The organism is Allokutzneria multivorans (genome assembly GCF_039537405.1).
GTDB classification, from domain to species: domain Bacteria; phylum Actinomycetota; class Actinomycetes; order Mycobacteriales; family Pseudonocardiaceae; genus Allokutzneria; species Allokutzneria multivorans.
Genome location: NZ_BAABAL010000005.1, coordinates 1 through 57,671, shown reverse-complemented (window position 1 = coordinate 57,671; position 57,671 = coordinate 1). Strand labels below are relative to the sequence as shown.

General features: G+C 70.8%; 49 protein-coding genes. 29 read left to right on the top strand and 20 right to left on the bottom strand.

Translation table 11 applies throughout. The features are described from left to right. Window positions 1-63: 63 nt before the first annotated feature. Window positions 64-963, bottom strand: coding sequence for a hydroxymethylglutaryl-CoA lyase (locus ABD798_RS04090; RefSeq protein ID WP_344871135.1), 900 nt, complete (start codon window positions 961-963; stop codon window positions 64-66). A 143-nt stretch (window positions 964-1,106) separates the two neighbouring features. Here ABD798_RS04090 and ABD798_RS04085 point away from each other — a divergent pair, with 143 nt between their 5' ends. Together ABD798_RS04085 and ABD798_RS04080 are read left to right on the top strand one after the other, a co-directional pair. Next, window positions 1,107-1,748 (top strand): GntR family transcriptional regulator, encoded by a 642-nt coding sequence (locus tag ABD798_RS04085; protein WP_344871134.1) that lies wholly within the window; start codon window positions 1,107-1,109, stop codon window positions 1,746-1,748. A 7-nt stretch (window positions 1,749-1,755) separates the two neighbouring features. Further along, window positions 1,756-3,774 carry a hydantoinase/oxoprolinase family protein gene (locus tag ABD798_RS04080; protein ID WP_344871133.1) on the top strand — a complete coding sequence of 673 codons (2,019 nt, stop codon included), beginning with the start codon at window positions 1,756-1,758 and terminating at the stop codon, window positions 3,772-3,774. A gap of 230 nt (window positions 3,775-4,004) precedes the next feature. On the opposite strand, the gene ABD798_RS04075 is transcribed toward ABD798_RS04080, so the two are convergent. Together ABD798_RS04075 and ABD798_RS04070 are read right to left on the bottom strand one after the other, a co-directional pair. Next, window positions 4,005-5,081, bottom strand: a complete 1,077-nt coding sequence (locus ABD798_RS04075) for a glycosyltransferase family 4 protein (RefSeq protein ID WP_344871132.1) — start codon at window positions 5,079-5,081, stop codon at window positions 4,005-4,007. Further along, the gene (locus ABD798_RS04070; protein ID WP_344871131.1) at window positions 5,081-7,597 is read right to left on the bottom strand and encodes a glycosyltransferase; all 2,517 of its coding nucleotides are present in this window, start codon (window positions 7,595-7,597) and stop codon (window positions 5,081-5,083) included. Before ABD798_RS04070 ends, ABD798_RS04075 begins: the two co-directional genes overlap by 1 nt. Window positions 7,598-7,738: 141 nt before the next feature. On the opposite strand from ABD798_RS04070, the gene ABD798_RS04065 reads away from it, so the two are divergent. Next, window positions 7,739-8,329: a GNAT family N-acetyltransferase gene (locus ABD798_RS04065; protein ID WP_344871130.1), complete on the top strand. Its 591-nt coding sequence runs from the start codon at window positions 7,739-7,741 to the stop codon at window positions 8,327-8,329. On the opposite strand, the gene ABD798_RS04060 is transcribed toward ABD798_RS04065, so the two are convergent. Further along, a complete protein-coding gene (locus ABD798_RS04060; protein ID WP_425549156.1) occupies window positions 8,317-9,216 on the bottom strand; it encodes a glycosyltransferase family 2 protein in 900 nt (299 codons plus the stop codon). The genes ABD798_RS04065 and ABD798_RS04060 overlap by 13 nt on opposite strands. 17 nt (window positions 9,217-9,233) lie before the next feature. Here ABD798_RS04060 and ABD798_RS04055 point away from each other — a divergent pair, with 17 nt between their 5' ends. The 3 genes from ABD798_RS04055 (at window position 9,234) to ABD798_RS04045 (ending at window position 13,167) form a co-directional block, all read left to right on the top strand. Next, entirely contained in the window at window positions 9,234-10,361 is a 1,128-nt protein-coding gene (locus tag ABD798_RS04055; RefSeq protein WP_344871128.1) for a glycosyltransferase family 4 protein, read from the top strand. A gap of 112 nt (window positions 10,362-10,473) precedes the next feature. Next, window positions 10,474-11,604, top strand: a complete 1,131-nt coding sequence (locus ABD798_RS04050) for a glycosyltransferase family 4 protein (protein WP_344872838.1) — start codon at window positions 10,474-10,476, stop codon at window positions 11,602-11,604. Between the two features lie 690 nt (window positions 11,605-12,294). Then, window positions 12,295-13,167, top strand: a complete 873-nt coding sequence (locus tag ABD798_RS04045) for a glycosyltransferase family 2 protein (RefSeq protein WP_344871126.1) — start codon at window positions 12,295-12,297, stop codon at window positions 13,165-13,167. On the opposite strand, the gene ABD798_RS04040 is transcribed toward ABD798_RS04045, so the two are convergent. Further along, window positions 13,164-13,580 (bottom strand): hypothetical protein, encoded by a 417-nt coding sequence (locus tag ABD798_RS04040; RefSeq protein ID WP_344871125.1) that lies wholly within the window; start codon window positions 13,578-13,580, stop codon window positions 13,164-13,166. The two genes, ABD798_RS04045 and ABD798_RS04040, sit on opposite strands and share 4 nt — an antisense overlap. 112 nt (window positions 13,581-13,692) lie before the next feature. Here ABD798_RS04040 and manB point away from each other — a divergent pair, with 112 nt between their 5' ends. Next, the gene (gene manB / locus ABD798_RS04035; protein ID WP_344871124.1) at window positions 13,693-14,760 is read left to right on the top strand and encodes a mannose-1-phosphate guanylyltransferase; all 1,068 of its coding nucleotides are present in this window, start codon (window positions 13,693-13,695) and stop codon (window positions 14,758-14,760) included. A 189-nt stretch (window positions 14,761-14,949) separates the two neighbouring features. On the opposite strand, the gene ABD798_RS04030 is transcribed toward manB, so the two are convergent. Beyond that, window positions 14,950-16,029 (bottom strand): phospholipase D-like domain-containing protein, encoded by a 1,080-nt coding sequence (locus ABD798_RS04030; RefSeq protein ID WP_344871123.1) that lies wholly within the window; start codon window positions 16,027-16,029, stop codon window positions 14,950-14,952. Window positions 16,030-16,099: 70 nt separating this feature from the next. On the opposite strand from ABD798_RS04030, the gene ABD798_RS04025 reads away from it, so the two are divergent. Next, window positions 16,100-17,017 (top strand): DNA-3-methyladenine glycosylase family protein, encoded by a 918-nt coding sequence (locus ABD798_RS04025; RefSeq protein WP_344871122.1) that lies wholly within the window; start codon window positions 16,100-16,102, stop codon window positions 17,015-17,017. Here the strand turns inward: ABD798_RS04025 and ABD798_RS04020 are convergent. The 3 genes from ABD798_RS04020 to ABD798_RS04010 are packed head-to-tail and all read right to left on the bottom strand — an operon-like array spanning window position 17,002 to window position 19,118. After that, window positions 17,002-18,159 (bottom strand): MAB_1171c family putative transporter, encoded by a 1,158-nt coding sequence (locus ABD798_RS04020; RefSeq protein WP_344871121.1) that lies wholly within the window; start codon window positions 18,157-18,159, stop codon window positions 17,002-17,004. The genes ABD798_RS04025 and ABD798_RS04020 overlap by 16 nt on opposite strands. After that, window positions 18,156-18,659: an ImmA/IrrE family metallo-endopeptidase gene (locus tag ABD798_RS04015; protein ID WP_344871120.1), complete on the bottom strand. Its 504-nt coding sequence runs from the start codon at window positions 18,657-18,659 to the stop codon at window positions 18,156-18,158. The genes ABD798_RS04020 and ABD798_RS04015 overlap by 4 nt, the downstream gene beginning before the upstream one ends. A gap of 24 nt (window positions 18,660-18,683) precedes the next feature. Continuing rightward, window positions 18,684-19,118 carry an XRE family transcriptional regulator gene (locus tag ABD798_RS04010; protein ID WP_344871119.1) on the bottom strand — a complete coding sequence of 145 codons (435 nt, stop codon included), beginning with the start codon at window positions 19,116-19,118 and terminating at the stop codon, window positions 18,684-18,686. Window positions 19,119-19,248: 130 nt separating this feature from the next. On the opposite strand from ABD798_RS04010, the gene ABD798_RS04005 reads away from it, so the two are divergent. After that, complete coding sequence (locus ABD798_RS04005) at window positions 19,249-19,791, top strand: hypothetical protein (RefSeq protein WP_344871118.1); 543 nt, start codon at window positions 19,249-19,251, stop codon at window positions 19,789-19,791. A 65-nt stretch (window positions 19,792-19,856) separates the two neighbouring features. Here ABD798_RS04005 and ABD798_RS04000 read toward each other — a convergent pair whose 3' ends face one another. The 4 genes from ABD798_RS04000 to ABD798_RS03985 are packed head-to-tail and all read right to left on the bottom strand — an operon-like array spanning window position 19,857 to window position 23,540. Beyond that, the gene (locus ABD798_RS04000; protein WP_344871117.1) at window positions 19,857-20,396 is read right to left on the bottom strand and encodes an NUDIX hydrolase; all 540 of its coding nucleotides are present in this window, start codon (window positions 20,394-20,396) and stop codon (window positions 19,857-19,859) included. Beyond that, entirely contained in the window at window positions 20,393-21,754 is a 1,362-nt protein-coding gene (locus ABD798_RS03995; RefSeq protein ID WP_344871116.1) for a coenzyme F420-0:L-glutamate ligase, read from the bottom strand. Before ABD798_RS03995 ends, ABD798_RS04000 begins: the two co-directional genes overlap by 4 nt. Further along, window positions 21,751-22,752: a 2-phospho-L-lactate transferase gene (gene cofD / locus ABD798_RS03990; protein ID WP_344871115.1), complete on the bottom strand. Its 1,002-nt coding sequence runs from the start codon at window positions 22,750-22,752 to the stop codon at window positions 21,751-21,753. The genes ABD798_RS03995 and cofD overlap by 4 nt, the downstream gene beginning before the upstream one ends. 38 nt (window positions 22,753-22,790) lie before the next feature. After that, window positions 22,791-23,540 carry a site-2 protease family protein gene (locus ABD798_RS03985; RefSeq protein WP_344871114.1) on the bottom strand — a complete coding sequence of 250 codons (750 nt, stop codon included), beginning with the start codon at window positions 23,538-23,540 and terminating at the stop codon, window positions 22,791-22,793. Window positions 23,541-23,714: 174 nt separating this feature from the next. Here ABD798_RS03985 and ABD798_RS03980 point away from each other — a divergent pair, with 174 nt between their 5' ends. Both ABD798_RS03980 and ABD798_RS03975 read left to right on the top strand, forming a co-directional pair. Then, window positions 23,715-24,086 (top strand): WhiB family transcriptional regulator, encoded by a 372-nt coding sequence (locus ABD798_RS03980; RefSeq protein WP_425549155.1) that lies wholly within the window; start codon window positions 23,715-23,717, stop codon window positions 24,084-24,086. A 75-nt stretch (window positions 24,087-24,161) separates the two neighbouring features. After that, complete coding sequence (locus ABD798_RS03975) at window positions 24,162-27,365, top strand: glycosyltransferase family 2 protein (protein ID WP_344871113.1); 3,204 nt, start codon at window positions 24,162-24,164, stop codon at window positions 27,363-27,365. Between the two features lie 181 nt (window positions 27,366-27,546). Here the strand turns inward: ABD798_RS03975 and ABD798_RS03970 are convergent, their stop codons facing one another. Then, window positions 27,547-28,020, bottom strand: a complete 474-nt coding sequence (locus tag ABD798_RS03970; RefSeq protein ID WP_344871112.1) for a metallopeptidase family protein — start codon at window positions 28,018-28,020, stop codon at window positions 27,547-27,549. A 99-nt stretch (window positions 28,021-28,119) separates the two neighbouring features. On the opposite strand from ABD798_RS03970, the gene ABD798_RS03965 reads away from it, so the two are divergent. The 8 genes from ABD798_RS03965 to ABD798_RS03930 all read left to right on the top strand — a co-directional run bounded on the left by ABD798_RS03965 (window position 28,120) and on the right by ABD798_RS03930 (window position 36,657). Continuing rightward, entirely contained in the window at window positions 28,120-28,473 is a 354-nt protein-coding gene (locus ABD798_RS03965) for a DUF3499 domain-containing protein (protein WP_344872834.1), read from the top strand. Window positions 28,474-28,588: 115 nt separating this feature from the next. After that, window positions 28,589-29,935 (top strand): phosphomannomutase/phosphoglucomutase, encoded by a 1,347-nt coding sequence (locus ABD798_RS03960; protein ID WP_344871111.1) that lies wholly within the window; start codon window positions 28,589-28,591, stop codon window positions 29,933-29,935. 22 nt (window positions 29,936-29,957) lie between these two features. Then, the gene (locus tag ABD798_RS03955; protein ID WP_086825841.1) at window positions 29,958-30,167 is read left to right on the top strand and encodes a Trm112 family protein; all 210 of its coding nucleotides are present in this window, start codon (window positions 29,958-29,960) and stop codon (window positions 30,165-30,167) included. A gap of 5 nt (window positions 30,168-30,172) precedes the next feature. Then, the gene (locus ABD798_RS03950) at window positions 30,173-31,255 is read left to right on the top strand and encodes a hypothetical protein (RefSeq protein ID WP_425549183.1); all 1,083 of its coding nucleotides are present in this window, start codon (window positions 30,173-30,175) and stop codon (window positions 31,253-31,255) included. Between the two features lie 38 nt (window positions 31,256-31,293). Beyond that, complete coding sequence (manA, locus tag ABD798_RS03945; RefSeq protein ID WP_344871109.1) at window positions 31,294-32,523, top strand: mannose-6-phosphate isomerase, class I; 1,230 nt, start codon at window positions 31,294-31,296, stop codon at window positions 32,521-32,523. A gap of 63 nt (window positions 32,524-32,586) precedes the next feature. After that, on the top strand, window positions 32,587-33,516 hold the full coding sequence (locus ABD798_RS03940; protein WP_344871108.1) for a cation diffusion facilitator family transporter: 930 nt from the start codon (window positions 32,587-32,589) through the stop codon (window positions 33,514-33,516). 133 nt (window positions 33,517-33,649) lie between these two features. Continuing rightward, on the top strand, window positions 33,650-35,215 hold the full coding sequence (locus ABD798_RS03935; RefSeq protein ID WP_344871107.1) for an amino acid permease: 1,566 nt from the start codon (window positions 33,650-33,652) through the stop codon (window positions 35,213-35,215). Between the two features lie 89 nt (window positions 35,216-35,304). Beyond that, window positions 35,305-36,657, top strand: coding sequence for an acetyl-CoA carboxylase biotin carboxylase subunit (locus ABD798_RS03930; protein WP_344871106.1), 1,353 nt, complete (start codon window positions 35,305-35,307; stop codon window positions 36,655-36,657). Here the strand turns inward: ABD798_RS03930 and ABD798_RS03925 are convergent, their stop codons facing one another. Together ABD798_RS03925 and ABD798_RS03920 are read right to left on the bottom strand one after the other, a co-directional pair. Further along, window positions 36,658-37,515: an aldo/keto reductase gene (locus tag ABD798_RS03925; protein WP_344871105.1), complete on the bottom strand. Its 858-nt coding sequence runs from the start codon at window positions 37,513-37,515 to the stop codon at window positions 36,658-36,660. A 2-nt stretch (window positions 37,516-37,517) separates the two neighbouring features. Further along, a complete protein-coding gene (locus tag ABD798_RS03920; protein WP_344871104.1) occupies window positions 37,518-38,351 on the bottom strand; it encodes an aldo/keto reductase in 834 nt (277 codons plus the stop codon). A 54-nt stretch (window positions 38,352-38,405) separates the two neighbouring features. Between ABD798_RS03920 and ABD798_RS03915 the strand changes: the two genes are divergently transcribed. Next, a complete protein-coding gene (locus tag ABD798_RS03915) occupies window positions 38,406-39,728 on the top strand; it encodes a glutamate mutase L (protein WP_344871103.1) in 1,323 nt (440 codons plus the stop codon). A gap of 187 nt (window positions 39,729-39,915) precedes the next feature. On the opposite strand, the gene ABD798_RS03910 is transcribed toward ABD798_RS03915, so the two are convergent. Then, window positions 39,916-42,228, bottom strand: a complete 2,313-nt coding sequence (locus tag ABD798_RS03910; protein WP_344871102.1) for a lipase family protein — start codon at window positions 42,226-42,228, stop codon at window positions 39,916-39,918. A 184-nt stretch (window positions 42,229-42,412) separates the two neighbouring features. On the opposite strand from ABD798_RS03910, the gene ahcY reads away from it, so the two are divergent. Further along, window positions 42,413-43,876 (top strand): adenosylhomocysteinase, encoded by a 1,464-nt coding sequence (gene ahcY, locus ABD798_RS03905; RefSeq protein ID WP_344871101.1) that lies wholly within the window; start codon window positions 42,413-42,415, stop codon window positions 43,874-43,876. A gap of 153 nt (window positions 43,877-44,029) precedes the next feature. On the opposite strand, the gene ABD798_RS03900 is transcribed toward ahcY, so the two are convergent. Both ABD798_RS03900 and ABD798_RS03895 read right to left on the bottom strand, forming a co-directional pair. Beyond that, window positions 44,030-44,710 (bottom strand): DUF3800 domain-containing protein, encoded by a 681-nt coding sequence (locus ABD798_RS03900; protein WP_344871100.1) that lies wholly within the window; start codon window positions 44,708-44,710, stop codon window positions 44,030-44,032. Window positions 44,711-44,936: 226 nt separating this feature from the next. After that, a complete protein-coding gene (locus ABD798_RS03895; RefSeq protein ID WP_344871099.1) occupies window positions 44,937-45,740 on the bottom strand; it encodes a hypothetical protein in 804 nt (267 codons plus the stop codon). A 219-nt stretch (window positions 45,741-45,959) separates the two neighbouring features. Here ABD798_RS03895 and ABD798_RS03890 point away from each other — a divergent pair, with 219 nt between their 5' ends. The 7 genes from ABD798_RS03890 (at window position 45,960) to secA (ending at window position 56,283) form a co-directional block, all read left to right on the top strand. Beyond that, a complete protein-coding gene (locus tag ABD798_RS03890; RefSeq protein ID WP_344871098.1) occupies window positions 45,960-46,601 on the top strand; it encodes a dTMP kinase in 642 nt (213 codons plus the stop codon). A 464-nt stretch (window positions 46,602-47,065) separates the two neighbouring features. Next, entirely contained in the window at window positions 47,066-47,743 is a 678-nt protein-coding gene (gene mtrA / locus ABD798_RS03885) for an MtrAB system response regulator MtrA (RefSeq protein WP_086828462.1), read from the top strand. A gap of 37 nt (window positions 47,744-47,780) precedes the next feature. Next, window positions 47,781-49,517 carry an MtrAB system histidine kinase MtrB gene (gene mtrB, locus ABD798_RS03880; RefSeq protein WP_344871097.1) on the top strand — a complete coding sequence of 579 codons (1,737 nt, stop codon included), beginning with the start codon at window positions 47,781-47,783 and terminating at the stop codon, window positions 49,515-49,517. Further along, window positions 49,514-51,253 (top strand): LpqB family beta-propeller domain-containing protein, encoded by a 1,740-nt coding sequence (locus ABD798_RS03875; protein WP_344871096.1) that lies wholly within the window; start codon window positions 49,514-49,516, stop codon window positions 51,251-51,253. Before mtrB ends, ABD798_RS03875 begins: the two co-directional genes overlap by 4 nt. Before the next feature lie 176 nt (window positions 51,254-51,429). Beyond that, window positions 51,430-52,122 (top strand): ComF family protein, encoded by a 693-nt coding sequence (locus ABD798_RS03870; protein WP_344871095.1) that lies wholly within the window; start codon window positions 51,430-51,432, stop codon window positions 52,120-52,122. Between the two features lie 438 nt (window positions 52,123-52,560). Continuing rightward, window positions 52,561-53,244, top strand: a complete 684-nt coding sequence (gene hpf / locus ABD798_RS03865; protein WP_344871094.1) for a ribosome hibernation-promoting factor, HPF/YfiA family — start codon at window positions 52,561-52,563, stop codon at window positions 53,242-53,244. Between the two features lie 198 nt (window positions 53,245-53,442). Further along, complete coding sequence (gene secA, locus ABD798_RS03860) at window positions 53,443-56,283, top strand: preprotein translocase subunit SecA (RefSeq protein ID WP_344871093.1); 2,841 nt, start codon at window positions 53,443-53,445, stop codon at window positions 56,281-56,283. Window positions 56,284-56,386: 103 nt separating this feature from the next. Here the strand turns inward: secA and ABD798_RS03855 are convergent, their stop codons facing one another. Continuing rightward, window positions 56,387-56,848, bottom strand: coding sequence for an Rv3235 family protein (locus tag ABD798_RS03855; RefSeq protein ID WP_344871091.1), 462 nt, complete (start codon window positions 56,846-56,848; stop codon window positions 56,387-56,389). A gap of 147 nt (window positions 56,849-56,995) precedes the next feature. On the opposite strand from ABD798_RS03855, the gene ABD798_RS03850 reads away from it, so the two are divergent. Continuing rightward, a complete protein-coding gene (locus tag ABD798_RS03850; RefSeq protein WP_344871090.1) occupies window positions 56,996-57,409 on the top strand; it encodes an HAD-IA family hydrolase in 414 nt (137 codons plus the stop codon). Window positions 57,410-57,671: the final 262 nt, after the last annotated feature.

The following is a 57,671-nucleotide window of genomic DNA, read 5'->3' as shown; positions in this document are numbered from 1 at the left end:
CGGTCAACGATGATCGACTCGGGGGTTGGGGGGTCTTGAAGACTGGGGAACCCGGGTGGCGCTTCAGGTGGTCGGCGGGAAGGTGCCCGCGCGGCCCAGGAGCGCGGGAACTTCGCGGCCCAAGCGCTCGGAGAGCCACGCGGAGATCTCCAGCACCGCGTTGATGTCCACGCCGGTGCGCACACCCATCCGGTCCAGCGCGTACAGCACGTCCTCGGTGGCGATGTTGCCGTGCGGCGACGGCGTGTACGGGCACCCGCCGATCCCGCCGACAGTCACGTCGAGGGTCGTCACACCGCAGTCCAGCGCCGCGAGCGCGTTCGCGTACCCGGTGTTGCGGGTGTTGTGGAAGTGACCGCGCAGCGGCACCCCGTGCGCCACCGCGCGCACTCCGGTGGCGAGCGCGCGCACCTGGTCGGGAGTGCCGACGCCGATGGTGTCGGCCAGGCAGATCTCGTCGGGGCGGGCCTCGGCGATGCGCCGGGCGATGCCGATGACCTCCTCCGTCGGGACCTCGCCGCTGAACGGGCAGCCGAAGGCCGTCGCGATGGTCACCGTCGTGCGGACGCCGGTGCTCACCGCCTCGGCCGCGATCTCCGTCCAGGCCCGCAGCGCGTCCTCGACGCCGATGCCCAGGTTGCGCCTGCTGAACTCCTCGGTGGTGGACACGACCACGTTGATCTCGTCGACCCCGGCGGCCAGCGCGCGGTAGAGGCCCTTGCGGTCGAGCACCAGTCCGGCGTAGGAAACCCCGGGGACCCTCGGGACCGACGCCATCACGTCCTCGGCGTCGGCCAGCTGGGGGACCCGCTCGGGGTTGCCGAAGCTGACGGCCTCGATCCTCCGGAGCCCGGCGGACACGCAGCACTCGATGAGCTCGATCTTGTCGACGGTGGTGAGCGGGCGCGACTCGTTCCGCAGGCCGTCCCTGGGCCCGACCTCGATCAACTCCACGCTGCGCATCGACCCGCCCTTGTATACAACTTCCTGGCTGGTTGAAGGATTGATTTCCGCAGACAGTTGTGTCAAGCCGAATTGGACTCTAATTTGCATACAAAAGATCGGTAGGCTGGGGACCGACCGCGTCGACGACGGTGGTGACTGAAGTGGCTCTGGCGGCCGAGAAGGCCTACGAGGTCGTGCGCACGGCGATCCTGGACGGCAGCTACCCGCCCGGTGAACGGCTCGGCGAGGTCGAGCTGGCCGAGGCGCTGGGGATCAGCCGCACCCCGATCCGGGAGGCGCTGCGCAGGCTGGAGGTCGAAGGCCTGGTCGAGGTGCTGCCGCACCGGGGCGCCCGGGTGACCAGCTGGTCGCACGAGGACCTCGACGAGATCTACGAGCTGCGCATCCTGCTGGAGTCCTTCGCGGCGGCACGGGCCGCCTCGCGGATCTCCGACGGCGAGCTGGGCAGGATGGACGAGCTGCGGCAGGACATGGCGCGCGCCGTACACTCCGGCGACGTGGAGCGGATCGCCGCGTGCAACGCCGAGTTCCACGGCATCATCCGGCGCGCCGCCTCCAGCACGCGGCTCGTCACGATGCTCAACGCCGTGATCCAACTGCCCCTTGTGCTCCAGACCTTTCACCGATACACCCATGAGGACCTCCAGCGCAGCGTCGCCCACCACAGCGAGCTGGTGCACGCGTTCAGAGCGAGGGACCCGGCATGGGCGGAGTCGGTGATGCGTTCTCATGTGCTGGCGGCGCGGCGGGTGCTCGCGGGCCGGTCGAGGGATGAGGAGTAGACACGCCATGGGGTACCGCCTCGGCGTCGACGTCGGTGGCACCTTCACCGACGTGCTGCTGGTCGACCAGGTCACCGGCCGCACGTTCCGCGTCAAGACTCCCTCCACCCCCGACAACGCCGGGCTCGGCGTGCGCAGGGGCATCGCGCTGGTCTGCGAGCAGGCCGGGATCGCCCCCGGCGAGGTCAGCCGGGTGGTGCACGGCACGACCCTGGCCACCAACTTGATCTTGCAAGGCAAGGGCGCGCGCGTCGGCCTGGTGACCACCCACGGCTTCCGCAGGATGTTGCAGATCGCCCGCTCCTACCTGCCGGGCCCGCTCGCGGGCTGGGTGCAGTGGCCGAAGCCGGAACCGTTGGCGCGCATGGAGAACACCATCGAGGTCGCCGAGCGCGTCGACCCCGAGGGGCGCGTGGTGCGTCCGCTGGACGTGCAGGGCGCGCGGGAGGCGCTGCGCGGGCTGCGCGGCTCCGGCATCGAGGCGCTGACCATCTCGCTGCTCAACTCCTACGCCAACGACGTGCACGAACGGGTGCTCGCCGAGATCGCCGCCGAGGAACTGCCCGGCCTGCCGATCTCCTTGTCCGCCAGCGTGATCGCCGAACCCAAGGAGTACGAGCGCGCGCTCGCGGCCGTCGCCGACAGCTACGTCCGGCCCTCGGTCTCCCGTTACCTCGCCGACCTCGGTGAGGTGCTCGACGGGGCCGGGATCACCGCGCCGCTGTCGATCCTGCGCGGCGACGGCGTGCAGACCATGCCCGACCGCGCCGCGGACCACCCGCTCGGCCTGCTGCTGTCCGGCCCGGTCGGTGGGGTCGCCGGGGCGAGCTGGTTCGCCGAACAGCTGGGGCTGCGCGACTTCCTGACCTTCGACATGGGCGGCACCTCCACCGACATCACGTTGGTCCGCGACGGGCGGCCCCGGCTCGCCAAGCAGGCCATCGTCGGCAAGCTGGAGGTTCGCACCAGCAGCGTCGACGTGCGCAGCGTGGGTGCGGGCGGCGGCTCGATCGCCCTCGTCGACGAGCAGGGTGAGCTCGTGGTCGGTCCCGAGTCCGCCGGAGCGCGCCCCGGGCCGGTCGCCTACGGCCTCGGCGGCGACGAGCCCACGGTCACCGACGCGAACGTGCTGCTCGGCCACCTGCCCGGCAAGCTCGCGGGCGGAGAGATCATGCTCGACCGCGCCGCGGCTCGCCGGGCGTTGAAGGGGCTCGCGCACGACCTCGGCATCTCGCGTTCCTTCGAGGCCGCCGAACAGGTCGTCGAGACCGTCAACGAGAACATGGCCGCCGCGCTGCGCCTGGTCAGCGTGCGCCAGGGCGCCGAGCCCAAAGACTTCGCGCTGCTCGCCTACGGTGGCGCGGGACCGTTGCACGCCAACGCGATCGGTGTGCTGACCGGCAGCTGGCCGGTGATCGTCCCGCCCGCTCCCGGGGTGCTGTGCGCGCACGGCGACGCGACCGCGGGCCTGCGCGACGAGGACTCCGCACTCGTTCGCCGTCCCCTCGATGCAATCGATAACAGTGAGTTCAGGGCGTTGGTGGACGACCTGGAGAAGTCCGTGTGCCACCGCTTGGAGGACCTCGGCGTCACGCGCGCCGAGCAGACCCTGTGCCGCTCGGCCGTGCTCCGCTCGGAGGGCCGGGAGTTCTCCGTCCACCTCACCGATGCCGTGCTCGCGTCAGCCGATCCCCTTGGCGCGCTTGGCTTCCCATCGTCCGCGTCGGCTTCCGCCGAGTTGGTGCGCATCGACCTCGTCGCCCAGGGACCGCGCCTGCTCGTCGCACCCACCGCGCTGCCGCCCGGCGAGGAGGTCCCCGTGACCGCTCTCGTCGCGCACACCGAGATCTGGCACGGCGGGCGCCCCGTGGACGCGCGTATCTACGACCGGGCGAAACTGTTGGCGGGCAACGTGATCGTCGGCCCCGCGATCATCGTGGAGATGGACTCCACCACCCTCGTCCTCCCCGAGCACTCCGCCACCGTCCACCCCACCGGCTGCCTCCTCCTCCGCCCCCTCACCTAAGTACGGCCCGCGCCGGGGAATCGGCGGGCGAGGGTGGCTTTCGTACGCCTGGGGATCCCCCCCCACTTCAAGTGTCGCTCGGATTCGCGTGGTGGGGCGAGCGGTGGTGGTGGGGTGGGTGGAAATCGTGTCACCGCGCCGGAGCGTCCACAGTGGACAGGTGTGTACCCAATGTGGCATTTGTTACGTCAGACGCAACAAATGCCACATTGGGTACACAAGAAGTGGGGTCAGGGGGCGGCGCGGTGGTAGGCGGAGACGGTGAGTTCGGCGCAGCGGCGCCAGGTGAACTCGGCGGCGCGGGTGCGGCGGGCGGCGAGGGTGGCGGCGTCTGCGGAGGACTTGACGACGGTCTCCAGGGCGTCGGTCAACGCCTCGACATCGCCGACGGGGACGTGCATCGCTTGTCCACCAGCGACCTCGCGCAGTGACGGCACATCGGAGCACACGACGGGCACACCGCACGCGAGCGCTTCGAGCACGGGCAGGCCGAAGCCCTCATCGCGCGACGGCAGCACCAGAGCGGACGCCCCGGCCACCACGCGGCGCAGATCCAGCTCGGACAGGTAGCCGGTGCGGATCACGTCACCGTCCACGCGCGCGGGACCGGGCCCGGCGAGCACGAGCGGCGGCAGAGCGGCACTGGCCCCGTGCGCCTTCAACAGGTTCGGCAAGCCCTTGCGGGGGTTCTCCGCGCCGACGTAGAGCACGTAGCTCTCCGGCAGCTTCAGGCGTCGGCGCAGCGGAAGGCTCGGGGCCTGAGCGACGAACCACGCGGGGTCGACGCCGAGCGGGGTCACGACGATCTTGTCAGTGGGCACGCGGAGCCGTTCGTGCACGACGTCGGCGACGGCCCGGGTCGGCGTGACGATCACGGCGGCGCGCTTGGCGGAGACGCGGACCAGCTCGGGCAGGTCACTCTCCACCTGGGACAGTTCGTCGGCCGCGTCGAGGAACGCGAGGTCGTGGATCGTCAGCACCCCGCCAGCCCGCAGTGACGGCGGGAGCACGAAATTGGTGCCGTGCACGACATCGGTGGTCCCGGCGAACAGCTCGATCGGCGGCAGCGAGGACTTCAGCCAACACGCGCGCAGCGCCCGCGCGGGCACCGGCAGACCGCGAGCCTTCACACCGTGCGGCACGACAGCGCGCAGCAGCCGCCAGCCGCGCGTGGTGAAGGCCACCGCGCGGACCTGGACCTCGGCCATCGACGCGAGTTCCTCGGCCAGCGCGGAGGTGTAGCGGCCGACACCCGTGCGGTCGCCCAACAACGGGTTTCCGTCCAGCAGGACCCGCAACTCAGCCATCAACGGCCCCGCAATCTCTCGCGCACCAGTCGGCGCAGGCGCCCGGAAGCGCGCTTGGCGACCTCAGCGGCTCCACCGGCTTCGAGGTATTCCTTCACCAGCGTGACGTCCCTGCGCACGCGCTGCGCCACCCCGACCGGCAGCACGGCGGGCGCCGGAGCACCCGTCCTGCGGTCGGCGGCGGGAAGCGGGTTGCGGCAGAACTCCACCAGCGGAGCCAGAACCTGTTCCCAGGTGAACCGCTCGCGCACCACGGCGATGTTCTCCGAGCACCGCGCGGCGAACTCCGCGTCGTAGAGCACCTTCTCCAGCGCGTCGGCCAGCGCCTGCGGGTCCTCGGCCGGGACGACGATGCCGAGCCCTTCGGTGCGCACCATGTCGGCGAACGCGTCGCCGTCGGTGGTGATGATCGGCAGCCCGGCCCACAGGTAGTCCAGCGTCCTGGTGCGGAACGCGAAGGTCGTCTCCACGTGCTCGTAGTGCGTGGTGACGCCGCAGTTCGCGTCCAGCAGCCAGTTCTGCCGCTCGTCGTAGGGCACCCAGCCCTCGTTGAAGAACACGTGGCGCCCCACGATGTCCAGCTGCTCAGCGAGCCGCCGGGTCTGGGTGGCCATGTCCATCTCGGGCACGTCCGGGTTCGGGTGGCGCATGCCGAGGAAGCAGAGCTTCACGTCGTCTCGCTTGTGCCGCAAGCGATCCACCGCGTTCACCAGCGTCAGCGGGTCGAACCAGGAGTAGACGCCACCGGCCCACAGGATGACCTTGTCGTACTCGCCGATACCGTCCACAGTGGACCGTAGTCCGGGGCCGGTGCGCTCGGCGGGCTTGGCGGGCAGGCCGAACGGCGACACGGCGAGCAGTGAGCGCACGGTCGGGTCGGCGTCGTAGAGCATCGGCGTGAGCCGCCCGATCGCGCCGAGGTGGCCCAGCCACAGGTGCCGCTGCCGCTCCGAGGCGCACAGGAAGAAGTCGCCGCGCTCCAACTGGTTGCTCAGCACGGTGGTGACCACGTCGACCACGTGCGCGCGCTGGCCCGCGTCGAGGTCCTTGCCCTGCTCCAACTGCTCAAGGTGCATCGGGTCGTAGACGTCGCAGACCAGGACCTGCTCGGAGGTCTTGAGCCACGGCAGCATCTCCAACACGTGGCCCTGCAGCACGATCACGTCCGCCCACGGCGTCTGCTGGTGCATCTTCGCCGGGGGGATGTAGCGCACCGGGAACGGCGCTTCCGGCGGCTGGCAGTGCTTGTTCAGCGTGACCAGGCGGACCTCGTGCTCGCGGCCGAGCACCTCCGCCATGTTCCACGCGCGGATCGCCGGACCGGCCATCTTCTTCGAGATCGAGTCGGCGGTGATCACCATGATCTTGCGCGGACGGCCGTAGATCTCGTCGACGCCAAGGGTTTCCACCAGCGCGTCGTGCGCGAGCAGGTACGGGATCTCTGGCGACGCGCGCTCCATCGCGTTGCGCATCAACGGGAGCAGGTCCCGGTCGGAGCGCCGCCGCGCGGCCTGCTCGACCTCGCGGGAGGCCTTGAGCGACGGCATCATCTCGACGAACCGGTCGATCGCCAGCACTCCGGCGAGGGTGATCCTGGGGACCTCCACCGGAGCCGTCAGGTCGGCGCCGTCGGGCTTGCGGGTGATCTCCAGCTGCTCCGGGTCGACACCGCCGCGCGCGGTCGCCCTGCGCACGGTCAGCGCGAGCGCGGCGGGCAGCGCCTTCGCCAGCGTCTCGTCCTCGACGTTCTTGTAGAGCGCCGCGAGAGCGTTGCGCTCCAACAGGTACGCCTCGCGCGAATTGTCCACAGTGGACATCGAGGCGTGGTGCCGGTGGTAGGCGATGCAGCGCGGCTCGAAGCGGACGCGCCAGCCGCGCAGGTTCATCCGCCAGCCGAGGTCCACGTCCTCGTAGAACATGAAGAAGCGCTCGTCGAAGCCGCCCAGCTCGCGGAAGACCTCCGCGCGCACGAACAGCGAGGAGCCGGTGCCGAAGAGCACGTCCTTGGCGGCGTCGTGGCTGCCGTCATCGGGCTGGCCGCCGTGCAGCTTGTAGCCCGCGCCGTACCAGGCCAGCCCGCCGTCGACGAAGTCGATCTTCTTGCCGTCCCAGTCGAGCACCTTGCCAGCGACCGCGCCGATCGTGCGGTCCGCCGCCAGCACCGCGACCGCCGCGCGCGCCCAGTTCCGGTGCGGGCGGGCGTCGTTGTTCAGGAATGCCAGCACCTGGCCCTTGGCGTGCTGGACGCCGAGGTTGCAGCCGCCCGCGAAGCCCAGGTTGGCCGGGGCCTGCACCAGTCGCACGCCGGGCTCGGCGCGCAGCCGCTCGGCGGAGCCGTCACCCGAGGCGTTGTCGACGCAGATGATTTCCAGCTGGTCGCTCGGGTAGTCCAGGTCCGTGCGCAGCGCGCGCAGGCAGGTGAGGGTGTCCTCGACTCCGCGGTAGTTGACCACCACCACGGAGACCACCGCTGACCCGCTTGCGGGGTCGAGCACGGATACAGGCGTTGTCCCCACTCGTCCTGCTCCTTCCCGCCGTGTTCGTGAGGGCATAAGCCTGCCCTATCCGGCGTTGATCACTATTGGGAGCCGGGTGCAACGCCACGTGATCTGGCGCTCACCGTATGGTGACCTGCGCACCCAGGTAGGGAGGCAGTGATGGGCCAGCTTCGGATCCGGCCGCTGCACGAGCTGTCGGATGACCAGTTCGATGTCGTCCAGGACATCTTTGAGCAGGCATATCCCGACTGGCTGCGGTTGTCCATCGACGAGCTCGACGGCGGGAAGGGCTCCGATCGGATCGCCGTCGCCGGCATGTTCGACGAGGAGCCGGTTGGCTTCGCGGCCGTCCGCGTGCTCCCCCGATCGGGTTGGACTTTCCTCAGGTACTTCGCGATCGCCGCCGACCGCAGGCGCGAGGGCCTCGGCCGCCGGATGTGGACCGAGCTGACCGAGTACCTCGCGGTCAACGTCGCCCCGCGCCGCCTGTTGTGGGAGGCGCAGCTGCCCGAGCGCGCCGCTCCGGGCTCGCCGCAGCACGACGCGCGCAGCACCGCGCTGGCCTTCTACGAGTCCATCGGCGGCGAGGTGCTGCCGGTGCACGACTACGTGATGCCGACGACCCTCGGGCTGCCCGCCGAGCCGATGCTGCTGATGGCACTCGACCCGACCAGCCCGGTCAAGGACCCGAACGGCCTGGTCAAGGCGCTGCTGTCGGAGCACTACGGCGTCGAGCGCTACGAAGTGTGACCCGCCCAGCGGGCCCACACCTCGCGTCGCCGCGCGGAGTCGGCGAAGCGCCGCGTTCTCGGTAGGCGGACCAGCACCTCGCCGAGCACGCGCAACCGCAGCCGGACGGAGAAGTTCAGCGCGTCCGGCCTTGACCTGCGCAGCGGCAGCACGAAGGTCAAGGCCGCGAACTTGGCGAGCTGCCGCAACGCGGTGCCGGTCGGAGCGCAGCGCAGCAGCATGAGCAGGCGGTTGCGCTCGTTCCACAGGTGGAAGCTCCGCGATCCGGGCTGCGTGCTCACACCGTGCAGGTGGAGTGCGCGCGCGCTCGGAGCCGGGACGATCTCGTGTCCGTCGAGCCGGAGCCGCCACGCCGTGTCGGTGTCCTCGTAGTAGCAGAAGAAGCTCGCCGGAACGCCGCCGATCGCGCGGAGGACTCGCGTTCGCAGCAGCACCGCTCCGCCGCAGAACCCAAAGACTTCTTCGGTTTCGCGATCGATGTCGGCGCCGTGGCCGTCGTGGGTCAGCCGCACGCCGGTCGACTGCACCGCGCCGTTCGGGGTGAGCAGGACCGAACTGGCAGCCGCCGCGCGAGGGCTCGCGTCGAGCGCGCTTTCAAGTGCTTCCAACCATCCTGGCTCCGGCTCGGCGTCATCGTTGAGCCAGGCCACGAACTCCGTGCGCACGCGGGGCAGCGCCGCCGCGATCCCGCCCGCGTAACCGACGTTCTTGTTGAGCCGCAATACTTCCACGCCGTGCAGCAGCTCGGCGGTGCCGTCGTCGGAGGCGTTGTCCACCACGAGTGTCCTGTGTGGACGATCCTGGGCGCTGAGGGCGTCAAGGCACGCCTCGATGTGCTCGCGCCCCCGCCACGTCACGACGACCACCGTGCTCCGCACACCGCCCACCCTGGGAAAGTACCCGCATGCCGGAGTTGGTTGTGGTGGCGGAGCAGTTGCTGGCGCCCGTGCCTGGCGGGACCGCGCGGTACACCAGGGAGCTGGTGCGCGCGCTCGCGGCGACCGCGCCCGAGAACTGGGAGGTCAGCACCGTCGTCGCGCGGCACGCCGATCCGGGCTCGGCGATCGTCCCCGGCGCCAACGGACCGCGCGTGCTCAGCCTGCCCAGACGCGCGCTGACGGCAGCGTGGGAGCAGGGGCTGCCGTTGTGGCCGGGCGGCGACTCCGTGCACGCACCGACCCCTCTGGCGCCCCCGCGCGCGAAACGCGGGCGGAGTCTCGTCGTGACCGTGCACGACACCGTGCCGTGGACCCACCCCGAGACGCTGACCAGGCGTGGAGCGAGCTGGCACCAGCGCATGATCACGCGAGCCGTTTCGCGCGCTGATGCCATCGTCGTCCCGACCGCCGCTGTCGCCGCCGACCTCCGTCGCCACGCGCCCGGCCCGGTGGACGTCCAAGTGATCGGCGAAGGCGTTCCGGCGAGCCTGAGTGCGCCGACCGAAACGACTCGGGAAGCCGTTGTGCGGCGCCTCGATGTGCCGCGCCGATACCTGTTGGCGGTGGGCACCGTGGAGCCGCGCAAGGGCCTCGACGTGCTGATCAAGGCTTTGGCCGATGTCGAGGACGTGCCGCTGCTCGTCGTCGGCGCGCAAGGGTGGGGCGGCGTCGACCTGACCGCGCTCGCGCGCGCGGCGGGGCTGGATTCTGGGCGGGTGCGGCACTTCGGCGCGGTGACCGACGCGGATCTTGGAGTGCTGCTGCACGGGGCATCCGCCCTCGTTGCTCCGAGCCAGGCCGAAGGGTTCGGGCTGCCCGTGCTCGAAGCCATGGCCGCAGGGGTTCCCGTGGTCCACTCCGACGCGCCCGCGCTGGTCGAAGTGGCTGGCGGAGCCGGGATCTCCGTGCCCCGGAACGACTCCGCCGCGCTGGCCCGCGCCGTGCGAACCGTGCTGACCGACTCGGCCCGTGCCGCGGAGATGATCGAGGCGGGACGGCTCCGCGCGCAGGACCACAGCTGGGAAAGAGCGGCGCAGTTGGCTTGGCAAGTGCACCAACGGTGCTACGCGGCGGCGCGCGCGAAGATCACCTGATCAGGTCTTTGATCGTCTTCCCGTGCTCCCCGCCGTATCCGAATCCCCGAATGCCGACGTGTGCGAGCGCGCACGGGATTAGGCTACCCGGGTGGTGTTCCCCGATCCCCGCGTGCTCATCGACGCCACTTCCGTGCCCGCCGACCGCGGCGGGGTCGGCCGCTACGTCGACGCGCTCGTCGCCGCACTGGACGCTGACGGCTCCCTGATCACCGTCGTTTGCCAGCCGCGCGACGCCGAGCTGTACGGCAAGCTCGCACCGAACGCTCGCGTCGTCGTCGCCACCGAGACCGTCGCGACCAGGACCTCGCGGCTCACGTGGGAGCAGGCGACGCTGCCCGGGCTCGTCCGCAGGCTCAACGTGCAGGTCGTCCACTCGCCGCACTACACGGCTCCGCTGGCCAACCCCGTCGCGTCCGTCGTCACGCTGCACGACGCCACGTTCTTCACCGACGTGACACTGCACTCCTCCGTGAAGGCCCGCTTCTTCCGCGCCTGGACCAGGACCTCGCTGCGCCGCGCCGCCGTCTGCGTCGTGCCCAGCCGCGCCACCGCCTCCGAGCTGGTCCGCGTCGCCGGAGCCGACCCGCGCGCGCTGCACATCGCCCCGCACGGCGTCGAGCTCGACCGCTTCCACCCGCCCGCGCCGGAGGAGGTGCAGCGCGTCCGCGACGACCTCTCGCTGCGCGACTCCGAGTACGTCGCCTTCCTCGGCACCCTCGAACCGCGCAAGAACGTTCCCGCGCTCATCCGCGGCTTCGCCCGAGCTTGTCGCGGTCGCTCGAACCCGCCCGCGCTCGTGCTCGCCGGTCAGCCCGGGTGGGACAGCCAGGTCGAGCGCGCCCTGGACTCCGTCCCGCACCGCCTGCGCGTGATCCGCTCCGGCTACCTGCCCTTCGACAACCTCGCCGGATTCCTCGGCGGCGCCCAGCTCGTCTGCTACCCCAGCCTCGGCGAGGGCTTCGGCCTGCCCATGCTCGAAGCCATGGCGTGCGGGGCGTCCGTGCTCACCACGCGCCGCCTCAGCCTCCCCGAGGTCGGCGGCGACGCCGTCGCCTACTGCGGCGTGGGCGCCGGAGACATCGCCGCCGCCCTCTCCGACCTCTTCGACGACCCCGAACGCCGCGCTTCGCTGTCCGCCGCCGCCCAGCTCCGCGCCAAGGAGTTCACCTGGGCCGCCAGCGCCGCCAAACACCGCGACGCCTACGCCCGAGCCGCCGTGATCCACCGCCGAGGCCGCTAACCCCGCTTCCTCAGATCTCCTCAGAAGCCCTGAACGACCCGTTCAGTGCGTTGAGCGCACTAAACGACCCGTTCAGCGCCCTCAACGCACCAAACGAGGCTTTCGCGTACCCCGGAGCCGCGCGTGGGTCTTACGCGCTGAATGACTCATTGAGGTACTTGAGCGCCCTCAATGACTCATTCAGCACGCTCAACCACACAAACGCGGCATTGGCGCGCACCCACGCTCCCGCGCGCTCGCCACCGACCGCTCCGCACGTCCGCGCTCCGGCCCTGCCACCGCCGCACTCCGCCCCCGTTGGGTACGTAACCAATGCGGCATTGGTTACCTCTGGCGAAACAAATGCCACATTGGGTACACAAAAGTCCACTGTGGACAGTGGGTGGTGGGGTGAGAGGGATTCCGCCCAGGGGGTGCCAGTGGTTGGCGTGCGTCGGCGTTCGGAGCGATGCTGGAATCGGGGGGATCCCCGGGCGTACGAAAGCCACCCTCGTCCGCGCGGAGTGCGGCTGTGAGCACCGCGAACGTGGGGTGAGTGCTCGGGTGCGGGCTGGGCGGAGCCGCTCGGGTGTGCCGATGTCGGCGGCAGGCGGCTGAGCGGCAGGCTGCTGAGAGCTGGGGCGCTGAGCGCGGGTCGGGCCTTGGGAGCGGTCGAAGTGCGGCTCGCGCGGAGGTGCAGAATGTGACCCCGTGACCCGCGAACCCAAGTCCTACGGTGACGAGCTCGGCGTGATCACGGTGACGTACTCGCCGGGGGAGACCCTCGGCAGATTCCTGGACACGCTGGCCAAGGCGACCAGCCGCGACGTGCGCGTGGTGCTCGCGGACAACGGCTCAACGGACGGGGTGCCGGAGGCGGCGGCCGCCGAGCGGGCGAACGTCGAGTTCCTGCCGACGGGCGGCAACCTGGGCTACGGCGGTGGCGCGAACCGAGGGGTGGCGGCGCTGCCGGACTCGGTGGGCTGGGTCGTAGTGGCCAACCCGGACCTGGAGTGGGGCGACGGTTCGCTGGACGAGCTGCTCCAGGCGGCGCAGCGGTGGCCAAGGGGCGGCGCGTTCGGGCCGCTGATCCGCGAGCCCGACGGCGAGGTGTACCCGTCGGCGCGGCTGCTGCCTGAGCTGGGACGGGGCATCGGCCACGCCCTCTTCGGCAAGGTCTGGGCGGGCAACCCCTGGACCAGGCAGTACCGCCAGGAGGACAAGGCCGTTCGCGAGCGCGTCGCGGGATGGCTGTCGGGCTCGTGCGTGCTGATGCGGCGCGAGGCCTTCGACTCGGTCGCCGGGTTCGACCCGCGCTACTTCATGTTCTTCGAGGACGTCGACCTCGGAGACCGGCTGACCCGCAAGGGCTGGCAGAACGTCTACGTGCCCTCCGCCGAGGTCGTGCACATCGGCGGGGTCTCCACGGCGAAGGTCAAGCCGAAGATGCTGGCGGCGCACCACGACAGCGCCTACCGCTACCTCGCCGACCGCCACCCCGGCCCGCTCTGGGCGCCCGTCCGCCTCGCGATCAAAGCGGGCCTGGCACTGCGCCTGAAGCTGGAGGTCCGCGGCGCGCGCTAGGACCAGTTCTGCTGCTGCGGATGGGGATCGGTCCGCTGCTGGGGCGGGTACGGGTGCTGCTGCTGCGGCGGCACCTGCTGCTGGGGGTTCTGCGGCAGCTGCTGCGTCGGCTGGTTCTGCGGCATCCGCTGCGTCTGGCCCTGCTGCTGCCCCTGGCGCGGCTGCTGGAACTGCTCGGTGCGGTGCTGGGGGTGCTGTTGCTGCGGGTAGCGCACGGGCCGCCCGCCCTGGGGCAGCACCATCGTCGACTCCGGGTCGGAGCCGCGCGGATCGTTGGCCGCGATCACGATGCGCGGGATCTGCACCGTGTTCGCCGCGTCCATCGGGGAGGTGGCGTCGTCGGGCGTGACGACGAAGGAGCCTCGTGCCCTGGCGCGCGCCAGCAGCTCCTCGGCGCGTTCGCGGGGGTCCATTTCGCTGACCTCTCCTACCGCCGGGTCCTGGTGGGCCTCAACCTATCGTGCTCGGCATCTGCCAGAGTATTCGTTCGCCGGGCATCCGTCAGCCACCCAAGGAGCGAGAAGCATGAGCGTTGACGCCGTCCTGCTCGTCGGCGGAAAGGGCACCCGGCTGCGGCCGTTGACGCTCTCCGCACCCAAGCCGATGCTGCCGACCGCAGGTGTGCCGTTCCTCACGCACATGCTCTCCCGCATCCGCGCGGCCGGGATCACCCACGTCGTCCTGGGCACCTCGTACAAGGCGGAGGTCTTCGAGGAGCACTTCGGCGACGGCTCCCACCTGGGCCTGGAGCTGGAGTACGTGGTCGAGGAGGTCCCGCTCGGCACCGGCGGCGGCATCCGCAACGTCGCCGACCGGCTGCGCGGGGACACCGCGATGATCTTCAACGGGGACATCCTGTCCGGGGTGGACCTCGGCGCCGTGCTGAACACCCACCGCGAAGCCGATGCGGACGTGACCCTGCACCTGGTAAAGGTCGAGGACCCGCGCCGGTTCGGTTGCGTCCCGACCGACGCGGACGGCCGGGTGACGGCGTTCCTGGAGAAGACCGACAACCCGCCGACCGATCAGATCAACGCGGGTTGCTACGTGTTCCGCCGATCGGTGCTCGAATCCATCCCCGCGGGGCGCGAGGTTTCCGTTGAACGCGAAACATTCCCGGGGCTGCTCGCCGCCGGAGCGCGGGTGCAGGGGCACGTCGACGCCTCCTACTGGCTCGACCTCGGCACTCCCGCCGCGTTCGTGCAGGGCTCGGCCGACCTCGCGCGCGGCATCGCCCCGTCGGCCGCGTTGCCCAAGCCTGCCGGTGAGGCGATCGTGCTCGACGGCGCTGTGCTGCGCGAAGGTGCCACGGTCACCGGCGGTTCGACGATCGGCGCCGGTTGCCAGCTCGGCGTGGACGCGCGCGTTGACGGCGCTGTGGTCTTCGAGGGCGCGGTGATCGGCGCGGGTGCCGTGGTGGAGCGGTCCGTCATCGGCGCGCACGCGCGCATCGGTGACGGCGCGGTCGTTCGGGACGCGGTGATCGGCGACGGCGCCGTGGTCGGCGCGAACTGCGAACTGCGCGACGGCGTCCGCCTGTGGCCCGGAGTGCAGCTCCCCGACGGCGGCCTCCGCTTCTCCGCCGACTCCTGACCCCACCCGCCAATGCCGCGTTTGTGTGGTTGAGCGTGCTGAATGACTCATTGAGGGCGCTCAAGTACCTCAATGAGTCATTCAGCGCGTAAGACCCACGCGCGGCTCCGGGCTACGCGAAAGCCCCGTTTGGTGCGTTGAGGGCGCTGAACGGGTCGTTTAGTGCGCTCAACGCACCAAACGGGTCGTTCAGGGCTTAAGGGTGTTGAGGGTGGTGAAGTTGGTGCGGTACTGGTCGTGGAGGGGCGCGGAGTGCAGGCGCAGCAACGCCTCGTCGTTCTCGTGCAGGGCGCCGTTGGTGTAGTTGTGGCTGCCGGTGAAGACCCACTTGCTGTGCTTCTGCCCGGCGTAGGTGCCTTCGATGAGCATGTACTTCGAGTGCACGATGAAGTCGCCGGGGATCTTCTTCGCGGTGATGCGGGGGTGGTTCTTCAGATGAGCCGCGCTGCCCGCGTCGAGCTTGGTGTAGACGACTTCGACGCGGCACTTCTTGTCCGCCAGCGAGCGGAGTTTCGCGGCGATGCCGTCGCGGGTGAAGCTCCACATCGCCACGCGGATGATGGTGCCGCCCGCGCAGTCCACGTTGCCGAGCACGTTGGTGATGGTGTCGGAGCCCGCACGCGGGAAGAAGTAGGTCTTTGCGTTGCCGCTGAGGTCTGAGCGGAAGTAGTCGTTGTTCTTCTTCTGCGCCACCAGATCCGTGAAGTAGCGCAGATACGAGTTGTAGAGCCCGGTGTTCCCGGCGAGGGTCACCGCGTTGTTCCACATCTTCGTCGCGTTGCCCGGAGTGAGGTTCGCGGAGCCCTGCATCACGACGTTCTTCGAGCCCGAAGTGTCGGAGAACAGGAAGAACTTGTTGTGCATGATCGGTGTGCCGGCGTTGCCGATGCACGCGCGCCCCTTGGTGCACACGACAGCCCACGAGGGCATCGAGCGGTCGGTGCCGAGCTTCTTCACGAGGTCGACGGCGGCGGGCTTCGCGGAGTGCGTGCTGTCGAGCACCACGCGAACCTTCACACCACGGTCCCGCGCGGCAACGAGTTCGCCGAGAACCCCGGCGTCGTTGAAGTGGTAGATCGCGATGGAGACGGTCGAGCCCACGGCGGCGCCCTTGATCAGGGACCGCAGGTGGTCGACGATGACGCGCTGCTGCCCCGGAGTGCGCGGATCGTTGAACACCGCGCCGTCCCGCACTGCGGCGTCAGCGGGCAGGGTGATCGAGCCGGCCGCGACCAATCCGACGACCAGCGCTCGTAGTGAACGTCGCATCGCACGACTCTCCTCGCGCCCGCGTCATTCGTCAACCTTCCTTACAAACTCTCCGGGTAGCGTGCTGCGCGTGCGTGCGGCGAGTGCGGTCGAGACGGAGTGGGTGCCGGGGTTCGAGGTCGACCCCGTCGCACTGCTGCGCCCGCACCGGCGCGGCCACGCGGACCCGGCCTGGAAGCTCGACGCGCGCGGAACTGTTTGGCGTGCCTGCACAACACCCCTCGGCACGGCGACCCTCGCGGTCAGGCGCGGGGCCGCGCACGTGCGGGCGCGCGCGTGGGGGCCGGGCGCGGAGTGGGTGATCGACGGCCTGCCCGACCTGCTCGGCGCCTCCGACGACGACAGCGGTTTCATCGCGCACCACCCGGTCATCGTCGAAGCCCGAACGCTGCGCCCGGACCTGCGCCTGGGCTCGACGCGACGCGTGTGGGACGCCCTGCTGCCCGCGATCCTGGAGCAGAAGGTGACCGGCAAGGAGGCGTGGCGGACCTGGCGCGAGCTGTGCGCGCGCTTCGGCGAGCCGGCTCCCGGCCCCACACCCGAGCCCATGTTCGCGCCGCCGACGCCGGAGCGCGTGCGCGCGATCCCGGACTGGGAGTGGCACCGCGCCGGACTGGACGGAGCTCGTCGGCGCGCGCTGCTGGCCGCCGCGTCGGTCGCGGACCGGCTCGAAAGCGCGGCGGAACTCCGTGGTGTGCAAGGAAGAGACTTGCTCCGCCGCATCCCGGGGATCGGGGTGTGGACGGCCGCCGAGGTCGCTCAGCGAGCCTGGGGCGACCCGGACGCGGTGAGCTTCGGCGACTTCCATCTCGCGAAGATCGTCGGCTGGGCCCTGCTGGGACACGACATCGACGACGCGCGCCTGCACGAACTGCTGAAACCCTATGCGCCGCAACGGCAGCGGGCGATCCGCTACCTGGAGGGGGCCGGAGTGCGGCGACCGAGGTTCGGGCCGAGGTACTCCCCGCGCGACTACCGCGCGTTCTGAAGCTCGCGGAACGTGCGCTCGCGGATCTCGGCCACCACCGGCGAGCCCGTGAAAGCGCGGGAAACCGAAGTCAGCCAGGCTGTTTCTGACTCCACGCAAGGATCTTCCGCCGGAGCGCAGCGGCGCGAAGAGCCCCACTGGTGCCCGGCGTCGTGCGACACCAGCGCGGCGGCGAGCGACGAAGCCTCCACCAGCACGGCCAGCTCCCGGGAATCGGCGCCCGGAGCCGCCTCGCCCACCCAGCTGCCGATCTCCGGCGGCACGTACGGGCGCAGCGCGAGATCGCCGTCCCTGATCTCGATGATCCTGCGGTACAGGGCGAACTCCACGTTGCGCGGAAGCCTGCTCCGCGAGGTCAGCGCGATGCGGGGGAGCGCGCCGGTCAGCTCCGTCCACAGTGGACCGAGCGCGTGATAGCCCCGATAGGCGCTCACGCGGCGCAACACCTTGTCCCACCACGTCATCGTCGAGCCGACCAGCCACAGCAGCACCGACAGCACGCCGAGCACGCGGTCCACCGGCACGCGCCACGAGGGGGAGAGGTCGAAACCCAGCATCAGCAACGGTTGCAGCGAGGACCACGCGCCCCACAGCGCGCTGCACACCGCCGCCGCCATGATCGTCATCAGGCCGGAGCGGAACAGGCCGGGCTCGCACTGCCGCGCGTAGCGGCTGATCACGTGAACGAACACCGCGATGCAACCGGTGGCGTAAAACAGGAAAACCAGGCCGTAGGCGATCAGCGCGGGGTTGGACACGGCGGCGGCGAAGATGTTCGTCGAGAAGTCCTTGCCGGAGAAGGACATCAGAAAAGCCAGGATCGCCCACGTCGTGAAGAGCAGCGTGGGCAGGACACGCGGTGGGTGCTCGGCGCGAGGCGAGTACGCGATGCCGACGATGTGGTAGACCGCGAGCAGCTGAGCGAAGTTCCCCAGCAGGCGCGCGGTGTTGGGCATCGGCTGCACGAGCACGATCAGCCGCTCGACCTCCGGGGACAGCACCACCAGGCTCACCGCGAGCCACATCAGGAACAGCAGCAGGTGGCGCAGGCCGGGCGCGGTCGCGCGGTCGCGGGTCACCACCAGCTTGCGCACCACGACGGACACGATGAGCGCGCAGGTCGGCAGGTGGAACTCGATCATCCCTCGCGCCGCCCCTCGAAGATCGACTCCAAGCCGCCGAGGCCCGGGAACCGGTGCCGCGCGCGGCGAGCGCGGTGCAGCACGAGCGAGGCGAACAGCTCGGCCTCCTGCTCCTTCTCCTCGCTGTAGGAGGTCCTGCCGAGCACCCGCCGCACCAGCTCGGGGGAGAGGTTGGGCGTCAGCGCCGCCGAGATGGCGTCGTCCACCACCTCGTCGCCGACGTGCCCGCACAGCAGGTGACCGAGCTCGTGCACGAGGATGTGCTCTTGGTGCAGGGCGCTCGTGTCAGCCGCGTAGAAGATGTAGTCGGCACGGTCGGTCGCCGCGAGCACCCCGCACGGTGTGGCGGGCCGCGACGGCAGCTCGACCAGCTCGATCGGCCGTCCCCGTTGCGCGGCAAGGGTTTCCACGAAAACCCCGATGTCGAACGGATCGGGCAGCACCAGCTCGCCGACGATGCGCCTGCACCGGCGCCACAGCGCGAATCTCCTCGACCGCATGCGGAACTCAGCCCTCCCCCTGGCTCAGGTGCCGCGCTGGGCCTCCCTGCGCTCGATAGCATCGATGATGTCGTTCACCGTGCCAAGGCCTTCTTCCGAGAGGTTGACAGCGCGCAGCGCCATCCGCCGCACCTCGCTGTTGCGCAAGGCTCCGAGCAGGTCGAGTTCCCTGGCGATCTCCGCACCCCGCTCGTCGTCGAAGAAGTAGGCGGGCGGCACCTGGAAGAACTCGGCCAGCGCCTCCAGGTGGCGCTTGGTCGGGTTGTCCCGCCGCCCCGTGCGCAGCTGCCACAGGTAGGTCGCGGAGAAGGACTCGCCGGTGGCCTCCCGGCACGCCTTCGCCACCTCCTCGTGGCTGTGCTGATCGCCGTTCGGCCGTCGGACCACGCGGAACAGGTGGTCGATCTTCTCGGCCAGCACACCGTCCGCCGTGCTCTCCGCCGCCGCGTCCTCCGCCATCGATCCCTCCCCGAGTCCATGAGCCCAGATGGATGAAGATGCTACAGCCATTCGTCTCCGTTGACACGTGTCATAAGCTGAGATGGATGGGTCGGGGGATCAAGGAAATCTGAGTTTAGGGGGATCTACCGTGAAGAAGCTTGTTCTTGGTGCTGTTCTTGGAACCACTGTCCTTGGCGCGCTTGCGTTCTCGGCCGCACCCGCGATCGCGGCGCCCGCCGCCCAGCAGGGCCCGAGCATCGCGGAGACGCGGCTCTTCGACGGCCGTCAGATCGGCAGCACGCCGGGCCTGGCGATCGAGGGCGCGCTGAACTCGGCGTACAACCGCGCGTCGTGGGCCGGGTTCTCGCGCTCGCAGTGCTCGGTCGTGCGCACCCAGTACTTCCCGGTCAGCGGGGGCTACGACGGCTCAGCCGTGATCAGCTGCACGCGCCCGGGGGCCGCCAAGGCGGCGAAGTCGGACGTCGCGGTCGAGGAGACGCAGACCTTCCACGCGAGCAACTACGGCTCGGACAAGAAGCGGGCGATCAACGGCGCGCTCGAGACCGCGCGCAGGCACGCTGCGATCTCGGGGTACATCCCCACCGCGCAGTGCGTGACCGTGCACACCGACTCGTCGCAGATCAGCGTCGGGTTCTGGCACGCCAACGTCGTGATCAGCTGCACTCGCTGATCTCGGGGTAGGGGGGAACGGGGCCACGCGACCACCCCAGGGGCGCGTGGCCCCACTACCTCGGGTCAGCGCATCGCGAGCGCGCGGCGCACCAGGTCGGGGATCGAGTCCACATCGGACGGGAGCTCGTCCACCGGCCACCACTGGAGGTCCACCGACTCCTCGCTGCGAACCGGTTTCGCGCCAACGGGAGCGCGCACCACGAAGCGCACGTCCAGGTGCCGCGTCGGCACGCCGAGCGAGCAGGTGATCGGATGCACCTCGATGTGCACGGGGCGCGGATCGATCGTCAGGCCACGGATTCCGGACTCCTCGGTGGCCTCGCGCAGCGCCGCCGCGACGAGCGTGTCGTCCTCCGGCTCGCAGTGACCGCCGAGCTGGACCCAACGGCCGACGCGCGGGTGCAGCGTCAGCAGCACGTGCTCCGAGGTCGCGTCCAGCACGACCGCGGACGCCGTGATGTGCCCTGGGGCGCAAGCGCGTTCGCACGCGTCGGGGCGCGCCGCCAGGAAGGCGAGGATCGCGTGCTTGACCGACTGCTGCGCGTGATCCGCCGGCTCCCAGTCGGTCAACCGCCGGACGACGTCCGCGTGCAGCGTGCTCACAGTTCGACCAGTCCTTCCGCGAGCTCGCGCGGCGGGCGCGGGCTCGGATCGCCGTCCAACGGGTGCCCGACCGCGACGCCGCCCAGCGGCTCCCAGGTCGAAGGCAGGTCCAGCACGCCCCGCACCACGTCGGGGCAGAAGATCGTCGAGGAGACCCAGCAGGAGCCCAGGTTCTCCGCCGCCAGGGCCACGAGCAGGCCCTGCACGGCGGCTCCACCGGCGACGGTGAACATCGTCCGCTCGGCCTCGGACCTGAGCGCGTCCGGATAGGTGTGAGCACCTTCACGGAGGAGGAACGGCAGCACGATCTCCGGTGCCTCGTAAAGGATTCGACCTCGTCCCACACGGCGGTCGATGCGCTCGGGAGTCATCCCGTCGCCGGTCAGATCTGTGCGCCAGGCCTCGGTCATCGCGTCCAGCAGCTTCGACCGCAGCGCGCGATCACGCACCCACACGAAACGCACGGGCCGGGTGTGGTGCGGCGCGGGCGCGGTCAGCGCGGCGGCAACAGCCCTGCGCACAGCGCCGGCGTCGACCGGGCGGTCGTGGTCGTAGAAGCGCACGGAGCGCCGCGTCAGCACGGCCTCGCGGCGGCCCTGCGCGATGGCCAGATCGGTGCCGAGCCGGAACAGGTCCTCTTCCAACGGCCGCAACAGGTCCCGCGCCGTCGTCCCATCGTCCACATAGGACATTCCGCGCACCACGGCGACCGGGGTCCCGCCGAGCTTGCCCTTGACCAGGTCACCTGCCGCCGCCAGCTCGTCGGCGATGGCGATCATGGTCACCGCCAGCTCGTTGCCCTGCGCGTCGACCTTGCCCTGGTAGCCGTGGATCACCGGCAGTCCGGCCGAGCCGATCGCGACGTCGGTCTGGCCGATCCGCCAGGTCCTGCCCATCGTGTCGGTGATCACCACGGCCACCTCGACGCCGAGCTTCTCCCTGACGCCCGCGCGCAGTGCGGCGGCCGAGGCGTCGGGATCTTCGGGCAGCAGCGCGATCTCGTCGCCCGCGACGTTGGAGGCGTCCACCCCGGCCGCCGCCTGGATGATGCCGAGGCGGTTGCGGGTGATCAGCGTGTTGCGGAACTGGGCGACGACGGCGTCGGACTCCGCGCGCACCAGCTCCCTGCGCAGCCGCTCCCTGCCCTCCTTGTCCGCGGGCGCCGAGACCAGTCGTCCCTCCACTTTGGACACGATCTTGCTCGTCACCACGAGCACGTCCCCGTCGCGCAGCCACGGCGCCGCCGAGGTGATCGCGCCGAGCAGGTCATCGCCCGGGCGGAACTCCGGAAGCCCTTCGACCGCAAGCACTTCGACCTTCGGCGAAGCGTGGTCGGCGGGGGCGGTGGTTTCGGTCACGCTGAGACTCCCGCGAGAGAGAACGCCTCGGCCACCATCGCCGAGGTGGCGTCGACATCGGTCATGAGCATCGGCGCGGACACCACCCGCACGCCGGGGACGTCCGCGCTGTCGCCGGTGTGCACCAGCCAGCCGTCCAGCAGCCCGTCGGCCGAGGCCGTGCGGGAGCCGTAGTGCCTGCCGACCGCCTGCGCGCTGGTCTCCACGCCGATCGCGGTCAGGCACGCGTCCGCCATGCCCCGCAGCGGCTTGCCGTCGATGATGGGCGAGATCCCGATCACCGGCGCCTTGCCCTCGCGCAGCGCCGCCCTGATGCCGGGCACCGCCAGCACCGTGCCGACGCTGACCACCGGGTTCGACGGGGCCAGCAGCACCACGTCGGCCTCGGCGATGGCGTCCAGCACGCCGGGAGCGGGCTTGGCCTCCTCCGCGCCGACCGCGACGATCGCGTGCGCGGGCAGTGAGGCGCGGTGGCGCACCCACCACTCCTGGAAGTGCACGGCGCGGCGCTCGCCGGAGTCCGGGTCGTCGATGGCCACGTGCGTCTCGACGCGGTCGTCGCTGGCGGGCAGCAGGGTCACGCCGGGCTGCCACCGGTCGCACAGCGCGGCAGTCACCTCGGAGAGGGGGAAGCCCGCGCGCAGCATCCTGGACCGGACCAGGTGCGTGGCGATGTCCCGGTCGCCCAGCCCGAACCACGTCGGGTCGGCGCCGTAGGCCGCCAGCTCCTCCTTGACCGTCCAGCTCTCCCCGGCCCTGCCCCACCCGCGCTCGGAGTCGATCCCGCCGCCCAGGGTGTACATGCAGGTGTCCAGGTCAGGACAGATCCGCAGCCCGTGCATCCAGACGTCGTCGCCGGTGTTCACCAGCGCCGTGATCCGGTGGGGGGACTCGCCCGGCCCGGCGGTGACACCGACTGCGGGCATGCCGAGCGCGGCCTTCACCCCCAGCAGGAACCGGGCTCCGCCAACACCGCCGACCAGCACAACGACCTTCACGAAGGGCCATCCTCGCACGCGTGGTCCTGGCGCCGGGCTCAGCGCCAGAACATGAACAGGTACTGCCCCACGAGCGCGGCGAAGGCGTTCCCGCCGACGAGCCCGAACAGGGCCTGGGACACGCTGTGGAACGCCGCGCCGATCGGCGGAATTCCGATCAGCACCGCGAACAGCACCAGCGGCGCCCACTGGCGGGCCTTGGCGCCCATCTCCTGCCAGCGGTAGGGCAGGTAGGGCTCGATCGCGCCGTACCCGTCGAGGCCCGGCACCGGCAGGATGTTCAGCACGAAGGCCATGACCTGGAGCAGCGCCAGGTAGGACAGCCCGGCGGCCAGTCCCGGTGCCGGTTGGGTGATCGCGACGGCGAGTGCGAGAACGATTCCGAGAACGAGGTTTGCCAGCGGCCCGGCAAGGGAAACAGCGGACTCAGCCCGCTTGTCGCGCAGTGCGTGCCGGTTGATCCAGACCGCGCCGCCCGGCAGCGGGATGCCGCCGATCGCCAGGAAGAGCAACGGGAGCAGCAGGCTGAGCACTGGATCGGTGTAGCGGCGGGGATCCAGGGTCAGGTAGCCCTTGAACACCACCGAGTGGTCGCCCCCGCGGTAGGCGAAGAACGCGTGCCCGAACTCGTGCAGGCACAAAGAAGCCGTCCACCCCCCAAGAACTGTGAGCACGATGCCGATGGTCATGACGACCTCGGTGTCCACAGTAGACAGGAAGCAGCCGACAGCAGTGATCGCCAGGATGAGCAGGAACAGGGGGCTCGGTCGTACCGCTTGTCGGATCACGCGGCCAGTCTGCCCGTGCCCGCGTGGGCGTATCCAGCCGCATGGGGGGTCCCCCGTCGTGTGTACTTGGCTTGACCCCCTTGCATCACACGGGTGTAATCACATTGGTGTCATTCGCCGGGAGAGAGGGCGAATGGGTCCGCCAACCGGGGAGCGGAAGGCGAGGAGGCGGACGTGATGAAGGACGAAGGAAACCGCGTGGGACCGCGGGGGGAAGCCGCGCCCACGGGACTCGGGGTCATCGCCGACCTGTTCGAGAGCGACGATGACGAGTTCGACTGGCAGGAAGAAGCGCTGTGCGCGCAAACGGACCCGGAGGCGTTCTTCCCCGAGAAGGGCGGTTCCACCCGTGAGGCCAAGCGCATCTGCGGCGGCTGCGCCGTCCGGTCGGAATGCCTCGAATACGCACTCGCGCACGACGAACGCTTCGGGATTTGGGGCGGTTTGTCCGAGCGCGAGCGGCGCAAGCTGAAGAAGCGGCCGGAGGACGTGCTCCTGATGGACGGCGGCCTCGCCGTCGAACAGGTGGACGGGCTGACCGCCTGAGTGCCGGACCGTGCTGACGCCGTAACGTGACCCCGTAAGCGCTCGGGGTCACGTTCGGCAGCGGGAGGCCATGCGGTGGCGGGGTTGTCGCACGTCGATCGCGGGACTCCGCTGTTGCGGACCGCGCCGGTGCTGGCCGTCCTGGTCTGCCACGACGCCGATCCCTGGCTCCAGGACGCCCTCGCGGCGCTGCGCGGGCTCACCCTGCGGCCACGGCACATCCTGGCCGTGGACACCGGTTCCGTCGACGGCACAGCGGAAACGCTGCGCGCCGCGTGCACCGGCGTCGACAAGACCCTCGACGGAGTCCTTACCCTGCCGAGGGAAACCGGATTCGGCGCGGCCACCGCCGCCGCCGTGACCGCCGCGCTCCAGCGCTGGGGCGATCCCGGCCAGTGGATCTGGCTGCTGCACGACGACTGCGCGCCCGAACCCGACTGCCTCGCGGCGCTGTTGACGGTCGCCGAGGTGTCCCCGTCCGCCGCCGTGCTGGGCCCGCTCTGTCTGGAGTGGACGGACCCCAGGCTGGTGGTCGAAGCGGGCGTCTCCACCGACTCCTCCGGGCACCGGCAGACCGGACTCGGGCCGGACGAGCTGGACTGGGGCCGCTACGGCGAGCCGGGGACGGTCGGCGTCTGGATCGAGCAGAACACCGAGGCGCTCGCGGTGTCCTCGGCCGGAGCGCTGGTGCGGCGCGAGGTCTGGCAGAAGCTGCGCGGCTTCGACGAGGCGTTGCCACTGTTCGGCGACGACATCGATTTCGGCTGGCGGGCAAACCTCGCCGGGTACGTGGTGATCGTCGTGCCCGCCGCGCGAATCCGGCACGCCGCCGCCGCGTCGAAGGGCAAACGTTCGCTCGACGCACTCGACCGGAATTCCGGACTGTCTCGCGGTTTCCTCGCAATGCGGGCGCGGCGAGAACACGGTCTGCGCACGGTTCTGGTCAACGGAACGCTGTTGTCGTTCGTGCTCGGGCTGCCCCGGCTGGCGATTCTCGGACTGCTGCGCGGAATCGGATTCGCCTTGCTGCGCCGGTTTTCCGAGGCGCACGCGGAACTGAGCGCGACCGTTCGCCTGCTCGGCGGGCGAACCGGACTCCTGGCCGCTCGACATGATCGACGTTTTCACCGGGATCCCGAGGCGCGCGATGTTCGCGGACTGTTCACCTCGCGGCTGACCAGGCTGCGCAACGCATTCCGCGGCGGATTGATCCACTTCCTGCGCAGCAGGCTCCGCGCCGATGCCGCGCTCGGCAGGTTGCCCGCGAGGGCGGACCGCCTGCCGAACTGGACGCCCTCGGCCCAGGTCGGTCCGCCCGCGCTCCCGGCGGGCGCGCTCGGGCGTGGTGCGCGGCCGAAACGGCAGGCAGCGGGGCTCCGCCGCCCGGCGCGCGCCGTCGTCGTCGAGGTCTCCGAGCCCGCCGCTTTCCGGCCCAGCCCCCGGCCGCGCGCGTCGGTCGAGGCTCCTGCGCCTGAGCTGGTGGTGGTCGAGGTCGACCGCGCGCGCGTCGTCCGCGAGCTGCTGCTGTCCCCGGCCGTCCTGCTCGTCGCCGTGTTGGCCCTGCTCGCCTGTGCGATCCACTCGGCCCGTTTGGGCGGAGTTCTCTCCGGCGGCGCGCTGCTCCCGATCGGCGACCTCGGGCAGACGTGGTCGGAGTACCTGGCGAGCTGGCACGGAGTCGGCGGCGGCACCACGGCTTCGGCAACCCCGGCGCTCGCGGTGCTGGGCTCGCTCGGCGCTCTGCTCGGAGGGCCTCCGGTCGCGGTGGCGGTGCTGCTGCTCGGCGATCTTCCGCTGTCCGGCCTCGCCGGGTACCTCGCGACACGGCGGCTCCGCGTGGCGCGGTGGGTTCGTGCCGTCGCCGCCGCTGCCTACGCGCTGCTTCCCGCCGCGACCGCCGCCACGGCGCAGGGCAGGCTCGATGTCGTTGTGGTGCACGTGTTCCTGCCGCTCGTGCTCGCGGGCGTGGTGGGTGCTGTCCGGCCCGCCCCGGGCTCCTGGCTGTCGCGGGCCTCGGGCACCGCGCTCGGCATCGCGGTGATCGGCGCGTTCTCGCCACTGACCCACGTGCTGGTGCTCGTCGTGGCTGTGATCGCGTTCGTGCTCCTGGGCGGGCGCGTGATCACGTTGGCGGCGATCGTTTTGCTGCCCTTGGGGTTGTTGCTGCCATGGCCCGTCGTGGTCGTGCAGCACCCCGAAATGCTGCTGCCCGGAGGCCCGTCCGCGTCCGCGCTCTCCCTCGCTGCGCTGAGCCCCGGTGGTCCCGGCGCGACGCCGTGGGTCGGCTTCGCGGTCCTCGCGGCGGTGCTGCTCGCCGTCGTTGTGTGCCCGCGCCGCGAGGTGCTGCCAGGCGTCGGGCTCGCGGTGCTCGGCGCTGTCGTTGTGGCGGTGGTTCCCGGGTTCGCGGGTGCTCCGCTGCTTCTCGTCGGCTGTGGGCTGCTGTGGATCGTCCTGACGGCGGTGGCTCACGGAGCGCGTCCGCTGGCTTTCGTCGCGCCCGTCCTTCTGCTCTGGCTCACCGTGGGCGCGCTCGTCGTAGGGCGCGAGGGACCGTTGCGCGCTGGGGAGGAGGCGGTGCTCGGCAAGACCCAGGCCGCTGAGCTGGCCGCGACCTCCTCCTGGCAGTTGATCGTCGACGAGCGGCCGTCGTTGGTGCTGGGCCGCTCACCGCGCTTCGGCGATGCGGAGCTTCGGCCGCGCACCCCCGCGATGGCTGCGGGCTTCACGAGCTTCGACCAGCCAGCGGTGCGCGCGGCGGTGTCTCGCGCGGCGGCGGCCGGAGTGCGGTTCGTCGTCCTGCCCGACTCGGAGACGTCGAACCGCGTCCAGGCGTTCGCGGCCGACCTCGTCGCGACCGTTCCGGCGCGCTCCGACGGCAGGCCCGTGCTCCGCCTGCTCCGCGTGCAACCGCCCGCCGTCCTGCTGCCCGCCGACGTCGGAGTGCTCGCGCGCTCCACCTCGCCGCCCCCGTCGGAGCTGGCTGGCGCGGTCCCCGTGCCCGGCGAACCCCCGTCGGTCGCCGTGCGCGTTTCGCGAGGCGCCGAGGCGCGGCTGCTCGTCCTCGCCGCCGTGGACGAGCCCGGCTGGCGCGCTTCGATCGACGGCGAACCCGCCAACCTCACCCGCGCGTGGGGCGGTCAGGTCGCGCTCACGCTCCCCGGCCGCGAGGTCGAGGTCCGCGTGGAGGTCGCCACCGGTTCACGGGACGTCCTGCTCCTCGTCCAGGCCTTCGCCGCCCTCTTCGCCCTCCTCACCGCCCTCCCCACCCGCCGCCCTTGAGCGCTGAACGACCCGTTCACTGCGTTGAGCGCCCTGAACGGGTCGTTTGGTGCGCTCAACTCCCTGAACGGGTCGTTTGGTGCGTTGAAGTACCCAAACGACCCGTTCAGGGCTTAAGCGAGGGAGAAAGACGCGGAGTGATCTTGGTCGCGTCTGCGGTGTGGGGTGGATGCCTAGGTGGTCACTCGCCGTCGACGATGTCGGGGTCGAGGCCGAGGTAGCTGGCCACCTGCTCGATCAGCAGGTCGTGGACGAGGTCGGAGAGGTCGGCGCCGTCGCGCGCGCGGGCTTCGAGCGGGCGGCGGTAGAGCACGATCCGGGCCCTGGTCGGCACGCCCCGGCTGTCCACCCCGGCGGGCACCAGGCGGGCCAGCGGGACGCTGCCGTCCTCCACCACGTCCTCGCCCCAGGAGAGCTCGTCGGGAGCGGATCCGAGCACTTCGGGGACGTCGTCGACGGCCACGTCCAGCTCGGTCAGCTCGGTGCGCCAGCGGGCCTCGATGGGCTCGAGGGCCTCCAGCACGACGGCGTCGAAGCGCTCCGAGCGGCTGCGCGCCGCGGGGAGGTTGGCGGGGTAGAGCTGTCCCCGCAGTCCTCGGCCGTGCCGGTCCCGCCTGCGCGGGTTCCTTCGCTGTGCCCCGTGAGCCGTCACCACGGCCCGCAGAGTACGCCGGTCGGCCGCAGCACCGTGTGTCATCAGCGTGCCTGACGACGCCACGCCCCGTGAAGCGCTATCGTCCCCATCGTGCGCAGCGTGAGGCAATGCTCGCGGACCGGGTGTGTCAACCCGGCTGTTGCCACGCTCACCTATGCCTACACCGACTCCACCGCTGTGGTCGGGCCCCTCGCCACCTACGCCGAACCGCACAGCTACGACCTGTGCGAAGTGCACGCGATGCGCCTGACCGTCCCCCGCGGCTGGGAGGTCGTGCGGCACGAGGGCGAGTTCACCGTCCCGCAGCCCTCCGTCGACGATCTCACCGCGCTGGCCGAGGCCGTGCGCGAGGCGGGCAGGGCCGACCGCCCGGTCGACCGCCCGGAGATCTCGGTGGGCACCGGACGCCGTGGCCACCTCCGGGTCCTGCCCGATCCCAACGACGACCGATAGGGCACCGCGACCGCCGAGTGCCGAGTGGCCGGGGGAGCCTCAACCGCTCGCCGGTAGGCTGCTGCCGTCAGTTCGTTGACGGAAATCCTCCCGTAGCCGACCAGTTGGAGATGGCGTGCGCGACCTGTCCGGCATCGTGAAGGCATACGACATCCGCGGGGTGGTGGGAGAGCAGATCGACGTCGACGTCGTTCGCGAGCTCGGCGCCGCCTTCGCCCGCTTCGTCGGCGGGCCGGCGGTGGTGATCGGCTACGACATGCGCGACTCCTCGCCGTCGCTGTCGGCCGCCTTCGCCGAGGGCGTCACCGGCCAGGGCGTCGACGTGGTCGACATCGGCCTGGCCAGCACCGACATGCTCTACTTCGCCTCGGGGCGGCTGGAGCTGCCCGGCGCGATGTTCACCGCGAGCCACAACCCGGCGAAGTACAACGGGATCAAGCTCTGCCGCGCGGGCGCCTCGCCGGTCGGCCAGGACAGCGGCCTGTCGGAGATCCGGCAGATGGTCGAGGACGGCGTCCCCGGCTTCCTCGGCGCCAAGGGCAGCGTGTCCAAGCGCGACATGCTCGACGGCTACGCGGAGTTCCTCGGCACGCTGGTCGACCTCTCCGGCATCCGCCCGCTGAAGATCGTGGTGGACGCGGGCAACGGCATGGGCGGCTACACCGTGCCCAGGGTCTTCGACGGCCTGCCGATCGAGGTCGTGCCGATGTACTTCGAGCTGGACGGGAACTTCCCCAACCACGAGGCCAACCCGCTGGACCCGAAGAACATCGTCGACCTGCAGGCGAAGGTCCGCGAGGTCGGCGCCGACGCGGGGGTCGCCTTCGACGGCGACGCCGACCGCTGCTTCGTGGTGGACGCCGACGGCGCCCCGGTCTCGCCGAGCGCGATCACCGCGCTGGTCGCCGTGCGCGAGCTGGCCAAGGACCCCGGCGGCACGATCATCCACAACCTGATCACCTCCAAGGGCGTTCCGGAGATCGTCACCGAGCACGGTGGCAAGGCTGTGCGCACCCGCGTCGGGCACTCCTTCATCAAGCAGACGATGGCCGAGACCGGCGCGATCTTCGGCGGCGAGCACTCGGCGCACTACTACTTCCGCGACTTCTGGCGGGCCGACTCCGGCATGCTGGCCGCGCTGCACGTGCTGGCCGCGCTCGGCGAGATCGACGGGCCGCTGTCGGAGCTGATGGCCCAGTACTCCCGCTACTCGGCCTCCGGGGAGATCAACTCCACGGTCGCCGACCAGGCGGGCCGGATGGACGCCGTGCGCGAGGCGTTCGCGGGTGACGGCGTGGAGATCGACGAGCTGGACGGCCTGACCGTCGACCTGGGCGAGGGCTCCTGGTTCAACCTGCGGGCGTCCAACACCGAGCCGCTGCTGCGGCTGAACATCGAGGCCCCGACCGAGGAGGCCGTCGCCGCGCTGCGCGACCGCGTCCTCGCGATCGTCCGAGCCTGAAGCCGCTGGAGGAGACGAGAACATGGCCGTACAGCTCGACGCCCAGCTGCTGGAGATCCTGGCGTGCCCCGGCGATGACCACGGAGCCCTGGCGACCGGAACCCCGGACGACGCCGAGGCCGACTACCTGACCTGCACCGTGTGCGCCCGGCGCTACCCGGTGCGCGACGGTATCCCGGTGCTGTTGCTCGAGGAGGCCGAGGGCGGCCCCGAGGACTCGGCGAAGGCGTGACGGTGTTGCTCGACGACACGCTGCTGGACGACCCGCGCCGGCTCCAGGACGCCGACGGCGGCGGGCTGCTGCGCGCCGCCGCGATGGCGGGCGCCCAGGTCCGGGCCACCGAGGAGGCCGCGATCGAGGGCGGCATCGAACGGCTGGTCGGCCGTGACCGGCCACGCGCCCTCGTGCTGCTCACCAGGCCGGGGGTCGGGCCCGCGAGCGCCCAGCTGCTGGCCGCGCTGCTCGGCCCGGCCTGCCCGGTGCCGGTGGTGCTCTCCGACGTGGTGCCCGGCTGGGTCGGCGCGCTGGACGTGGTGATCGCGCACACCGACGACCCCGGTGACCGCGTGCTCGCCGAGTCCGTCGAGCTCGCGACCAGGCGCGGTGCCCGCATGGTCATCACCGCCCCGGAGAGCGGCCCGGTCGCCCAGGCCGCCGCGGGGCGGGCGCTGCTGCTGCCGCCCCGCATCCCGGTCCCGGGGGCGCTGAGCTTCGCCAGGGTGCTGGCCGCCGGGCTGATCACCCTCTCCACCCTCGGCCTGCTGCGCGCGGACCTGCCCGCACTGGCCGACGAGCTCGACCGCGAGGCCGAGCGCGACCACCCGATGCACGAGTCCTTCGTGAACCCGGCGAAGTCACTCGCGCTGCGGCTGGCCGACCGGACCCCGCTGCTGTGGGGACTGGACCACGCGGCCACCGCGGTCGCGGCGCACGGGGCGCTCGCGCTGGCCTCCTTCTCCGGGGTCGTCGCGGACGTCGCGGGCTACCCGCAGGCCGTGATCAGGCCCGCGCTGCACCGCGCGGCGGTCAGCGCGACCAGCCAGGCCGACATCTTCGCCGACCCGGACGACGACGAGGGCGTTCCGCCGCGCGTGCTGCTGCTGGCCGTCTCGCAGGGGCCGGTCGCCGACGCCGCGCGCATGGCGGCCTCGGAGTCGCTGCGCGGGGCCGACGTGATCGCACCCGCCGAGGAGGTCACCGGGGACGAGGCGCTGCGGGCCGCGCTGCTCGCGGTGCGCTTCGACCTCGCCGCCCTCTACCTTGGTCTCGCTGCCGGACGCCTCGGCGGCCCTGGGATCGTGTCCCCGGCCGCGCTCTGAGAGTCTGGTCTCGGTCGAGGTAGGGAGCGAGAGGAAGAGTGGATCTACTGCGCAACGCGGTGCGCCCGTACGCGTGGGGCTCGCGCACCGTGATCGCGGACCTCCTCGGTCGGCCGGTACCCGCTCCTCACCCGGAGGCCGAGCTCTGGATGGGCGCCCACCCCGGCGACCCGTCCTGGCTGGTCGGCCCGGACGGCTCCGAGGTGTCGCTGCTGGAGGCCGTCAACGCCGACCCCGCCGGGCAGCTCGGCGAGGGCTGCCTGAACCGCTGGAGCGGCCGGCTGCCGTTCCTGATGAAGGTGCTCGCGGCCGAGGAGCCGCTGAGCCTCCAGGCCCACCCCTCCGCCGAGCAGGCCGCTGAGGGCTTCGAGCGCGAGGAGCGCGCGGGCGTCGCGCGCGACGCGGCCAACCGCAACTACCCCGACCCCACGGCCAAGCCCGAGCTGGTGTGCGCGCTGTCGCAGTTCCACGCGCTCGCCGGGTTCCGCGAGGCCGAGCGGACCGTGCGCTTGCTCGCCGCGCTGGACGTGCCGGAGCTGCGCGGCCACGCACAGCTGCTGGCCGCCGATCCGACCGAGAACGGTCTGCGGTTCCTGTTCACCACGTGGATCACGTTGCCGCAGACCGCGCTGGACGTGCTGCTGCCGCCGGTGCTCGACGCCTGCGTGCGGCACGTCCGCGAGCACGGCGAGTTCGCGTTGGAGTGCCGGACGATCCTGGAGCTGGGGGAGCGCCACTCCGGCGACGCGGGCGTGCTGTGCGCGCTGCTGATGAACCGGCTGGTGCTCGAACCCGGTGAGGCGATCTACCTGCCCGCGGGCAACCTGCACGCCTACCTCCAGGGCAGCGCCGTGGAGATCCTGGCCAACTCCGACAACATCCTCCGCGGCGGGCTCACCCCGAAGCACGTGGACGTGCCGGAACTGTTGCGGGTGCTGGACTTCTCGTGCGGGGACATGCCGGTGCTGCGCGGAGAGCAGGCGCAGCCGCACCTGACCGTCTACCGCACACCAGCCGCCGAGTTCGAACTGTCGCGCCTGGACTGGCCCGCTGGAGCGCCCAATGGCGACGTTCCCCTTGGCGGAGAAGGACCGCAGATCGTGATCTGCGTCGAGGGCTCGGTGCGCCTGCACACCCACGACGGCGACGAGCTTGTGCTGGAGCGGGGCGAGTCGGCGTGGCTGTCGGCCAGCGACGGCAAGGCCCACATCGGCCCGGCCGGGGCCACCGCGGCACGTGTCTTCCGCGCCACTTCAGGGGAACACTGATCCGGCCAACGGCGCATGGCCTAAGGTCAGCCCGACAATTCGGACCCACGACAGGGAGCAGAAGTGGCTGCTGGGGGCGGAACCAAGGCGATCGTGGCCGCACTGCTGGCGAACGCGGGCATCGCGGTGTCGAAGTTCGTCGGGTTCTTCATCACGGGCTCGTCGTCGATGCTCGCCGAGGCGGTGCACTCGGTCGCGGACACCTCGAACCAGGGCCTGCTGCTGGTCGGCCAGAAGACCGCGCGCCGCGAGGCGACCAAGGAGCACCCGTTCGGCTACGGCCGTGACCGGTACTTCTATTCCTTCGTCGTGGCGCTGCTGCTGTTCACGCTGGGCTCGGTCTTCGCGCTCTACGAGGGCATCCACAAGCTGGAGGCACCGGAGGCGCTGAACTCGCCGATGGTCGCGGTGGTCATCCTGGTGGTCGCGATCGTCCTGGAGACCTTCAGCTTCCGCACCGCGATCGTGGAGTCCCGCGCCATCAAGGGCGAGGCCACCTGGTGGGAGTTCATCCGCAGGGCCAAGACCCCCGAGCTGCCCGTGGTGCTGCTGGAGGACGCGGGCGCGCTGTTCGGCCTCTTCCTCGCGCTCGGCGGCGTCGGCCTGACCTACGTCACCGGCAACCCGGTGTGGGACGCGATCGGCACCATCTGCATCGGCGTGCTGCTGGGCGTCATCGCGGTGATCCTGATCGGCGAGACCAAGAGCCTGCTGATCGGTGAGGGCGCCAACCCCGACGTGCTCAAGGTGATCATGGAGGAGCTGCAGGCGGGCAAGGTCGACCGCGTGCTGCACATCCGCACCCAGTACGTCGGCCCGGACGAGCTGCTGATCGCCGCGAAGATCTCGCTGATCGGCACCAGGAGCATCGACGACGTCGCCGACGCCATCAACGACGCCGAGCACCGCGTGCGGGCCAAGGTTCCCGAGGCCCGGCTGATCTACCTGGAGCCCGACATCGACCGCTCGGCGGCGGCGCAGAACGGCAAGTGAAGATCTTTTCCTAAGCCTTCCCTAAATCTTCACCCGAATCAGCTATGAGGCCTTGACCCCTCAGTACAGTGTGCCCGCACATCGCGGGTGTCTGTCGAGGGACGCCCACGTCGAGGGGTCAAGGAGGACCGGCGTGTCTGGTCTGTGGCGCAAGAAAACCATCGAACAGTCCATTGCGGACACCGATGAGCCGGAGACGCGGCTACGCAAGGACCTCAGCGCCTGGGACCTCACGGTCTTCGGTGTCGCGGTGGTCATCGGCGCCGGCATCTTCACGCTCGCCGCGAGCACCGCGGGCAACCTGACCGGTCCGTCGGTCACGGTGTCCTTCGTGCTCGCCGCGATCGCCTGCGGTCTCGCCGCGGTCTGCTACGCGGAGTTCGCGTCGACGGTGCCGGTCGCCGGTAGCGCGTACACGTACTCGTACGCGACCTTCGGCGAGTTCATCGCGTGGATCCTGGGCTGGGACCTGATCCTGGAGTTCGCGCTCGCGGCAGCGGTCGTCGGCAAGGGCTGGTCCAGCTACCTCCAGACGGTGATGGGCTCCTTCGGCCTGAACACCTCGACCACCGTGTCGATCGCCGGTCTCGACTTCGACTGGGGCGCGGTGCTGATCGTGGTGGCGCTCAGCGTGCTGCTCGCTCTCGGCACCAAGATGTCCTCGCGGGTCAGCCAGGTCATCACCGCCATCAAGGTGTTCGTGGTGCTGCTGGTGATCGCCGTCGGCATCGGCTACATCAACACCGACAACTACTCGCCGTTCATCCCGCCCGCCGCCGAGGCCTCGGCCTCCGGTCACGGTGGTCTTGAGCAGTCGCTGTTCTCGCTGATCTCCGGTGTGGAGACCTCGCAGTTCGGCGTCTACGGCATGCTCGCCGGTGCCGCGCTGGTGTTCTTCGCCTTCATCGGCTTCGACATCGTCGCCACCACCGCCGAGGAGACCAAGAACCCGCAGCGCAACGTCCCGCGCGGCATCCTGGGCTCGCTGGCCATCGTCACCGTGCTCTACGTGGCGGTCTCGCTGGTGATCACCGGCATCCGGCCGTACACCGAGCTGAAGAACAAGGTCGGCCCGAACGGCGAGACGGTGCGCGCGAACCTGGCGACGGCCTTCTCCGACGCGGGCATCAACTGGCTCGGGATCAACTGGTCGCAGATCATCGCGGTCGGTGCCCTCGCCGGTCTGACCACGGTGGTCATGGTGCTGCTGCTGGGCCAGAGCCGGGTGCTGTTCGCGATGTCCCGCGACGGCCTCATCCCGCGCGGCCTCGCCGTCACCGGCAACCGGGGCACCCCGGTCCGCGCGACCGTCCTGGTCGGCATCGTCGTCGCGATCGCGGCGGGCTTCTTCCCGACCGGCACCCTCGAAGAGATGGTCAACGTCGGGACGCTGTTCGCGTTCGTGCTGGTCTCCGCCGGTGTGCTGGTGCTGCGCAAGACCCACCCGCACCTGCCGCGCGGCTTCCGCGCCCCGATGGTCCCGCTGGTGCCGATCCTGGCGATCCTCGCCTGCCTGTGGCTGATGCTGAACCTCACGGCGCTGACCTGGGTCCGGTTCCTGATCTGGATGGTGCTCGGCGTCGTCGTGTACTTCGCCTACGGCGCGCGCCACTCGGTGCTGCGCTCGCGCGAGGTCCAGCTCGGCGAGGGCGGTTCCGTCAAGGCGGAGTCCTCGGAGAAGTCCGACGCGAAGGACTGAGTCGGGACTGAACGACCGGCCGGGGCCGTCCACGTAATCTGCGTGGGCGGCCCCGGCCGTCTTGTTCATCGATCCCACGAGGAGCTCCGATGTTCGAATCCGTTCTCGTCGCCAACCGCGGTGAGATCGCCCGACGGGTCCTGCGCACCGCACGCGGGCTCGGTATCAGGACCATCGCCGTCCACTCCGACGTCGATGCGAACCTGCCCTTCGTCCGCGAGGCCGACGAGGCGGTGCTGCTCGGTGGCGCCGCGATCGGCGAGTCCTACCGCAACGCGGAGAAGGTCCTTGAGGCCGCGCGCTCCACCGGCGCCGAGGCCGTGCACCCCGGCTACGGCTTCCTGTCGGAGAACACCGACTTCGCCCGCGCCGTGCAGGAGGCGGGGATCGCCTGGGTCGGCCCCGGGGCCGCCGCGATCTCCGCGATGGGCGACAAGGTCGCCGCGCGCGCCGCCATGGCCGCCGCCGGTGTCCCGGTCGCCCCCGGCTCCGCCGACGCTGTGTCCACAGTGGACGAAGCCGTCACCGAGGCCGAGCGCGTCGGCTACCCGGTGATGATCAAGGCTTCGGCCGGTGGTGGCGGCATGGGCATGGCCACCGCCGCCGACGTGGACGCCCTGCGCGCGGAGTTCGAGAAGGTCACCGCCTTCGCCGAGCGCACCTTCGGCGACGGCCGCGTCTTCGTGGAGCGCTTCTTCCCGAGCGTGCGCCACGTCGAGGTCCAGGTCCTCGGGCTCAACGACGGCCGCGTCATCGCGCTGGGCGAGCGGGACTGCTCCGTCCAGCGCCGCAACCAGAAGGTGGCCGAGGAGACCCCGTCGCCCGCCGTGGACGCCGCGCTGCGCGCCGCCATGTGCGCCGCCGCCGTCCGTGCCGCCGAGGCCGTGGACTACCGCAACGCGGGCACGGTGGAGTTCCTGCTCGACCCCGCCACCAAGGAGTTCTTCTTCCTGGAGATGAACACCCGCCTCCAGGTGGAGCACCCGATCACCGAAGCGATCTTCGGCGTGGACCTCGTCGAGGAGCAGCTGCGCGTGGCCGCGGGCATGGAGCCCGGCTTCGACGTGGACGCGCTGAGGTCCACCGGGCACGCGATCGAGCTGCGGATCAACGCCGAGGACTCCAAGCGCTTCTTCCCCGGCCCCGGCGCGATCACCGAGTGGGTCGAGCCCGAGGGCGAGGGCGTGCGCGTGGACTCCGGCTACGGCCCGGACACCGTGGTGACGCCGAACTACGACTCGCTGATGGCCAAGCTCGTGCTGATCGGCGCCGACCGCGCGGACGCGCTGGAGAAGGCGCGGAAGGCCGTGGCGGACTTCACGATCGTCGGTCCGAAGTCCAACCTGGCCTTCCACGCCGAACTGCTGGAGAACCCCGAGTTCCTCAGCGGGAACTACGACACCGGCATCATCGGCCGCATGCGCGCCAAGCCGAAGAAGTGATCACGCGTCGAGGCGGGCCAGCTCCTCCTCGCTGAGGACGAGGTGGACCGCCTCGACCGAGGAGCGGACGGTCTCCGGGCGCGAGGACCCGGGGATCGGGATCACCCGCTCCGACTTCGCCAGCTCCCACGCCAGGCAGACCTGCTGCGCGCTGACCCCGCGCTCGGCGGCGATCTCGGCGAAGGCCGCGTGCCGCGAGCCGAGGTCGGCCGCCCCGCCCATGCCGCCCAGCGGGCTCCACGGCAGGAACGCGATGCCCAGCTCGTCGCACAGCTGAAGCTCCGGCAGCGAGGACCGGAAGCGCGGCGAGAACTCGTTCTGCACGCTGGCCAGCCGTCCGCCGAGGATCTTGTCGGCCGAGCGGATCTCGTCGGGGTTGAAGTTCGACACCCCGGCCAGCTGGATCTTGCCCTCGTCGAGCAGGTCCGCCAGCGCGCTCACGGACTCCTCGATCGGCACCTTCGGGTCCGGCCGGTGCAGCTGGTAGAGGCCGATCGCCTCGACGCCGAGCCTGCGCAGCGAGCCCTCGCACGCCCGCTTCAGGTACGCCGGGCTGCCGTCCAGGTCGAAGCCGTCGTCGGGCGTGCGCGTGTGCCCGCCCTTGGTGGCGACCAGGACGTCGTCGCGGCCCCTCACCGCTTCCGCGATCAGTTCCTCGTTGTGCCCGAACTCCGCCGTCGTCACCGCGTACGCGTCGGCGGTGTCGATGAAGGTGATCCCCGCGTCCAGCGCGGCGTGCACGGTCGCGATCGCCTGCTCCCGCGTCGGCATCGCCTTGCCGGAGGGCGGCATCGACAGCGGCATGCCGCCGAGACCGATCGCGGAGACGGAGATCGTGCCGATCCTGCGCTGCTGCAATGTCACTCCTCGTCCAGCATGGTCAACTCTTCTTCGGTCAGCCGCAGGTGCGCCGCGGCGGCCGAGTCGCGGATGGTCGTCGGCCTGCGCGAGCCCGGGATCGGGATCACCACGGGCGACTGCGCCAGCTCCCACGCCAGGCAGACCCGCTGCGGGCTGACCCGGTGCGCCTTCGCGACCTCGGCGAAGGCACCGCCGATCCGGCTCGCCGCACCGACTCCGCCCAGCGGGCTGTACGGCAGGAACGCGATGCCCAGCTCGTCGCACAGCTCCAGCTCCGGTCGCGACGAGCGCACGCGCGGCGAGAACTCGTTCTGCACGCTGGCCAGTCGTCCGCCGAGCGCCTCGTTGGCTTCCCGGATCTGCGCGGTGTCCACATTGGACATTCCGACCAGCTGGACCTTGCCCGCGTCGAGCAGGTCGCCCAGCGCTCCCGCCGATTCGCTCAGCGGCACCGCCGGATCGGGCCCGTGCAGCTGGTAGAGCCCGATCGCCTCGACGCCGAGCCGCCGCAGCGACGCGTCGCAGGCCTTGCGCAGGTACTCCGGCGATCCGTTGCGCCCCCAGCCGCCGTGCTCCCGCGTGCTCCCGGCCTTCGTCGCGATCAGCACGTCCTCGCGCCCCGCGACGGCCTCCGCCACCAGTTCCTCGCCGTGGCCGAAGTCGGTGTGGTCGATGCAGTACGCGTCCGCCGTGTCGATCAGCGTCACCCCGGCTTCCAGCGCGGCGCGGATCGTCGCCAGCGCCGTCTGCCTGCCGGGGCGGCCGGAGTCCGACAGCGGCCACTCGCCGAGGCCGATCGCGCTCACGGGGACGCCGCCGATGGTCCTGTGCATGCGGACAGCCTGAACCAGTGAGAGTTGGAGTGCCAACCAAGTACGTTGGCGGACATGAAATCCGTTCTCTGCCTCGACGTCGGCTCGACGTGGACGAAGGGCGCGCTGATCGGCCACGACGGGAGCCTGCTCGGCACCGCTCAGCACCGCACCACGCCACCCGAGGTGATGAACGGCATCGCGGCCGTCGCGGAGGCCGTCGGCGGTGATCTCTCGGGGGCCCTGGTCTGCTCTTCCGCGGGCGGCGGGCTGCGGCTGGCGGTCGTCGGCCAGGAACGCATGGTCAGCGCGGAGGCCGGCTACCGCGTCGCTCTGTCAGCCGGCGCGAAGGTCGTGCACGTCGCCGCCGGAGAGCTCGACGGCGCCGGAGTGCGCGCGCTCCGCGAGAGCAGCCCCGACGTGGTGCTGCTCGTCGGCGGCACGGACGGCGGCGAGACCCGCGTGCTGTTGCACAACGCGCACCGCATCGCCGCGAACCGCCTGCGCTGCCCCGTCGTCCTCGCCGGGAACGCTCACGCCGGGCAGGAGGCCCTCGCCACCCTGCACTCCACCAAGCGCACCGTCGTTCCCACCGACAACGTCCTGCCCGATGTGGGCGAACTCGCTCCCGGTCCGGCGCGGCGCGCGATCCGCGAGGTGTTCCTCCAGCACGTGATCGGCGGCAAGGGGCTCTCGCGCGGGCCTCGCTTCCGCCGCATGGTCCGCGCCGTGACCCCGGACGCCGTGCTGCGCGGTGTTTCCCGGCTCGCCGCCACCCTCGCTTCTGGTGAGGACAGCTCCGGCGCCGTGCTCGTGGTCGACGTCGGCGGTGCCACCAGCGACGTGTACTCCGCAGTGTCCACTGTGGACGACGACACGCCGCGCCGGACCGTCGAACTGCCCGCCGACCGCCGCACCGTGGAGGGCGACCTCGGCATGCGGTGGTCCGCCCCCGGCGTGGTCGTCGAGGCCGCCGCCGAGCGCTTGCTGGCCCCCGGCGAGGAGGCCGCCCTGACGTCGGCCGCTCTGGACCGCGCCGCCGACGTCGGCTGGATTCCCGAAGCGCCACAAGACGTTTCGGTCGACGCCCGGATCGCTTCGCTGGCCGCCGTGGTGGCGCTGCGCCGGCACATGAGGCTCGTGGAAGGACGCATGGGCCCGAAGGGCGCCGGGCTCCTCGTGCTCTCCGGCGGTGTCTTCCGGCACGCGTCTCCGTCCACATTGGACACCGTGCGCGAGGTGCTCTCCGAGGACTCCGTGCTGCGCCCCATCCTCCGCCACGCCCGCGTCACCGTGGACACCGACTACGTCCTCGCCCCCGCGGGCCTGCTCTCCGACACCGGCCACCCCCAGGCCGCCGACCACCTCCTCCGCACACGCCTCATAAGCCCTGAATGACTCATTCAGGTACTTGAGCGCCCCCAATGACCCTTTCAGGACCCTCAACTCCCCCAACGGCCCTTTCAGGTACTTCAGCGCACCAAACGACCCGTTCAGGGCTCCCAACGCACCAAACGACCCGTTCAGCTCCTTCAACGCGTCAAACGGGCCGTTGGCGGTGCCCCGAACGTGCTGAACGAGTCATTCAGGGGGTTTCCAGGCCGGCGGCGATGGCGACGGCGCGGTCCCACTCCGGGTCGGGCTGGTATTCGTTGTGGCCCAACACTCCTGGAGCCCAGCGCAGGTTCGGGAACGGCCCCCGCATCGGGTCGGGCAGCCAGTGGTCGTTGCCGAGCACCAGCGCTCCGGTCGGCCCGGTGACGGCGGGGGAGAGCGGTCCCTCCGAGCCGTCCGGGCGGAAACCGACGCCGAGCAGGCGCCCGTCGTAGACCTGCCGCGACCACGTGGTGACCGGCCCGCCGAGCGTGTCGGTGCCCCGGCACAGAGACCGCCACCGCGGCCCGAGCATGCCGGCGAGCGTCGCCAGCGACGAGTGCGGCACGACGGCGGGGAACGCTCGGGGATAGGCCCACTGCAACTGCGAACCCGCCGTGACAAGGCCGACCCGCTCGCGGTCGTGCTCCGGCAGCGAGTCGACCAGCCACGCCGCCGCGACGGCCGCCATCAGGCTGCCCTGGCTGTGCCCGACGAGCACGACCCTGGTGTTGGGCTCGGCGAGGTGCTCGGCGGCGCGCGCGACGATCTCGGGGACGACCTTGAGCTTGTAGCAGGGCGGCACCGTGGGGTGCGCCTCACGCGGCCAGAACGACGCGAGATCGGCGAGGATGCCCAGCTTCCTCGCCCGGTCGGGGTGCTGGGAAGCCTGGTAGACCACGAAGAGGAAGCCACCGGCGAGCCCGGCCAGCGTCGCGACACCGAGCCCGGGCAGCCCCGAGGCCCACCCCGGAACGGGGATGCCCAGCGCGCGGAAGAAGCCGCCGAAAACGGCTCCGGCGGTGAGTAAACCGGCAGCGGCGATGAGCAGCCGGTGGTAGTTGCGCCGCTGCCACGCGGCCTGCCGCCACCTCCGCGCGGCGCGCTTGGCGTCCTCGGGGCGGTCCTTGTGCAGCAACGCGATCTCGGGCGGCGCGTAGTTCCCGCGCTTCTCCGCGATCGAGCGCGACAGCAGCCACAGCGGCACGACGACCGCGAGCACGATCAGGCTGATCGCCGCGAACAGGCCCCACAGCAAGGTGATCCACTGGTAGCCCAGCGGCAGCGCGAGCTTGTCGTAGCCGAGCGAACTGCGCACGGTGATCGCCATCCCCGCGCCGAAGCCGCCGCCGAGCAGTGCGGCCAGCGCCAGCATCGGCGCGGCCATCCACCCACCGGCCCACGGACGCAGCTCGCGCGGCTGCTTCGCCCACTCCGACCGCGCCATCAGGGCCGCCGGGGCGAGCACCACGGCGACGACCACCGCGATCAGCGCCAACAGCGATCCCAGCAGCTCGACCGTCGGGTCGGCGCCGACGAGCTTGCCCGCGGGCAGCTCGACCAGCACCGCGGTCGCGATCAGCAGCACCGCCGAAGCGATCATCAGCAACCGCCGCGGCCCCGTGCCCAGCGCGGAGCGCAGCCAGCGTCCCGGCCCTTCCGGGTGCGCCCCGGTCGGGTCGTCGAGGAAGAACACGCCGAGCGCCGAGACCGCGATCAGCGCCACCGCGGCCGTCCACAGCACGCCGACGCCCGCGCTCACCGGACCCATCGGACCGCCCAGGAGCAGCAGCGACGCCACCGCCAGCGCGGCCGTCACGTGCAGCGCGCGCAGCGCGGGGGTGTCCGGATCGGCCTCGACCCCACCACCGGGCAGGGTCGGCATCCGGCGACCGGGAGCGTCGCCCAGCTCGTGCTTGATCGTCACCGTCCAGTCCACAGTGGACAGACGGTGCATGGCGATCACGACGAGCAGCACCGGGACCAGGCCGATCAGCCCGCGCACTCCGGGCAGCTCCCGCACCCATCTCGGCACGGTCGATGTCAGGCACGCCGCGTCCGGAGCGAGGCACTGCGCGGCGATCAGATCGGCGGAGACGACTGTGAGTTGCCCCACCAGCAGCATGGTCAGCAGCAACGCGGCCAGCCGCAGCAGCGCGCGCAGGAAAGTGCCCAGCGCGTGCGCGAGGCGCTTGCCCTCCGGGATGGGCGGCAGCATCCAGTGCGCGACGTTGGCCAGCGAGAACGGGAACAACAGCGCCCAGCTGGCCTTGGCGAGCCCGCCGGAGGTCATCGCGGACCAGACGTAGCCCTCGATCACCCTCGGCACCGGCCGCCCGCCCGCGTGCAGGGAGGGGGCCGGAGCCGGTCTGCGCATGCGATCCGCCGGTCGCACGATCCGCCCGAGCTTGTCGCCGGCCACGGTCGCCGTCGCCACCGCACCGGTCACCGACTCCGGTGTGGCGCCTGCGATTCCCGGTACCCGCAGCTCGACGACCCGGGTGTCCGGTCCTGGGAGCAGCACGTGTCGTCCCCTTCCCCTCGCCGACCCATGGTGACCGGCAGGCGCTCGCCGTGGTGAGCCCTTGTCGAGGTCGTGTCCCCTTCGTGCATCCTGCGACATCGGGAACGTGAATCCCGTTACGTGAGGTGCTCGGCGTGGCTAACGGTAGGGTCTCGACTGAACATCCCACCTGGACGGAGCGATCATGACCGCCGAAAGGCTGCAGACCCGTAACGGCATCGACTTCGCCGTCGCCGACCTTTCGCTGGCCGAGTTCGGCCGCAAGGAGATCCGCCTCGCCGAGCACGAGATGCCCGGTCTCATGGCGCTCCGCCGGGAGTACGCCGACGTGTTCCCGCTGCGCGGCGCCCGCATCTCCGGCTCGCTGCACATGACGGTGCAGACCGCCGTGCTGATCGAGACGCTGGTCGCGCTCGGCGCCGAGGTCCGCTGGGCCTCCTGCAACATCTTCTCCACCCAGGACCACGCGGCCGCGGCCACCGCGGTCGGCCCGTACGGCACCGAGGAGGAGCCGAAGGGCGTTCCGGTGTTCGCCTGGAAGGGCGAGACGCTGGAGGAGTACTGGTGGTGCACCGAGCAGATGCTGACCTGGCCGGACGGCAAGCTGCCCAACATGCTGCTGGACGACGGCGGTGACGCGACGCTGCTGGTGCACAAGGGCACCGAGTACGAGAAGGCGGGCGTCGTCCCGTCCGCCGAGGACGGCGACCCCGAGGAGTGGCAGGTCATCCTCGGCGTGCTCAAGGAGTCGCTGAACTCCTCATCGGACAAGTGGACCAAGATCGGCGCCGAGATCCGCGGCGTCACCGAGGAGACCACCACCGGCGTGCTGCGGCTGTACCAGCTGGCCGCCGCGGGTGAGCTGCTCTTCCCGGCGATCAACGTCAACGACTCGGTCACCAAGTCGAAGTTCGACAACCGCTACGGCTGCCGCCACTCGCTGATCGACGGCATCAACCGCGCCACCGACGTCCTCATCGGCGGCAAGGTCGCGCTCGTCGCGGGCTACGGCGACGTGGGCAAGGGCTGTGCGGAGTCGCTGCGCGGCCAGGGCGCTCGCGTGATCATCGCCGAGATCGACCCGATCTGCGCGCTCCAGGCGCTGATGGACGGCTACCAGGTCGGCACCATCGACGAGCTGGTCGACCAGGCCGACATCATCGTCACCTCCACCGGCAACAAGGACGTGCTCTCCGTCGACCACATGTCGCGGATGAAGCACCAGGCGATCGTCGGCAACATCGGCCACTTCGACAACGAGATCGACATGGCCGGCCTCGCCCGCTACCCGGGCATCGTCCGCAACAACATCAAGCCCCAGGTCGACGAGTGGGTCTTCCCGTCGGGCCGCACCATCATCGTGCTCTCCGAGGGCCGCCTGCTGAACCTGGGCAACGCCACCGGGCACCCGAGCTTCGTGATGTCCAACTCCTTCTCCAACCAGGTGATCGCGCAGATCGAGCTGTTCACCAAGGCCGAGGAGTACGACAAGGAGGTCTTCCGCCTCCCGAAGAAGCTCGACGAGAAGGTCGCGCGCATCCACGTGGAGGCGCTGGGCGGCGTGCTCACCAAGCTCACCAAGGAGCAGGCCGAGTACATCGACGTCGACGTCGAGGGCCCGTACAAGCCGGACCACTACCGCTACTGATCACCGATCACCAGCGGTCCACGGCGGCCCGTCTCCCACGCGGAGGCGGGCCGCCGCCGTCCCACTTCTGCTACACTCGCTGTGCGGGCCTGGCCTACTGACGTAGGTACTGGGCCCGCCTTCATTTGGGCCCGCCTTCATTTGGCCCCGCCGTTATTTCTCCAGCACGATCGGCCCCTTCTCATCCAGCGGCCACAGGTGCTCCTCGTAGAGCGCGTGCCGCTCCGGGTACCGGGGATTGGCGACCAGCTGCTGGAACGCCGAGTACGCGACGAGGTCGGCGATCTGGATCATCTGGTGCGACAGCGACGGCTGGAACATGGGGTCCTCGATCAGCGCGGGCAGGCCGTCCCTGCTCTCGTGGAAGCTTCGGTGCACCCGGCGGTACACCGGGTCGGTCCCGTCGCCGTCGACGATGACCACGTGGGGCTGCGCGTTCCCGGAGACCAGTTCGCCGAACCGGTGTTGGACGCAGCGGTGGTACGCCTTCTCCCGGTCGGTCGTGCGCACGGCGATGGTCGTCAGTTCCAGGCCTGGCAGCGCCGCGATGGTGTCGAGAGCCAGCTTGAACAGCCGCAACCGCTCCTCGCCGGAGAGGTCGGGGTGGTTGTGCCCCCGTGGCCGCCCGCGCCCGCCGAGGAACTTCACGCCGTGCAGTTCGTAGCTGGTGGGGATGTTGATCGTCTGCTCCAGCATGCGCCGGAACACCAGCCAGGGCCGCCGCACCTGTATCCAGCTGGTCGGGCAGATCGTGAGGAACGAGAAGAGCATCAGCCCGCCGGGGGCCAGTTGCCGGTCGACGGTTCCTGAGTCGTCGACGTAGACGAGTCGCATGAGGTGAGATGTTAGGGCCGGGCACCGACATGCTGACCTGCGGATATGCGTCCTCGTGGGCGCTCGCTGATCCAGTTTGCGTTGGTGGCAAAGGAAAAGCAGATGAACGCCAGGTCGGGCCCGTGAATGCCTTGCGGGGTCCGCAAAGTCAAGACCTGCACATATGACTAGACAAGGTCCCTGATGGGCGGTGTCGGCCGACCGGTGTAGGGCGCGGCCGGGCGGCTCAGCCCGGGTTGTGCCCGTTGGACGCCGACAGCTCGCCCGCCGGGGTGAACTCCTCCTCGAACGCGGGGCTGAACGCGACGTCCTGCCCGCACAGGCGCGCGAAGACCTCGTCCATCGAGGCGATCTCGTGGATGCGCTCCGGGTGCCGGTAGGCCCACCACACCCGCGCCGTGCGCACGTCGGTGAAGGCGGTGGAGCGCAGGTGCGCCATCTCCTCCTTGTCGATCTTGCGGCGGAGCTCGCCGATCGCCTCGGCCCTGCGCAGGCGCTCGTACTCGTCGGTGGCCTCGACGTGCGCCTGGCTCGCGCTGAGGGTGACCTCGCCGACGACGGCGACCAGCTCGTCGAACTCGTGCCGCACGCCGAGCCGCCGGTTGGCCTCGGCCTGCACCGCCTCGACCTGGGTGACCAGCGCGCAGCGGGCGACGACGGCGACCAGCTCGGCGGCACCGGCGCGCACGACCTCCTCCGGCCGGGAGTGCCGCAGGTGCTGGCCGGGCAGGGATTCCCACCGCAGGGTGAAGCTCGCGTCGAACCACGTTCCCGGCACGAAGCTGGGCAGCCTGGTGGCCAGGGTCGTCACGTTCGGCTGAGCCGGTGGGCGCATCGACTGCTGCGGGAACGGGTTCGGCTTGGCGGCGGGGACCGCGGGCGTGGCGGGCGCGGGCGCGGCGGGCTTGTCGGGCGTCGCGGGCTTCGGGGCGGTCGCGCCGGCCAGCGCGGCTGTCCTGGCCTGGACCAGGAAATCCGAGCCGTACCGGCGGCGGGCGCGGAACAGGGCCCAGCGTTCGGACAGTCGCATCGTCGTCGTGCTCCGTAGGTCGGCGATCCGGGTCGGCGATCGCGGTCGGCGGCACCCACTGTCCTGGAACTCGGCCGTCGGCAGTACCTCCGACCAGGCGTTCGCCCAGTGCGGGCCGATCGGCGATCCTGCCGCACGCCCCCGACAGGACGACAGCCGCTCGGCCGAACGCACCCGTTGCCGCTGGTGGAGCCCGTGGACCCGCTAGCGTGTGCGCCCATGGGGCGGTTGATCGTCATCGAGGGCCTTGACGGCTCCGGCAAGCGCACGCTGACCGACGCGCTGACCAAGGAGCTGGCCGACCGCGGTCTGACCGCGACGCGCTGGGCCTTCCCGCGCTACGGCGAGAGCGTGCACGCCGACCTGATCACCGACGCCATGCACAAGCGCCTCGGGCCGCTCGTGGACACGGTGTACGGCATGGCCGTGCTCTACGCGCTCGACCGCCAGGGCGCCGCCGCGGGCATCCGCGCGGACCTGGAGCGCTTTGACGTGGTGCTCGTTGACCGCTACCTCGCCTCCAACGCGGCGTACTGCGCGGCGCGGCTGCACGAGGACGCCCACGGCGACATGGTGCGCTGGGTGCGCGACGTGGAGCTGGGTCGTTTCGAGCTGCCGGTGCCGGACGCGCACCTGCTGCTGCGCGTGCCGGTCGAGGTCGCCGCCGCTCGCACCGCCCACCGCGCGGACACCGAAGCCGGACGCGAACGCGACTCGTACGAGACCGACGGCGGTCTCCAGGCGCGCTGCTCCGAGGTCTACGAGCAGTTGGCCGAGCAGAACTGGGTCAGCCCGTGGCACGTCGTCGACGGCTCCGGCCCGGTCGACGCCGTCGCGCTCGTGGACCGAATCCTCGGCTGAGCTGGTGCGGGTCGTTCGACCCTCACCCCAGATCACGGATCGGTTCCGGGCGTGAACAAACCCCGATCGTGACCGTTCACCTCGTGAGGGACCTCGCGGACGGTCTCAAGTCGATCACCGTGCGGTGCCGGATTCGCTGGTGGGCGGCCGTGCGGTGGTCAAGATCGCTAACGTCTGACGCGCCCCGCCCGGACCTTCCCGGAGGCGGCTGGACCAGGTGCGACCGACCCGCTCCCCGGTCTCGGTTTGACAAAGTTGACTGGAGTTGGTCGCGAATCAGTAACGTCTAGAGGGATCACACCGCTGTACCGGTGAACGGCAGCGGCGCCGTGGGGGCGAGGAGGCTGGCAATGGTCCAGATCGACAGGCAGCACATGGGGCTCGGCGCACCGGTGGCGCCCGCGAACCAGAATGGTCACCGGGCGGTTCGAGGGCGTCCGGCGGGCAGTGCGAACATGTGGCCCATGAAGGCACGCGTACTGGTGGTGGACGACGACCCGGCGCTGGCGGAGATGCTCACGATCGTGCTCCGCGGCGAGGGCTTCGACACCGCGGTGGTGGGCGACGGCACCCGCGCGCTCCCCGCGCTCAGGGAGCTCAAGCCGGACCTCGTCCTGCTCGACCTGATGCTCCCCGGCATGAACGGGATCGACGTCTGCAAGGCGATCCGGTCCGAGTCCGGGGTCCCCATCGTCATGCTCACGGCCAAGAGCGACACCGTGGACGTGGTCCTGGGTCTGGAGTCCGGCGCCGACGACTACGTCGTCAAGCCGTTCAAGCCCAAGGAGCTCATCGCCCGCATCCGCGCCCGGCTGCGCCGCACGGAGTCCGAGCCCGCCGAGATGCTCGGCATCGGCGATCTGACCATCGACGTCCCCGGCCACGAGGTCACCAGGGACGGCGTGGCGATCCAGCTGACCCCGCTGGAGTTCGACCTGCTGGTCGCGCTCGCCCGCAAGCCGCGCCAGGTGTTCACCCGCGAGGTGCTGCTGGAGCAGGTGTGGGGCTACCGCCACGCGGCGGACACGCGGCTGGTCAACGTGCACGTGCAGCGGCTGCGGTCCAAGGTCGAGCGCGACCCGGAGCACCCCGAGGTGGTGCTGACGGTGCGCGGCGTCGGGTACAAGGCCGGTCCTCCGTGACCGTTGTGTCTCGAACCGTCCCCGGCGGACGGTGGGGATGAGGCCGGGCGCCCAGCAGGCACGCACGCTCGCGCACCGGGGCAGGAGCCTCGGTGCCGATCTGCGGCGCCGCTGGGCGGGCCTCGGCGCCCTGTGGCGCCGCTCGCTCCAGCTCAGGATCGTTGTCAGCACGCTGGCGCTGTCCTCGTCGGTGGTGTTCGTGCTGGGCATGGTGCTCCAGACGCAGATCACCACGAAGCTGATCTCGGAGAAGGACCGCGCGGCCTACGTGCAGACCGAGATCAGCGTGAAGAAGGTCGAGCGCGAGCTGCTCGGCGTCGACCCGGTCTCGGAGAACCTGCAGAGCAAGTTCGCCAGCGCCCTCGCGACGCTGACCGCAGCGCCCGGGGTGCACGAGGCCGCGACCAACCACACCGAGGCCGGCGCGTTCACACCCGTGCTGATCGACGGCAGGGCAGCGGACCCGGTCACGACCAACTCCTCCAGCGTCGGGCCCTTCCACGAGGTGCCCGCCGAGCTGCGCAAGATGGTCGAGAGCGGTGACTGGGCCAGCCAGAACACCACGGTCACCAGGGAGTCCGGCCGCACCCCGATCTACGTCATCGGGGCCCCGGTGCGCAGCGCGGGCCGCGCGGTCCAGCTCTACCTGATCTTCCCGCTCACCGCGGAGCAGCGCACCGTCGACGTCGTGCAGAGCACGCTGTTCGTCGGCGGGCTGGTGCTGCTGTTGCTGCTGGCCGGGATCGCCAACCTGGTGACGCGCCAGGTCGTGCACCCGGTCCGCCAGGCCGCCGAGATCGCCGAGCGCTTCGCCGACGGCAACCTGGAAGAACGCATGTCGGCGGTGGGTGAGGACGACGTCGCCCGGCTCGCCGAGTCGTTCAACGAGATGGCCGGCAGCATCCAGAACCAGATCCAGCAGCTGGAGGAGTTCGGCACCCTCCAGCGCCGGTTCACCTCCGACGTCTCGCACGAGCTGCGCACCCCGCTGACCACCGTGCGGATGGCCGCCGACGTGCTGCACGCCTCCCGCGAGCAGTTCCCCGCCGGGCTGGCCCGCTCCACCGAGCTGCTGGTCAACGAGCTCGACCGGTTCGAGGTGCTGCTCGCCGACCTGCTGGAGATCAGCAGGCTGGACGCGGGTGTCGCCGACCTGTCCGTGGAGAGCGTGGACGTGCGCTCGCTCGTGGACCGCTCGATGGCCGCGGTCCGGGTGATCGCGCACAACGCCGGTGCCGAGGTCGACCTGCGCATGCCCGAGACCGAGGTGGTCGCGGACATCGACTTCCGGCGGGTGGAGCGCATCCTGCGCAACCTGCTGGCCAACGCGGTCGACCACAGCGAGGGCCGCCCGGTGGAGGTGCGGGTGGCCGAGGACGCGGAGGCGGTCGCGGTGACCGTGCGGGACCACGGCGTCGGCCTGCGCCCGGGCCAGGAGGAGCTGGTCTTCACCCGCTTCTGGCGCGCCGACCCCTCGCGCAACCGGCAGACCGGCGGCACCGGGCTCGGGCTGGCCATCAGCCTGGAGGACGCGCGCCTGCACGGCGGCTGGCTGGACGCCTGGGGCGAGGTCGGCCTCGGTGCCTGCTTCCGGCTGACCCTGCCGAAGCGCCCCGGCATCGAGCTGACCGGCAGCCCGCTTCCGCTGAACCCCAGCGGCAAGGCCGCTCTGCCGCCGCTGACACCCACGCCGTCCGCACCCGCCGAACCGCAGGAGCAGCTGCGGTGGCAGACCGTCGGCGCGGGATCGCAGCGCCAGGAGGATGAGCTGTGAGGCGGTTCCCCAGGCGCGTGCTCGCCCTGTGCCTTGCCCTGGTCACCGCGCTGCTGGTGAGCGCTTGCGCCTCCATCCCCGAATCCGGGGCGCCCAAGAAGCTGCGTCCCGGCGGCGGGACCGGTCAGGGCAGTGAGGCGGCCCAGCCCGAGCGCGGGCTCACCCCGCTGGGCCTGGTCCGCAACTTCGTCAAGGCATCGGCCGACTCCGAGCAGCTGCACGCCGCCGCCCGGCTCTACCTCACCGAGCAGGCCAGCCGGTCCTGGGACGACCGCAGCCTGCACCGGGTGATCGCCGACGACTTCGACACCATTCCGCGCCAGGTCCTCGGCCCGAACGGCGAGCCGAAGCCGAACGAGCAGATCGTCGTGCTGCGCGGCACCCAGTTCGGCCGCGTGGACTTCGACGCCTCCTTCGTGCCGGAGACCAAGAGCATCGAGACCGAGCTGCGCGTCGAGAAGCAGGCGAACGGGGACTGGCGCATCGCCGACCCGCCGCAGGGCGTCGTCGTCACGTTCGCCAACTTCAAGGAGAACTACAAGCAGGTCAGGGTCTACTTCTCCGACCCCAACCACCGCACGGTCGTCCCGGACCTGCGGTACGTGCCGATGCGCCCGGCGCGCGCGGTCCCGGACAAGGTGCTCGACGCGCTGCTGCTCGGACCGTCAGCGGCCCTGCGCGGCTCGGTCACCAGCGTGATCCCGCAGAACACCGCCCTCGCCAGCAACGTCAGCGAGAGCGCCGACGGGGCACTCCAGGTGAACCTCGGCAAGCTCGGGGACAAGACCACGCCGGACCGGCGGGTGATCGCCGCCCAGGTGGTGCTGTCCCTGCGCCAGGTCACCAACAGCCGGATCAAGCTGTTCGCCGACGGCCAGCCGCTGGTGCAGGACAAGCTGGAGTGGCGGCCCGCCGACGTCGCGACCTTCGAGGCGCACCTCGGCCCCAGCCCCGAGCTGGCGGGCATGTACGTCATGGGCGGCAAGCTGCGCTCGCTCAAGGACGAGTCCCTCGTCGCGGCCGCGGGCGAGCTCGGCGTGGTCTCCGCCGCGCAGTCCAAGCAGGGCGACCTGCTGGCCGTCGTCGCGCGCCAGGGCGGTGGCGTCCAGCTGCGCGTCGGCCCGACCAACGGACCGCTGCGCGAGGTGTCGCTGCGCCAGTCCTCGACGCTGACCCGGCCGACGTGGATGCCCGACGCGCCGGAGATGTGGACCGTGCTCGACCAGAGCACCGTTGTCCGCGTCGTCGACTCCACCGGCAGGGGCACGTGGAGCTCCGCCAGGGTCAACGCGGACGAGCTGACCCGCTTCGGCGCGATCACCGAACTGCGGCTGTCCAGGGACGGCCTGCGCGTGGCCGCGATCGCCGGGGGCCGCCTGGTCGTCGGCACCGTCGCGGAGCAGGGCGGGGAGCGCAGCGTGCGCGCGGCGCAGGTGCTGGGCTTCAACCGGCTCAGCAACCCGGTCGCGGTGGAGTGGCCGCTGCCGGACGCGCTGATCGTCGCGACCACCAACCCCACCACGCCGGTCGCCAAGATCGGGGTGGACGGGCTGGTCGTCGAGCCCTACCTCAGCTCCAACCTCACGCCGCCGGTGCACGCCATCGCCGCCGCTCCGAGCCGCCCGGTGGTGGTCTCCGACAGCGGCGGCCTGTGGAAGGTCACCGAGTCCAGCGAGGTCTGGCAGCCGCTGTCGTTCAACCCCGGTCCCAACGCGGTGCCGTTCTACCCGGGCTGAACACCACCCGGGTGGCCTAGTCAGCTTCGCCCGACCCGCGCCGATAAGGAGGGGGAACCCACCCCCTGCTCGTTTCCCCCGCGCGGGTAGCGCCTCGCACCGGACGCGTGAAACGAACTCCACCCACGGTATCCGTTCCCCTCGACGCCCCCGGCTCACGGCGGCACAGTGGGAACGTGGTCCCCGCACTGCTCGACCTGCTCGTCCCCGCCCACTGCGTCTGCGGCGCACCGGGCGGTGACCTGTGCCGCCCGTGCCGCGCCGAGCTGTCCAGGCCGCGCCGGGTGCACCGCCCCGCGCTCGCCGCGGGACCACCGGTCCACGCCCTCGGTGCTCATGCCGGGGTCGCCCGAGAGGCCGTGCTGGCCGCCAAACTGGGCGGCCGGCGCGACCTCGCCCGGCCACTCGGCTCGTGCCTCGCCACCGCGCTGCCCCAGCTGCTCGCCCCGGTGCTCCCGCCGCGGCAAGGCCCCGCCGTCCACCCAGCCCTCTGGTTGGTGCCCGTGCCCTCGCTCGCCGCCACCGCCCGCCGCCGAGGCGGGCAGCACATGCGCCACATCGCCCGGCACTGCGCCCACGCGCTGCGCGCCTGCGGTCGCCCCGCCGTGCTCGCGCCCGCGCTCCGGCTCGCCAGGGGCGCGGGAGACGCTGTCGGGCTGAGCGCGGCCGCCCGCGCCGCGAACCTCGCGGGCCGCGTGCTGACCCGTCGCGACGCCCTGCCACCGCGCGCTGCTCCGGTCGTGTTGCTCGACGACGTCGTCACCACCGGAGCGACGCTGTCCGCGTGCTCGGCGGCGCTCACCGGGGCCGGTTCCCCGCCCTCGCTGGCGCTCGTGCTGACCGAGGCGGGACGCCATGACCCGACCTGAGATTTCCCTGGGATTTCGCCCTCGCAGGAACCCCTCGGGGTTGACCGCGCGTTGGCCGGGTATGAGGCATCGGGTGATCCCGAACGAGCTACCGAGCGCGCTGACCACAGCGTGTGTTCGGCTGCTGCGAAAGGGTGAAGACACGCGCCGATGGCCCGAGCTACCTGCGATCTTGTGCGCGGGGGTCGTCAGGGGCTCGACCTCTGTTTGGTTGCGGAAAGTAACTGCACTCGGCGCATTGACATCCCCCGTCCTGGGGGGTGTTGTGACCGAACAAGCCGGGATAGCGTGCTCGGCTATCAGCAACTCCGGGCGTTGTTTGGAGGCGAATTCCGACGACTGAAGGCGCGCCGGAGGCCGGCTGAGACCCCCTCCGCAGGAGCGCCGCAGCGATACCTTTGCTGATACACCGCGCATGACGCGATGGGAGGTCCGTGTATGGACATCGTCGTTAAGGGCCGCAATGTCGAGGTGCCCGATCACTACCGAGTGCACGTCGCCGACAAGCTGGCCCGGTTGGAGCGCTACGACCGCAAGGTCGTCCGCTTCGATGTCGAGCTTTTTCACGAGCCTAACCGCAGGCAGATGAAGAACTGCCAGCGGGTCGAGATCACCGGCAAGGGGCGAGGCCCCGTCGTCCGCGCCGAAGCGTGCGCCGGCGATTTCTACGCGGCGCTCGACGTCGCGGTCAACAAGCTGGAAGCCAGGCTCCGCAGGGCACACGACCGCCGTCGGGTGCACCGAGGACGGCACGCTCCGACGTCCGTCGCGCAGGCCACCGCGGCCAGCGCCGCCCAGCTGCTCAACGACTACGACACCTCGTCCATGCAGGCCCAGCGCGGCCGCACCGCAGTCCTCGAGACCACCTCCTACGCCGCGGAGCCCCAGCTCGCCGAAGTCCCCGAACAGCAGCGGTGGGACGACGGCGTCGAGGAGAAGCTCCCCGGCCGGGTCGTGCGGGAGAAGGAGCACCCCGCCAAGCCCATGACCGTCGACCAGGCCCTCTACGAGATGGAGCTCGTCGGCCACGACTTCTACCTCTTCCACTGCGCCGACTCCGGACGACCGACGGTCGTGTACCGGCGCAAGGGCTTCGACTACGGCGTCATCAGGCTCGCCTAGTTCGGACTGGGTGAACGGCCGGCGGCCCTCGTGCGACCCAAGCGCACGGGGGCCGCCGGCCGTGTTTCGTCCGTTTCCGCCCCGCTTCTTCTTCACGAGGGGTCATCTCTTCGCGGAGGCGGGCCCGGCGCCTCTACGATGGGTGGCTGAAGGCGTCCATGTCGGGCGCAACCGATCAGGTAGTGAGGTCGACCCCGCATGGTCCTGTCGCGACTGCTCCGCACCGGCGAGAACAAGATCGTCAAGCGTCTGCGTGCCATTGCGACGCACGTGAACTCCATCGAGGACGACTACGTCGATCTCTCCGACGGCGAGCTGCGCGCCAAGACGGAGGAGTTCCGCAAGCGCTTCGCGGACGGCGAGGACCTCGACGACCTGCTGCCCGAGGCCTTCGCCGTGGTCCGCGAGGCCGCCAAGCGCGTGCTCGGCCAGCGCCACTACGACGTGCAGCTGATGGGCGGCGCCGCGCTGCACCTCGGCCAGATCGCGGAGATGAAGACCGGTGAGGGCAAGACCCTGACCTGTGTGCTCCCGTGCTACCTCAACGCGCTCACCGGCGAGGGCGTGCACGTGGTCACGGTGAACGACTACCTGGTCAAGCGCGACGCCGACGAGATGGGCCAGGTCCACCGCTTCCTCGGCCTCAAGGTCGGCGTGATCCTGTCGTCGATGACGCCGGAGGAGCGCCGCGAGGCCTACAACGCCGACATCACCTACGGCACGAACAACGAGATGGGCTTCGACTACCTGCGCGACAACATGGCGTGGAGCCTCGACGAGTGCGTGCAGCGCGGCCACAACTTCGCCGTGGTCGACGAGGTGGACTCGATCCTCATCGACGAGGCGCGCACCCCGCTGATCATCTCCGGCCCCGCCGACCAGTCCTCGCGCTGGTACCAGGAGTTCGCGCGGCTGTCGCCGATGCTGAAGAAGGACGTCCACTACGAGGTCGACGAGCGCAAGCGCACCGTCGGCGTCACCGAGGAGGGCGTCGCGCTGGTCGAGGACCAGCTCGGCATCGAGAACCTCTACGAGGCCGCCAACACCCCGCTCGTCGGCTACCTGAACAACGCCATCAAGGCCAAGGAGTTGTTCAAGAAGGACAAGGACTACATCGTCCGCCAGGGCGAGGTCATGATCGTCGACGAGTTCACCGGCCGCGTGCTCGCCGGTCGCCGCTACAACGAGGGCATGCACCAGGCGATCGAGGCCAAGGAGGGCGTGGAGATCAAGGCCGAGAACCAGACGCTGGCCACGATCACGCTGCAGAACTACTTCCGGCTCTACAACCGCCTGTCCGGGATGACCGGTACCGCCGAGACCGAGGCGGCCGAGCTGCACCAGATCTACAAGCTGGGCGTGGTGCCGATCCCGACCAACCGGCCGATGGTCCGCAAGGACCACCCCGACCTGATCTACAAGTCGGAGGAGGCCAAGTTCGAGGCCGTCGCCGACGACATCGCCGAGCGGCACGGCTACGGCCAGCCGGTGCTGATCGGCACCACCAGCGTCGAGCGCTCCGAGTACCTGTCGAAGCTTCTGGTCAAGCGCGGTATCCCGCACGAGGTGCTCAACGCCAAGCACCACGAGCGCGAGGCGCTGATCATCGCGATGGCCGGCCGCAAGGGCGGCGTCACCGTGGCCACCAACATGGCCGGTCGCGGTACCGACATCAAGCTGGGCGGCAACCCGGAGTTCCTCGCCGAGGAGGAGCTGCGCAAGCGCGAGTCCGAGCTGGGCAGGCGCGAGGCGCAGCTGCGCAAGCACTTCATGCAGAATCAGCCGCGCGGTGTCACCGAGGCCGGGGCCGACTGGGAGGCCGCCCGCGCCAAGCTGCACGCGGACTTCCACGAGGAGGTGCTGGCCGAGGTCAAGGCCGGTATCGCCGCGGAGGCCGAGGAGGTCCGCGACGCCGGTGGTCTGTACGTGCTGGGCACCGAGCGGCACGAGTCCCGCCGCATCGACAACCAGCTGCGCGGCCGCTCCGGCCGTCAGGGCGACCCGGGTGAGTCGCGGTTCTACCTCTCGCTGGGCGATGAGCTGATGCGCCGCTTCAACGCCGCCATGGTCGAGGCCGTGATGACCCGCCTGCGCGTGCCGGACGACGTGCCGATCGAGCACAAGATGGTCACCCGCGCGATCCGCAGCGCCCAGACCCAGGTCGAGCAGCAGAACTTCGAGATCCGCAAGAACGTCCTCAAGTACGACGAGGTGATGAACCTCCAGCGCAAGGTGATCTACGCCGAGCGCCGTCGCGTGCTGGAGGGCGAGGACCTGCGCGAGCAGGTCGAGCACATGATCCGCGACGTCGTCACCGCTTACGTGCGGGGCGCGACCTCCGACGGCTACGCCGAGGACTGGGACCTCGAACAGCTGTGGACCGCGCTCAAGACCCTCTACCCGGTCGGCCTCAACTGGAAGACCGTCATCGAGGAGACCGACGACCTCACGCCGGAGCGCCTGCTGGAGCTGTTGCTCGACGACGGCCAGGCCGCCTACGGCAACCGCGAGGCCGAGATCGACGGGCTCGCCGGTGAGGGCGCCATGCGCGAGCTGGAGCGCCGCGTCGTGCTGTCGGTGCTGGACCGCAAGTGGCGCGAGCACCTCTACGAGATGGACTACCTCAAGGAGGGCATCGGCCTGCGGGCGATGGCCCAGCGCGACCCGCTGATCGAGTACCAGCGGGAGGGTTTCGACATGTTCAACGCCATGCTCGACGCCCTCAAGGAGGAGTCGGTCGGCTTCCTGTTCAACCTCCAGGTGGAGGTGCCGGACCAGCCGGAGCAGCCCGCTCCGACCCCGGATATGGAGGCCACCACCGTCATCCCGCGCATCGAGGAGGAGATCCCGCCCGCGCTGCGCGGCAAGGGCCTGGACGGTCAGTCGCCGCAGAACCTGATGTTCTCCGGCCCGTCCGAGGACGGCGGCGTCTCCAGCCACGGCGACGCGAACGACGCCGACGGCGACGGCGCCACCCGCCGCGAGCGCCGCGCCGCCGAGCGCGCCGCCAAGAAGGAGAAGAAGCGCCCGCGCCGCTGACCCTCTGGCGCCCCCGCGCTCCGCACCACCCCACGACGCCCGCCCTCCTCCCGGAAGGCGGGCGTCGTCGTGCGCGGGCTGAGCTGGATTGGGCTGGGCTGGGTCAGAGGATGGTGAAGGTGGTGCAGAGCCAGCCGCGGTCGGTGCACTCGATGCGCGCGACGACCGCACGGACGCGCGGGCCGGCGGTGATGGTGCCGTTGGCCTCGATGACGCCCTCGGCGGGCTCGCACACGTGGACCGTGCGCAGGCGGTGGGTGTGGCCCGGCCGCGAGTCGCGGAGTTCGGCGACGAGGCGGCGGTGCACCGGCTCGGCCAGCCTGGTGTGCAGGAGCTGGCGCAGCGGGCGGCGACCGTCGAGCGCTTCCAGGATCATCGAGATGAGGTGACCTGCCGACGTGCGCGTTCGCTGTCGGCGCGCGCGGACCGGGTCTTGGCCGTCGATCCGGCGCTTCCCCAGGTCCAGCCGCAGCATCAGCTGGTCCAGCGCCGCGGTGGGCGGTTCGGTCGGCTCCTCCGCTTCGGGCTCGGCCAGGTACGCGGGCAATCGCATGACGACGGCCATTTCTTCCCCCAGTTGCTGTGTCCCCACAGCGAAAGAGGGCTGGGCGAGTCGATCCGGTCAGTTCTCGCCGCAACGGGTGAAGCGCGCGCCGATGGGCCGGCGCGCGGAAATCCCTTGTGCGTCACCGGGATGTTCTAGGGTCCGAGGATGGAACTGGCTGGTCTTGTCGTGGACTACGGGGGCGTGCTCACCGACTGGGGGCCGGAGCCCGGAGACGAACCGCCGCTGCTCGACGTGCTCCGCCAGGCGCGGCGGCACGGTCTGCGCACCGCGCTGCTGTCCAACGCGGACGGCCCCGGCCCGGCGCCGGACAGCGCGTTCGGGTCGCTGTTCGACGTGATGGTGCTCTCCGGCGAGGTCGGCATCGCCAAGCCCGACGAGCGGATCTACCGGCTCGTGGCGCAGCGCCTCGACATCGAGACCGAGCGCTGCGTGTTCGTCGACGACCTCGCGGGCAACGTGCGCGGGGCGGTCGCGACGGGGATGGTCGGCGTCCACCACACCTCGGTCCCGGCCACGATCACCGAACTCGAAGCCCTCTTCGACGTGCGGCTGGCCTAGGCCCTGTCCTGCAAGTCATCAGGTTTGCCGGTCTTCAAGACCACCCAACCCCCACCCCAGCCGTCTTCAACGACGGCAAACCCCGCAACACCGCAGGGTTTGCGGCGGTTAGCGATGATCAACAGCGGGGTTTGCTGGTCTTGAAGACACCCCAACCCCCGGCGACACCGTGACCGGAATACACAGCTCAACCACTTGCAGGACAGGTGCTAGTGTCCTGAGTCGGGAGTTGTAGTCATATGTAGTGTGGAGTGATGGCGCG

Excerpts from the sequence above, each read along its gene's own strand:
- ABD798_RS04090 (WP_344871135.1), bottom strand. The coding sequence starts at position 963 with ATGCGCAGCGTGGAGTTGATCGAGGTCGGGCCCAGGGACGGCCTGCGG.
- ABD798_RS04080 (WP_344871133.1), top strand. The coding sequence starts at position 1,756 with ATGGGGTACCGCCTCGGCGTCGACGTCGGTGGCACCTTCACCGACGTG.
- ABD798_RS04075 (WP_344871132.1), bottom strand. The coding sequence starts at position 5,081 with ATGGCTGAGTTGCGGGTCCTGCTGGACGGAAACCCGTTGTTGGGCGAC.
- ABD798_RS04065 (WP_344871130.1), top strand. The coding sequence starts at position 7,739 with ATGGGCCAGCTTCGGATCCGGCCGCTGCACGAGCTGTCGGATGACCAG.
- ABD798_RS04055 (WP_344871128.1), top strand. The coding sequence starts at position 9,234 with ATGCCGGAGTTGGTTGTGGTGGCGGAGCAGTTGCTGGCGCCCGTGCCT.
- ABD798_RS04040 (WP_344871125.1), bottom strand. The coding sequence starts at position 13,580 with ATGGACCCCCGCGAACGCGCCGAGGAGCTGCTGGCGCGCGCCAGGGCA.
- manB (WP_344871124.1), top strand. The coding sequence starts at position 13,693 with ATGAGCGTTGACGCCGTCCTGCTCGTCGGCGGAAAGGGCACCCGGCTG.
- ABD798_RS04030 (WP_344871123.1), bottom strand. The coding sequence starts at position 16,029 with ATGCGACGTTCACTACGAGCGCTGGTCGTCGGATTGGTCGCGGCCGGC.
- ABD798_RS04020 (WP_344871121.1), bottom strand. The coding sequence starts at position 18,159 with ATGATCGAGTTCCACCTGCCGACCTGCGCGCTCATCGTGTCCGTCGTG.
- ABD798_RS04015 (WP_344871120.1), bottom strand. The coding sequence starts at position 18,659 with ATGCGGTCGAGGAGATTCGCGCTGTGGCGCCGGTGCAGGCGCATCGTC.
- ABD798_RS04010 (WP_344871119.1), bottom strand. The coding sequence starts at position 19,118 with ATGGCGGAGGACGCGGCGGCGGAGAGCACGGCGGACGGTGTGCTGGCC.
- ABD798_RS03955 (WP_086825841.1), top strand. The coding sequence starts at position 29,958 with ATGGCCGTACAGCTCGACGCCCAGCTGCTGGAGATCCTGGCGTGCCCC.
- ABD798_RS03930 (WP_344871106.1), top strand. The coding sequence starts at position 35,305 with ATGTTCGAATCCGTTCTCGTCGCCAACCGCGGTGAGATCGCCCGACGG.
- ABD798_RS03920 (WP_344871104.1), bottom strand. The coding sequence starts at position 38,351 with ATGCACAGGACCATCGGCGGCGTCCCCGTGAGCGCGATCGGCCTCGGC.
- ABD798_RS03915 (WP_344871103.1), top strand. The coding sequence starts at position 38,406 with ATGAAATCCGTTCTCTGCCTCGACGTCGGCTCGACGTGGACGAAGGGC.
- ahcY (WP_344871101.1), top strand. The coding sequence starts at position 42,413 with ATGACCGCCGAAAGGCTGCAGACCCGTAACGGCATCGACTTCGCCGTC.
- ABD798_RS03900 (WP_344871100.1), bottom strand. The coding sequence starts at position 44,710 with ATGCGACTCGTCTACGTCGACGACTCAGGAACCGTCGACCGGCAACTG.
- ABD798_RS03895 (WP_344871099.1), bottom strand. The coding sequence starts at position 45,740 with ATGCGACTGTCCGAACGCTGGGCCCTGTTCCGCGCCCGCCGCCGGTAC.
- ABD798_RS03890 (WP_344871098.1), top strand. The coding sequence starts at position 45,960 with ATGGGGCGGTTGATCGTCATCGAGGGCCTTGACGGCTCCGGCAAGCGC.
- mtrA (WP_086828462.1), top strand. The coding sequence starts at position 47,066 with ATGAAGGCACGCGTACTGGTGGTGGACGACGACCCGGCGCTGGCGGAG.
- mtrB (WP_344871097.1), top strand. The coding sequence starts at position 47,781 with ATGAGGCCGGGCGCCCAGCAGGCACGCACGCTCGCGCACCGGGGCAGG.
- hpf (WP_344871094.1), top strand. The coding sequence starts at position 52,561 with ATGGACATCGTCGTTAAGGGCCGCAATGTCGAGGTGCCCGATCACTAC.
- secA (WP_344871093.1), top strand. The coding sequence starts at position 53,443 with ATGGTCCTGTCGCGACTGCTCCGCACCGGCGAGAACAAGATCGTCAAG.
- ABD798_RS03855 (WP_344871091.1), bottom strand. The coding sequence starts at position 56,848 with ATGGCCGTCGTCATGCGATTGCCCGCGTACCTGGCCGAGCCCGAAGCG.
- ABD798_RS03850 (WP_344871090.1), top strand. The coding sequence starts at position 56,996 with ATGGAACTGGCTGGTCTTGTCGTGGACTACGGGGGCGTGCTCACCGAC.